The organism is Streptococcus mitis (assembly GCF_946190065.1).
Classification (GTDB): Bacteria; Bacillota; Bacilli; order Lactobacillales; family Streptococcaceae; genus Streptococcus; species Streptococcus mitis_DE.
Window position 1 is genome coordinate 1 of sequence record NZ_CAMHZD010000005.1, and the last position, 57,671, is coordinate 57,671.

General features: G+C 40.7%; 49 protein-coding genes, 1 pseudogene and 1 other annotated feature (1 of these 51 running past the window's edge). Of the genes and pseudogenes, 5 read left to right on the forward strand and 45 right to left on the reverse strand.

Annotation, left to right across the window (positions count from 1 at the left end):
• Positions 1 to 137: 137 nt before the first annotated feature.
• The 5 genes and pseudogenes from OCF96_RS03280 to OCF96_RS03300 form a co-directional block, all read right to left on the reverse strand.
• Positions 138 to 2,846: an ABC transporter permease gene (locus OCF96_RS03280; protein WP_261446369.1), complete on the reverse strand. Its 2,709-nt coding sequence runs from the start codon at positions 2,844 to 2,846 to the stop codon at positions 138 to 140.
• A gap of 1 nt (position 2,847) precedes the next feature.
• Entirely contained in the window at positions 2,848 to 3,549 is a 702-nt protein-coding gene (locus OCF96_RS03285) for an ABC transporter ATP-binding protein (RefSeq protein WP_261446370.1), read from the reverse strand.
• A gap of 282 nt (positions 3,550 to 3,831) precedes the next feature.
• The gene (locus OCF96_RS03290) at positions 3,832 to 6,243 is read right to left on the reverse strand and encodes a glycoside hydrolase family 95 protein (RefSeq protein WP_261446371.1); all 2,412 of its coding nucleotides are present in this window, start codon (positions 6,241 to 6,243) and stop codon (positions 3,832 to 3,834) included.
• Positions 6,244 to 6,295: 52 nt separating this feature from the next.
• A complete protein-coding gene (locus OCF96_RS03295; RefSeq protein WP_000240129.1) occupies positions 6,296 to 6,988 on the reverse strand; it encodes a phosphoglycerate mutase in 693 nt (230 codons plus the stop codon).
• A gap of 130 nt (positions 6,989 to 7,118) precedes the next feature.
• A pseudogene (locus tag OCF96_RS03300) lies at positions 7,119 to 7,516 on the reverse strand (hypothetical protein).
• Between the two features lie 202 nt (positions 7,517 to 7,718).
• Between OCF96_RS03300 and OCF96_RS03305 the strand changes: the two are divergent.
• On the forward strand, positions 7,719 to 8,510 hold the full coding sequence (locus OCF96_RS03305) for a nucleotidyltransferase domain-containing protein (protein ID WP_261446372.1): 792 nt from the start codon (positions 7,719 to 7,721) through the stop codon (positions 8,508 to 8,510).
• A 232-nt stretch (positions 8,511 to 8,742) separates the two neighbouring features.
• Here the strand turns inward: OCF96_RS03305 and ileS are convergent, their stop codons facing one another.
• From ileS to pbp2b, 13 genes are all read right to left on the reverse strand, one after another.
• Positions 8,743 to 11,535, reverse strand: a complete 2,793-nt coding sequence (gene ileS, locus OCF96_RS03310) for an isoleucine--tRNA ligase (RefSeq protein ID WP_261446376.1) — start codon at positions 11,533 to 11,535, stop codon at positions 8,743 to 8,745.
• A gap of 45 nt (positions 11,536 to 11,580) precedes the next feature.
• Positions 11,581 to 11,793, reverse strand: a binding site (T-box leader).
• The gene (locus OCF96_RS03315; RefSeq protein WP_315898967.1) at positions 11,788 to 12,663 is read right to left on the reverse strand and encodes a DivIVA domain-containing protein; all 876 of its coding nucleotides are present in this window, start codon (positions 12,661 to 12,663) and stop codon (positions 11,788 to 11,790) included. (Overlaps the previous feature by 6 nt.)
• 8 nt (positions 12,664 to 12,671) lie before the next feature.
• On the reverse strand, positions 12,672 to 13,457 hold the full coding sequence (locus tag OCF96_RS03320) for a YlmH family RNA-binding protein (protein ID WP_261446381.1): 786 nt from the start codon (positions 13,455 to 13,457) through the stop codon (positions 12,672 to 12,674).
• Positions 13,454 to 13,717, reverse strand: a complete 264-nt coding sequence (locus OCF96_RS03325) for a YggT family protein (RefSeq protein WP_261446383.1) — start codon at positions 13,715 to 13,717, stop codon at positions 13,454 to 13,456. Before OCF96_RS03325 ends, OCF96_RS03320 begins: the two co-directional genes overlap by 4 nt.
• A complete protein-coding gene (locus tag OCF96_RS03330) occupies positions 13,717 to 14,250 on the reverse strand; it encodes a cell division protein SepF (protein WP_261446391.1) in 534 nt (177 codons plus the stop codon). Before OCF96_RS03330 ends, OCF96_RS03325 begins: the two co-directional genes overlap by 1 nt.
• A gap of 9 nt (positions 14,251 to 14,259) precedes the next feature.
• Positions 14,260 to 14,931, reverse strand: a complete 672-nt coding sequence (locus OCF96_RS03335; protein WP_254753908.1) for a YggS family pyridoxal phosphate-dependent enzyme — start codon at positions 14,929 to 14,931, stop codon at positions 14,260 to 14,262.
• A gap of 4 nt (positions 14,932 to 14,935) precedes the next feature.
• Entirely contained in the window at positions 14,936 to 16,192 is a 1,257-nt protein-coding gene (gene ftsZ / locus OCF96_RS03340; protein ID WP_254753907.1) for a cell division protein FtsZ, read from the reverse strand.
• Positions 16,193 to 16,209: 17 nt separating this feature from the next.
• On the reverse strand, positions 16,210 to 17,589 hold the full coding sequence (ftsA, locus tag OCF96_RS03345) for a cell division protein FtsA (RefSeq protein WP_000090253.1): 1,380 nt from the start codon (positions 17,587 to 17,589) through the stop codon (positions 16,210 to 16,212).
• A gap of 212 nt (positions 17,590 to 17,801) precedes the next feature.
• Positions 17,802 to 18,506, reverse strand: a complete 705-nt coding sequence (locus tag OCF96_RS03350; protein ID WP_084927183.1) for a YwaF family protein — start codon at positions 18,504 to 18,506, stop codon at positions 17,802 to 17,804.
• A 94-nt stretch (positions 18,507 to 18,600) separates the two neighbouring features.
• Entirely contained in the window at positions 18,601 to 19,974 is a 1,374-nt protein-coding gene (locus tag OCF96_RS03355) for a UDP-N-acetylmuramoyl-tripeptide--D-alanyl-D-alanine ligase (RefSeq protein ID WP_261446400.1), read from the reverse strand.
• Between the two features lie 83 nt (positions 19,975 to 20,057).
• Positions 20,058 to 21,101 carry a D-alanine--D-alanine ligase gene (locus tag OCF96_RS03360; protein ID WP_261446402.1) on the reverse strand — a complete coding sequence of 348 codons (1,044 nt, stop codon included), beginning with the start codon at positions 21,099 to 21,101 and terminating at the stop codon, positions 20,058 to 20,060.
• A 174-nt stretch (positions 21,102 to 21,275) separates the two neighbouring features.
• Complete coding sequence (recR, locus tag OCF96_RS03365) at positions 21,276 to 21,872, reverse strand: recombination mediator RecR (RefSeq protein WP_000966748.1); 597 nt, start codon at positions 21,870 to 21,872, stop codon at positions 21,276 to 21,278.
• 10 nt (positions 21,873 to 21,882) lie between these two features.
• Complete coding sequence (pbp2b, locus tag OCF96_RS03370; RefSeq protein WP_261446405.1) at positions 21,883 to 23,940, reverse strand: penicillin-binding protein PBP2B; 2,058 nt, start codon at positions 23,938 to 23,940, stop codon at positions 21,883 to 21,885.
• 296 nt (positions 23,941 to 24,236) lie between these two features.
• Between pbp2b and OCF96_RS03375 the strand changes: the two genes are divergently transcribed.
• A complete protein-coding gene (locus OCF96_RS03375) occupies positions 24,237 to 25,088 on the forward strand; it encodes a MurR/RpiR family transcriptional regulator (protein WP_261446406.1) in 852 nt (283 codons plus the stop codon).
• Between the two features lie 297 nt (positions 25,089 to 25,385).
• Here OCF96_RS03375 and OCF96_RS03380 read toward each other — a convergent pair whose 3' ends face one another.
• The 27 genes from OCF96_RS03380 to nrdR form a co-directional block, all read right to left on the reverse strand.
• Positions 25,386 to 26,150 carry a class I SAM-dependent methyltransferase gene (locus tag OCF96_RS03380; protein ID WP_261446407.1) on the reverse strand — a complete coding sequence of 255 codons (765 nt, stop codon included), beginning with the start codon at positions 26,148 to 26,150 and terminating at the stop codon, positions 25,386 to 25,388.
• Between the two features lie 280 nt (positions 26,151 to 26,430).
• The gene (locus OCF96_RS03385; protein ID WP_261446408.1) at positions 26,431 to 27,315 is read right to left on the reverse strand and encodes an ROK family protein; all 885 of its coding nucleotides are present in this window, start codon (positions 27,313 to 27,315) and stop codon (positions 26,431 to 26,433) included.
• Between the two features lie 17 nt (positions 27,316 to 27,332).
• A complete protein-coding gene (locus OCF96_RS03390; protein ID WP_261446409.1) occupies positions 27,333 to 28,250 on the reverse strand; it encodes a dihydrodipicolinate synthase family protein in 918 nt (305 codons plus the stop codon).
• Positions 28,251 to 28,422: 172 nt separating this feature from the next.
• Positions 28,423 to 29,067, reverse strand: a complete 645-nt coding sequence (locus tag OCF96_RS03395) for a YesL family protein (RefSeq protein WP_143952408.1) — start codon at positions 29,065 to 29,067, stop codon at positions 28,423 to 28,425.
• 19 nt (positions 29,068 to 29,086) lie between these two features.
• Complete coding sequence (locus OCF96_RS03400) at positions 29,087 to 29,539, reverse strand: NanQ anomerase/TabA/YiaL family protein (protein ID WP_261446410.1); 453 nt, start codon at positions 29,537 to 29,539, stop codon at positions 29,087 to 29,089.
• Positions 29,540 to 29,810: 271 nt separating this feature from the next.
• On the reverse strand, positions 29,811 to 30,650 hold the full coding sequence (locus tag OCF96_RS03405) for a carbohydrate ABC transporter permease (RefSeq protein WP_261072139.1): 840 nt from the start codon (positions 30,648 to 30,650) through the stop codon (positions 29,811 to 29,813).
• A gap of 15 nt (positions 30,651 to 30,665) precedes the next feature.
• Entirely contained in the window at positions 30,666 to 31,532 is an 867-nt protein-coding gene (locus OCF96_RS03410; protein ID WP_153193231.1) for a carbohydrate ABC transporter permease, read from the reverse strand.
• A gap of 221 nt (positions 31,533 to 31,753) precedes the next feature.
• Complete coding sequence (locus OCF96_RS03415) at positions 31,754 to 33,082, reverse strand: ABC transporter substrate-binding protein (protein WP_000672120.1); 1,329 nt, start codon at positions 33,080 to 33,082, stop codon at positions 31,754 to 31,756.
• Between the two features lie 229 nt (positions 33,083 to 33,311).
• Positions 33,312 to 34,829: a PTS transporter subunit EIIC gene (locus OCF96_RS03420; RefSeq protein ID WP_000477437.1), complete on the reverse strand. Its 1,518-nt coding sequence runs from the start codon at positions 34,827 to 34,829 to the stop codon at positions 33,312 to 33,314.
• An 18-nt stretch (positions 34,830 to 34,847) separates the two neighbouring features.
• Entirely contained in the window at positions 34,848 to 35,546 is a 699-nt protein-coding gene (locus tag OCF96_RS03425) for an N-acetylmannosamine-6-phosphate 2-epimerase (protein WP_001135679.1), read from the reverse strand.
• Positions 35,547 to 35,835: 289 nt separating this feature from the next.
• Positions 35,836 to 39,114 carry an SIALI-17 repeat-containing surface protein gene (locus OCF96_RS03430; protein WP_261446411.1) on the reverse strand — a complete coding sequence of 1,093 codons (3,279 nt, stop codon included), beginning with the start codon at positions 39,112 to 39,114 and terminating at the stop codon, positions 35,836 to 35,838.
• Positions 39,115 to 39,679: 565 nt separating this feature from the next.
• Positions 39,680 to 40,660 (reverse strand): acetylxylan esterase, encoded by a 981-nt coding sequence (locus OCF96_RS03435; RefSeq protein WP_261446412.1) that lies wholly within the window; start codon positions 40,658 to 40,660, stop codon positions 39,680 to 39,682.
• Positions 40,661 to 40,810: 150 nt separating this feature from the next.
• A complete protein-coding gene (locus OCF96_RS03440) occupies positions 40,811 to 41,293 on the reverse strand; it encodes a hotdog domain-containing protein (RefSeq protein WP_261446413.1) in 483 nt (160 codons plus the stop codon).
• Between the two features lie 312 nt (positions 41,294 to 41,605).
• Positions 41,606 to 43,621, reverse strand: a complete 2,016-nt coding sequence (gene recG / locus OCF96_RS03445; RefSeq protein ID WP_261446414.1) for an ATP-dependent DNA helicase RecG — start codon at positions 43,619 to 43,621, stop codon at positions 41,606 to 41,608.
• 18 nt (positions 43,622 to 43,639) lie between these two features.
• Positions 43,640 to 44,743, reverse strand: a complete 1,104-nt coding sequence (alr, locus tag OCF96_RS03450; protein ID WP_261446415.1) for an alanine racemase — start codon at positions 44,741 to 44,743, stop codon at positions 43,640 to 43,642.
• A complete protein-coding gene (gene acpS / locus OCF96_RS03455; RefSeq protein WP_261446474.1) occupies positions 44,733 to 45,095 on the reverse strand; it encodes a holo-ACP synthase in 363 nt (120 codons plus the stop codon). Before acpS ends, alr begins: the two co-directional genes overlap by 11 nt.
• Positions 45,096 to 45,139: 44 nt before the next feature.
• Positions 45,140 to 46,171 carry a 3-deoxy-7-phosphoheptulonate synthase gene (locus OCF96_RS03460; protein ID WP_033679822.1) on the reverse strand — a complete coding sequence of 344 codons (1,032 nt, stop codon included), beginning with the start codon at positions 46,169 to 46,171 and terminating at the stop codon, positions 45,140 to 45,142.
• Position 46,172: 1 nt separating this feature from the next.
• The gene (locus OCF96_RS03465) at positions 46,173 to 47,204 is read right to left on the reverse strand and encodes a 3-deoxy-7-phosphoheptulonate synthase (protein WP_261446416.1); all 1,032 of its coding nucleotides are present in this window, start codon (positions 47,202 to 47,204) and stop codon (positions 46,173 to 46,175) included.
• Between the two features lie 186 nt (positions 47,205 to 47,390).
• Positions 47,391 to 49,904, reverse strand: a complete 2,514-nt coding sequence (gene secA, locus OCF96_RS03470) for a preprotein translocase subunit SecA (RefSeq protein ID WP_033676535.1) — start codon at positions 49,902 to 49,904, stop codon at positions 47,391 to 47,393.
• 145 nt (positions 49,905 to 50,049) lie between these two features.
• On the reverse strand, positions 50,050 to 50,337 hold the full coding sequence (locus OCF96_RS03475) for a hypothetical protein (protein WP_050079664.1): 288 nt from the start codon (positions 50,335 to 50,337) through the stop codon (positions 50,050 to 50,052).
• 33 nt (positions 50,338 to 50,370) lie between these two features.
• Complete coding sequence (locus OCF96_RS03480; RefSeq protein ID WP_261446417.1) at positions 50,371 to 50,718, reverse strand: hypothetical protein; 348 nt, start codon at positions 50,716 to 50,718, stop codon at positions 50,371 to 50,373.
• A 65-nt stretch (positions 50,719 to 50,783) separates the two neighbouring features.
• A complete protein-coding gene (locus OCF96_RS03485) occupies positions 50,784 to 51,119 on the reverse strand; it encodes a hypothetical protein (RefSeq protein WP_261446476.1) in 336 nt (111 codons plus the stop codon).
• 83 nt (positions 51,120 to 51,202) lie between these two features.
• Positions 51,203 to 52,513, reverse strand: a complete 1,311-nt coding sequence (gene der, locus OCF96_RS03490) for a ribosome biogenesis GTPase Der (RefSeq protein WP_001207696.1) — start codon at positions 52,511 to 52,513, stop codon at positions 51,203 to 51,205.
• Between the two features lie 13 nt (positions 52,514 to 52,526).
• The gene (locus OCF96_RS03495; protein ID WP_261446418.1) at positions 52,527 to 53,240 is read right to left on the reverse strand and encodes an NADPH-dependent oxidoreductase; all 714 of its coding nucleotides are present in this window, start codon (positions 53,238 to 53,240) and stop codon (positions 52,527 to 52,529) included.
• Entirely contained in the window at positions 53,237 to 54,133 is an 897-nt protein-coding gene (dnaI, locus tag OCF96_RS03500) for a primosomal protein DnaI (protein WP_261446419.1), read from the reverse strand. The genes OCF96_RS03495 and dnaI overlap by 4 nt, the downstream gene beginning before the upstream one ends.
• A complete protein-coding gene (locus OCF96_RS03505; protein WP_261446420.1) occupies positions 54,134 to 55,303 on the reverse strand; it encodes a replication initiation and membrane attachment family protein in 1,170 nt (389 codons plus the stop codon). It lies immediately after the preceding gene.
• A complete protein-coding gene (gene nrdR / locus OCF96_RS03510; protein WP_001203672.1) occupies positions 55,304 to 55,777 on the reverse strand; it encodes a transcriptional regulator NrdR in 474 nt (157 codons plus the stop codon).
• A gap of 139 nt (positions 55,778 to 55,916) precedes the next feature.
• Here nrdR and OCF96_RS03515 point away from each other — a divergent pair, with 139 nt between their 5' ends.
• The 3 genes in view from OCF96_RS03515 to OCF96_RS03525 are tightly spaced (at most 15 nt apart) and all read left to right on the forward strand, a layout consistent with a single transcriptional unit that may run on beyond the window.
• Positions 55,917 to 56,282 (forward strand): GntR family transcriptional regulator, encoded by a 366-nt coding sequence (locus tag OCF96_RS03515; protein ID WP_000119149.1) that lies wholly within the window; start codon positions 55,917 to 55,919, stop codon positions 56,280 to 56,282.
• 4 nt (positions 56,283 to 56,286) lie between these two features.
• Positions 56,287 to 56,982 carry an ABC transporter ATP-binding protein gene (locus tag OCF96_RS03520; RefSeq protein WP_000054197.1) on the forward strand — a complete coding sequence of 232 codons (696 nt, stop codon included), beginning with the start codon at positions 56,287 to 56,289 and terminating at the stop codon, positions 56,980 to 56,982.
• 15 nt (positions 56,983 to 56,997) lie between these two features.
• A protein-coding gene (locus OCF96_RS03525; RefSeq protein ID WP_261446422.1) for a hypothetical protein crosses the window boundary here: on the forward strand, positions 56,998 to 57,671 show its 5' portion. It continues 94 nt past the right edge of the window; only the first 674 of its 768 coding nucleotides appear in the window; the start codon lies at positions 56,998 to 57,000; its stop codon lies off the right edge, out of view.

A 57,671-nucleotide genomic window follows, 5' to 3' on the forward strand; every position in this document is an offset into this window, starting at 1 on the left:
AAAAGGACTCAGTCCTGTGCAATACAGAACTAAATCCTTCGCATAAATTAATTGTCTAACTTTTTGGGGTCAGTACATTTGACGGGTGGTCATGATTTACGAGTAAATTCAAGTTCGATCTGATAAAAACAACTAAATTACTCTACAGATTTCAAGGCTTCAAGCATATCAACCTTTCTCAGATGATAATTGACAAAGAAACCAAGCAGGGTCAAAATGATGCTTACTGCTGCCACTGGGATTACATAGACTTCCCAGCCTACCTGCGGATAAAAGAGAATAGTCGCAGGAGAAATCATTTGAATCAAAAATTGGTGTAAATAGAAACCTGAGACCAGACCAAGTACGATTCCCACAAGAGACAAGACAATCGTCTCACGATAAATATAGAGTGTGACTTCTTTATTATGAAAGCCGAGAACCTTGATAGTGGAGAGTTCACGGATTCTCTCAGCTACGTTGATGTTAGTCAGATTGTAGAGGATAACGATAGCCAATAGAACCGACACGATGACTAAGATGGTCATGGTCTGATTGAGTGAGCTAGCGACGGAGTCAAAGAGTCGAATGGCTGAAGCATTCTGGACGACGCTAGACACCGCAGCTTGATTCATAAGTAAGCCGGCCTGTCTTTCGATACTAGTAGCACTGGTATCTCTTAACGAGACCAAATAAGTGTTGGCTTGGGGTAGATGACCATAAAGTTGTTCATAGCTAGCTTGACTCATATAAATAAAGTGACCAACGTAGTTCTCAGTAATGGCAGCAACCTTTAGCTCCTTACCTTCAATTTCTAGAGTCTGCCCAACTTTGACACCTGCCAGCTGGGCAAGTTTAGCTGTAATAACGACGCCATCTTTTAATGTCAGCTCCTGCTGATGACTTTGAAGATGGATAAAGGGAGTCAAATCTTCCTTCTCTGTCATCATAAGGGTGATGGTCTGAAGACCAGACTTGCCTTTGAAATCTTTGTCTAACGTTTTAGAATAGATTTTCTGGTAGTCTTGAATATCCTGCCCTTTCAACACTTCTTCCAACTCTGCCTTGTCTTGATTGGTCGCACTAGGATTTTCAGAGACAATCATCTGATACTGTTGGATTTGTTGAAACTGTCTAGACGGAACTCCTGCTACAGAGGATTGGATTCCCAAACCTGCAAAGAGCAAGGCTACAGAACCAGCCACACCAAAGATCGTCATCAACATTCGTTGCTTATAACGAAAGATATTGCGAGCTGTTACCTTATGGGTAAAACTGAGACGGCGCCAGATAAAACTGATACGCTCCAGTAAGATTTTAGCTCCTTTAACAGGAGGTTTAGGCAATAAAAGCTGGGCTGCTTCGTCATGAAGTTCCCTACGAGCCACCAGATAGGCTGGTAACACACTCGCCAACCAACTCAGACCAAGTGCCAGTAAACTATAGCTCCAATAGAACTGAATCTGGGTTTCTCCCACCACCATACCTTTTGTAATGACACTTGAAATTACACTGGCTAGCAAATAATGACCAAGTATGCTACCTAGAGCTGTTCCGACAGTCCCAGCTACTAGACCGTAGAGGAGAAATTTAGCGATAATATCCTTACTGCGATAGCCCAAGGCCTTAAAAATACCTGCATGTGTTCGCTCTTCATCCACAAAGCGAGTCATGGTTGTAAAGGTCACCATAGCTGCTACGGCATAAAGCACTACAGGAAAGATATTGCCCACTGCCCGAATACTGGCTGAAGCATTGCTGTACATGAGATATCCCTGACCACCTGGCATGGTCTGACGATTATAGACCTGATACTTGGGCTCGGCCAAATCGTCCAAGACTTGCTGATGTTTGTCTAATTTTTCCTTTTCTTGGGCTAAATTTTGTTCAGCTTGCTTTAGTTTATCTTCTTCCTTGCTCAATTCCTGCTTGGCTTGGGTAAGTTGAGCACTGGCCTGCTCTCTCTGAGCTTGAGGAAGCAATGCTAGTTGACTTTCCTGAGCTTGTAAACGAGCTTGAGCAGTTGCTAAACGACGCTTGCCTTCCTGCAAATTTACCTGCGCCTGGTCAAGGGTCTCTTGCCCTTTATCGAGAGACTCTTGACCTTCTTTTTTCAAGAGTTGCAGACGTGCCTTACCATTATCTGATAAAGCTTGTTCAAGCTCTTCCTGATGTTGCTTGGATTTTTCTTCATAAGCTACTGAAAAAGCATTTAAACCTGACAAATCTTGATATTTCAAACGAACTATATTATAGACTTTTTGATCAAACTGGCTAGGTAAAATCACCCCGTAGGCTGTCAGAGTCCCGCTTCCGCTTCCTGCATAGCCCATATCTCGCTGGGAGAGAATTTCAGCCGAATCCACAAAACCAGTAATGGTAAAAGTATGGTCTTTTAAAGAGGAATGACCACCTTCTTTTTCTTTAAAACTAATCTCCTGTCCTACACTGTATTGACCCTGCAAATGACTGGCCAAAGCGATTTCCTGGTCTGACTGAGGAAGTCGGCCCTCTCTTAGCTGAAAGGTTGAAATTCGCTCTGGTTTGGAATACAGCCGAATGGCATCCTGCCCATTATCCATAGCCACATCTGTCAAATAGCCAAACTCGACCTCTGCGCCCTCTATCTGTTCTAATTCTTTTTGATCTGCTTGATCCAAGCCATAGTTAGACATGACTGCCAAATCCAAGGTTTTAGTAGTTGTTAAATAAGCATTAGCTGTCGCCTCCATATTGGGACTAGTCACTTTGAGACCTACTAAGGCTAAAGATCCCAACATCATCAAGGTCAAGATGGATAAAAAACGCCCCTTGGAGCCTGTGAAGGACTGAATTAAGTCCTTCCAATAAGTTTTTCGCTTGATCATGCTAGTACTCCAAACTGTCAATATCCTGAGGATGCTGGTTAATCACCACATCCTTGACACTGGCATCATGCATATGAATCACGCGATCCGCAATAGGAGCTAGCGCGCTATTATGGGTCACGATAATCACCGTCGCTCCCTTTTGACGAGACATGTCTTGGAGAATTTTCAAAACCTGCTTGCCCGTCTGATAATCCAAGGCACCTGTTGGTTCATCACAAAGAAGGATTTTAGGATTTTTGGCTACCGCGCGTGCAATGGAGACTCGCTGTTGCTCCCCTCCAGAAAGCTGAGCTGGAAAGTTATTAAGACGATGAGCCAGACCTACATCTGTTAAAACCTGCTCAGGATCCAAGGCATCCGTCACGATTTCAGAAGCTAGTTCCACATTTTCCTTAGCTGTCAGATTGGACACTAGATTGTAAAACTGAAAAACAAAACCGACATCATTTCTACGGTAATTGGTTCGCTGGTGAGAACTATAGTCTGCAATATTGGCACCATCAATCCAGATTTTCCCCTCATCATTGGTATCCATTCCCCCAAGAAGGTTAAGAACCGTTGACTTGCCTGCACCAGATGCACCTAGAATAATCACCAGTTCTCCTTTTTCAATTTCAAAATTCACATCACGATTGGCCACAATCTCCGTGTCCCCAACCTGATAACGCTTGTAACAGTGTTTCATCTCAATATAAGCCATCAGACCCACCCTCTCTCAAACAAATTACTTCCTACTACCATTATAACGCTTTTTCAACCAGTTGGAAACTGCTCATACTCAATGAAAATCAAAGAGCAAACTAGGAAGCTAGCCGCAGGTTGCTCAAAGCACCGCTTTGAGGTTGTAGATAAGACTGACAAAGTCAGTCACATATATACGGCAAGGCGAAGCTGACGTGGTTTGAATTTGATTTTCGAAGAGTATTACATTCTCAAATCCTTCAAAAAAGTCAGTCTCAAATCACTGCCTTCTATTATCTTCTTAAAAATAAAACTGAACCAGATCACCTTTTGCTGTCGCCACTGAAATACAATCTTTCTCTATGCATTTCGCTTTTGCTTTTTCTTGATTGACTTCAATCACACTTTTTTCAATATCTGGATAAGAGACTCGCAAATCTCCTCCACTCCTTGATAAAATGCTCATCTGTAAGAGTTTTTTATCCTCCCACCTCATGCTAACTTCAAAATGTCCACGTGCCATTAAGCCTGAAACAGAACCTGATGACCATGCATCGGGTAGGGCAGCTAGGGGCACCAGATAAGCTGTATGAGACTGGAGCAACATTTCTGCCATGCCACTGCTAGCACCAAAATTACCATCTATCTGAAAAGGTGGATGGCTACACCAAAGATTTGACAAGGTAGATGTCTTTAACTGCTCTGCTAATAATTTATGGGCTCGATTACCATCTCCCAAACGCGCCCAGAGATTGATTTTATTGGCCTTGGACCAACCTGTACCCCCATCTCCACGATCATTGAGGATAGCACGCGCCGCTTCAAGATAGTCTTGTCCCTTATGACTAAAGAGATTTCCAGGATAGAGTCCCACCAGATGGGAAGCGTGCCGATGTTGGGCCTCCACTTTCTCATTTTGAAAATGCTGCTCTTCCTCCTCATACCACTCTCTGATTCGACCAGATTGAGTGATTTGCAGAGGATTTAGTAAATCATACTTTTCTTTGACTTCAGTCAACAAGTCCGCATCCAATTTCAATTCTTGAGCAGCCTGGATAAAATCATGGAATAACTGCCAAATCAGAGATTGGTCATAAGTATTGCCAATCGAAATCGGCCCATGTTCTGGCGAATAAGACGGAGAAGAGACCCAACGCTGTGCCTGCTGATCCTTATGTAAAAAGGCATTCCAAAAATGAACCGTTTCCCTCAACATGGGATAAATTTTCTCCCTGAGATAATCTTGGTCCCTATAAAATGTATAGGCCTCATAAACCGTTTGCATCATCCACGCATTGGCAGCTGGTGACCAACCCCAATAGTAATCCCAACCAGGTGACGTCCAGCCAAAAGGAGTCGCTTGCGTATGGACCAACCAACCGTTCTCCTCACCTTTCTGAGAGACGATTCCTGCATACCTTGCAGCCGCTAGACGACCATAGACACGCAAATCATCGATATAGTTGATGACCGGAAAGGCCGTCTCTAGAAGATTGGTAACATAGGCTGGCCAATAATTCATCTGCAGGTTGATATTCAAGTGATAGTCCGAATTCCAAGGAGGATTGTCGACCGCATTCCATACTCCCTGTAGGTTAGCTGGTAGAGCATCTGGACAATCTCTGGATGAACTAATCAATAAATACCGTCCATACTGGAAGAACAGCTCCTCCAAAGCCTGTCCCTCTTGTGGCTTATAATTTTTTAGCAAATCATCTGTAGTGGATGTGTCTACATCAGCTCTCAAATCCAATTGAACACGTTGGAATAAGGCTTGGTAGTCCTCAATATGCCTTGATTTCAATTGGGCATAGCCCTTTTCTTTAGCTATATCCACTAAGTCCTTTACCTGTTGCTCTAAATCTATTTTCTTGCGATAATTACTAGCAGGATTTTGGGCAAAATCTGTCTTAGCTGCCAAGAAGAGATTGGCATAACTGGCTCCTGATATCTGAACCTTATCCGACCAGACTCTAATGTCTCCATCTGTTTGCCAAGCGAGATAACTAGCAAACTGCAGGTTATTATCCTTAACCCGTCCCTTCATCAAGATATGAGAATCAGTGATATCCAGCTGGCACTCCTTGTAATCAGATTTTTCCTGCTCATACTTTCTATCAGAAGACAAATCACGGGTCAAGGACAGTTCTATAGTAAAATCTAGAGTTTTCGCCCCTTCCTTAGTAAAACTCTGAACCAAGAGATCATCTGGAAAACTGGCAAAGGCTTCTCGTTCAAATCTCGTTCCCTTATAGTCATAAGAAGTCGTCGCAAGCGCCTTACTGATATTCAACTGTCTCTGGTAATCCGTCACCTGAGACAAAGTCTTACCTTGCTGACTGAACTCAATGAAAATATCTCCAAAGGACAGATAGGTCCCATATTGACTCGTTTTTGGCCCGACTAGGTGCTGCTCAGCCAATTCCTTAGCCCGATTGTAATCTCTCTTTTCTAAAGCCTTCCGAATTTCAGCTAAAAAACCATACTGGTCCTGAAGATTTCCACCCTGATAATCTGAACTATCAGGAAGTGGACCTCCAGACCAGAGACTTTTTTCATTAAATTGAATCCGCTCAGCCCCTATAAGACCAAAGACTTTAGCACCTAAAGAACCATTGCCTATCGGTAAAGCTTCTTCTTCCCAACCCTTGTAAGTGGTTGAAGCTGGTTGCTTGTAGTCCAAAACATAGTCTTGTTTTTTATTCCTTATCATACTACCATACTAACATAAAAAGCCTAGAAATCAATTCTAGACTTACAATTTTTTATTTTCCAAGGTAGTATTCAGAAACTACGTTCAATTTTTCGTCAAATTCGAATACCAATGGTGGGAAGTTAGGGATTTCCACGTCCATGATTTCGTCATCTGACAAACCTTTGATGTGTTTTACAAGGGCACGGATTGAGTTACCGTGAGCTCCTACGAATACGTTTTTACCATCTTTAAGAGCTGGAGCGATTTTATCTTCCCAGAAAGGAAGGGCACGTTCCAAAGTCACTTTCAAGTTTTCAGCATCTGGGATAACTGAATCGTCAAGTGAAGCGTAACGACGGTCTGTGTGAGCTGAGTGCTCATCATCACGGTCCATATTTGGAGGCAATACATCGTATGAACGACGCCAGATGTGAACTTGCTCATCACCAAATTGCTCAGCAGCTTCAGCTTTGTTTTTACCAGTCAAACCACCGTAGTGACGTTCGTTCAAGCGCCATGATTTTTCAACTGGAACCCACAATTGGTCAGAAGCTTCAAGAGCCAAGTTAGTTGTTTTGATAGCTCGTTTCAATACTGAAGTGTAAGCTTGGTCAAATTCGATACCAGCTTCTTTGATCAATTTACCAGCGTCAATCGCTTGTTGTGTACCTTTTTCAGACAAATCAACATCAGCCCAACCAGTGAAAAGGTTAGCTTTGTTCCATTCAGACTCACCGTGGCGAGCAAAAACCAATTTTACCATTAGATGGATTCTCCTTTAAATTTTCCGAGGTTTCCCCTCGTTTATCTATTCTATTTTACACAATTTTTCACAAAAAAGCTAGTCAAAACCAAAAAGGAAAGGACTGTTTGACAATCCTTTTCCTTATTTTTTATCCTTCAACTTTGAATTTTTTGAGACTTCCTAAAAATAGTGAACCACCGATAATTGCTAGGATTCCTCCTACCCAACCAAGGGCTGGAATCAAGCCAACTGCTCCACCTACGATTAATAGGACAGAAGGAGCAGAACCAACACGACTTTCTCCCTTATAGTATACAATCGCAACAATTCCTAAAACTAAAATAGCAATTTTTAAAACGGTTGGAATAAAACTCCTGCAATTCCTGCAACTGTTGTAGATGCAGTTAATTCAGGACTCTGTGTAGCTGTTGCTGTAGCAGCTGTACTCACAACTGCTGCTAGTAAAAGAAACGGGGCAATAAGCAAGTAGAGTCCACCTACTAAACCAACAATACCACTATAAAGTGCTAAAGCTTTTGACTTCATAATAAATCTCCTTTTTATTTTTTTCAAATAAAATTGTATCATATTTGCTAAAAAAAAAAACATTTTCTGAAATTATAAAATAAAAACTTGCATAATATGAAATAAAATTAAGCAAATATGTGAAAAGAAATTTCCATTTCACCCTTGCTAGTCTCCTTACTTTTTGTTAGAATGATGTCAAAAAATAAAGAAGGTTAACATTATGCCACAACATCTCTTTAAAGAATTGGCTCAACTGGAGCAAGTAGAGGCTCTAGCTCTAGGAGGTTCACGAGCCGGACAAGATTTTGACAAAGACTCTGATTATGATGTATATGTCTACCTAAGTGCCCCTCTCTCGCCAGACATCAGAAAAGAAATTCTCAGTAAATACTGCTCCTATATGGAAATCGGTAATCAATTTTGGGAATTGGAGGATGATTCTGTTCTCAATAATGGTATCGAAATCGAGCTGATTTACCGCTCTCTGGACGAATTTGACAAAGATTTACAAGCCGTAGTTGTAGAGCACCAAGCCCAGAATTCTTACACTACTTGTATGTGGTATAATCTGCTCAACAGTAAGATTCTCTACGATCGATATGGTCGATATGCTGCTCTCCAGAAAAAGTACAATCTTCCTTATCCAGCTGAACTGAAAAAGAATATCATAAACAAGCAGTTCCTGCTCCTCGACCAAGCTATGCCAGCTTTTTCAAGACAAATTAAAAAAGCCCTCAAACGTCAAGATTTACTCAGCATCAATCACCGCACTAGCGAGTTTTTCGCCTCTTATTTCGATTTGCTCTTCGCCTTCAATGAGCAGCTCCATCCAGGAGAAAAACGCATGCTCCAGTTCGCAAAAAACAATTGCTCTCATCTACCTCAAAATTTTGAAAACGATATCCAAGACTACTTTCAAAATCTCTACCAACTAGCTCACCAGCAGAAAACAGTCCTAACTTTGGAGCATCTCCTATCAAATCTTAAACACTTGATTGATGAATCCCTTTAGAATACCAACAAATAAAAGCTCATGAAATCTACTTTTCAGATGATTCATGAGCTTTTTGAAACTCAACAATATATAGCTATGTAAAGTCAACTGAAACAAGAGGAGAATAAAAAGGTCCTAACATTAAAACGCATCATATCAGGTGTTCAAAAACTTGATACAATGCGTTTTATAGTCTATAAGATTAGTTGTCTTTTCTTCTCAAATTGAGTTTTCTTTGGGCTTTTCAACCTTACTTAGCTTCAAATCCTTCTGCGACTGCTTCCACAAAGTTTTCTTCTACGATGCTTGCACAGTGGTCACAGATGACTGCATGGTAGCTGCGTTCTGCTGTTGTTGGGTCGATACGACGGCAACGGTCACATACTTCACCTGCAGCGCGTTCAACAGTGAAGGCCACATCTTCGAAGCTAACAGCAGTTTCTGGAGCTGGTCCTTCTGCGATGGTTAATTCTGACACGATCAAAAGTTGAGCTACATTGCTGTTTACTGCTTCGAGTAGAGTTTTCACAACTTCGTTTGGATAAACTGTCAAGTGTGCTTCAAGTGATTTACCGATTACTTTGGCATTACGAGCTTCTTCCAAGGCTTTTTGAGCTTGTCCACGGAAGTCCATGAATGCTGCCCAGGTATCCAAGATTTCTTCTTGGTTAGCAAAAGTTTCTGCTTCTGGCAATTCTGACAATTGAACGAAGTCTTCTGCTTCAAACTCAAGATATGACCAGATTTCTTCCGCAGTGTGAGGAAGGATTGGTGTCAAGAGTTTCGTAATTTTCACAAGAATGTCATAGAAGACAGTCTGCATTTGACGGCGTTCCAATGATTTGGCACCTTCGATGTAAACAACGTCTTTGGCAAAATCAAGGTAAAAGGCTGACAAGTCAACGTTGATAAAGTTTACCAAGGCCTTGTAGATTGTCAAGAATTCAAAGTTAGCATAAGCATCACGAATGGTCTTAACAAGCTGGTTAAAGCGAATCGTCATGTACTTATCAACTGAACGAAGTTCATCGTAAGCTACTGCGTCTTGAGCTGGGTTAAAGTCAGATGTATTGGCAATCAAGAAACGAAGAGTGTTACGAATCTTACGGTAAGTTTCAGAGACTTGGCTCAAAATATCCATAGAGATACGTACGTCGTTGCTTGAATCAACACTTGTTACCCAGAGACGTAAGATTTCAGCACCAAATTGTTTTTCAACATCGCTAGGAGCAATCGTATTTCCAAGAGATTTAGACATCTTCTCACCTTTACCATCAAGGGCAAAACCTTGTGACAAGATTTGTTTGTAAGGCGCTACGCCATGGTTGGCAACAGATGTGATGAGTGAAGAGTTGAACCATCCACGGTATTGGTCAGAACCTTCAAGATAAAGATCTGCTGGGTAAGTCAACTCAGGACGGTTTACTACAACTCCATTCCATGAAGAACCTGAGTCAAACCAAACGTCCATGATATCTGTTTCTTTCTTGAACTCGCCATTTGGTGAACCTGGATGAGCAAATCCTTCTGGCAAGAGGTCTTTGGCATCACGTTCCCACCAGATGATAGAACCGTGTTCCTCAAAGAGTTGAGCCACGTGTTCAATGGTTTCAGCTGTCATGATCGCTGTACCATCTTCAGCGTAGAAGATTGGAAGCGGAACACCCCAAGCACGTTGACGAGAGATAACCCAGTCACCACGGTCACGAATCATATTGTACAGACGAACTTTACCCCATTCTGAGTGGAATTTCACTTTTTCAATTTCATCCAAGATTTCTTGGCGGAATTTAGAAACTGAGGCAAACCATTGTGGAACTGCACGCCAGATAATTGGTTTTTTCGTACGCCAGTCAAATGGGTATGAGTGAGAGATTTCTTCTTGGGCAAGAAGGAGGCTACCAAGTTTTTCGATAACAGTTGGAACCACCTTGTCGTAGAATTGACCTTCAAACTCAGCACCAGCATTAGCCATCATGATACCACGCTCGTCAACAGTGACTGCGACTTCAAGACCATTAGCAATACCGACATTGTAGTCGTCCTCACCAAAACCAGGGGCTGTATGGACAATACCTGTACCAGAGTCAGTCGTAACGTGGTCACCAAGGATAACAAGCTCATCTACAGCCGTATCCCATGGGTGTTCTGTTACGATGTGGTTCAATTCTTGACCACGGTAAGTTGCCAAGACTTGAACATCAGCCCAACCAAATTTCTCAGATAAGCTATTCAATAATTCTGCAGCAACCACAAACTTACGGGCTTCACCAGCAGGTTGAACCAAGACGTAATCAATATCCGCTCCGACAGTCAAACCACGAGAAGCTGTGATAGTAAATGGAGTCGTTGTCCAGACAACGATATAAGTATCTGTATCTAGAATTCCTTTGCCATCTTTTACCTTGTTGGCATAGTAAAGGGAAGTTGAAACTAAGTCATGGTATTCGATCTCCGCTTCAGCAAGAGCAGACTCTGATGACCAAGACCAGTAAACTGGCTTAGCACCACGGTAGATATAACCCTTATTAGCCATCTCACCAAAGACACGGATTTGAGCAGCTTCATAGTCAGGAGTCAAAGTCACATATGGATTTTCCCAGTCACCAGAAACCCCCAAACGTTTGAAGTCTTCACGTTGTTTATCTACTTGAGAAAGAGCGTATTCACGACAAAGTTTCAAGTACTCAACCAAGTCCATTTCTTTACGTTTGACACCTTGTTTTGCCAAAACTTGCTCGATTGGCAGACCGTGTGTATCCCAACCTGGGATATATGGTGCATAAAATCCTGACATAGATTTTGAACGAACAATGATATCTTTTGAAATCTTGTTCATAGCGTGTCCAACGTGGATATTTCCGTTCGCGTATGGAGGGCCATCATGCAAGGTGAAATGAGGTCTTCCTTGGTTCAATTCTTGACGACGTTGATAAAGTTTTGCATCTTCCCATTCCTTTTGCCAAACTGGCTCTTTAGTAGGAAGGCCTGCACGCATTGGGAAAGCTGTTTTCCCAAGGTTAAGGGTATCTTTGAGTTTCATGGTATCTCCTTTATAAATAATAACAAATTAAAAACCACGACTTCCAAAAAGGACGAAAATCGTGGTACCACCTTTATTCGGAAAAAGATTTAGTCTTTCTCCCTCTTATCCCGTAACGTGGGAAACGTCAAATCTTACTCCATTCAGACTTGAGCTTTTGAGAGGATAATCTTATCAATAGGGATTACAGGACTCACACCATCTCCTGCTCGCTGGAAATATAAGGATAAGATATTGTTCTCAGATCATTTCTTATAAAATTGTAACAGATTCTTGCGGTGCCGCAAAACCTGGTTCTGAGTTTACAGCTTCAGTAGCTGGTGTTGGTCCTGAGTAATGGCTTGGAGCTACTTCTGGCTCTTCATACATTGGACCAACTGGATGAGCTGGACTTTCTTCAACAACCGGAGTTAGTGAAACCACCTGTTCCTGCTCAGCTCTTGCTTCGGCTTCTGCAAGCTCCTTATTAGCGGCTTCGATACGCGCTTGCAACTCTGCCATTTCCTCGGGAGAAAACTGACGAGTAATATCAATTGGTTCTTCCTCTGGATGTTGTTGCAAAACAGAGTCACCTAAGACTTCGCTTACTACTTCTTTGAAGGCTTCATCACTTGTTTGAAGATAAGTAGCCGTTGGACGAAGAATGTCTTCCCAATCTGAAGATTCAACAATTGCTAACTGGCTCTCAATTGTAGATTTGAGACGTTGATGGAAGACACGGCTCTTGTTCTTCAATTCTTCTGTTTCAACAGCAACTTTCTTAGCATTATCAGTTGCTTGACGAAGAATTTCATTTGCCTTATATTTAGCTTCTTCCAACAAGCGTTGCGCATCTTGCTCTGCTTGGTGGATAATATTGTTTGAACGTTCAGTTGCGGCTTGTTTTACTCGTTCAGCTGTATCTTGTGCAATCAATACAGACTGACTCAATGAATCTTTCATCTCATCAAAGTAAGACAAACGCTCTTCCAAACTCTTAATATGTAATTCTTTATCATGATTAGAGCGAACCAAATCTTCATAATCACGGACTACAATATCTAAAAATTCATCTACTTCTTCTTGATCAAACCCTCTGAAACGTGTGTTAAAGGTTTTATCTTTGATTTCTAACGATGTAATTGGCATAATTTTCCTCACTTACTTAATAACAATTGGACCGTTAATTTCTTTTTATCTTTTTTTGTTTGCCCATTATCTCTAACGAGTTTCAATCGACCAAATTTCCTTACACTAATCAAATCATCAACTTGAACAGTATAATCTGATTTTTCAACTAAATGGTAATTGACTTGGACTGCCTGCTTTTCAATTAACTGATTTGCCTGATTTCTGGACAGCTTGAAAACCCCTGCCAGAAAAACATCTAATCTAGAACTAGCGATACAAATATCCAATTCTTGATAATTTTCCACTGTATCAATCTTCTCATTAAAATCCCGTTCTTCTAGACGAACCGGTAAACGAGCAATTTTCGTAATCCCGTCTTGGAAAAGGAGAGTAAACTGTCGATTAATGATAATCTGTGCTCTCTCTTCGCTGACTAAGATATCACCAAATAGTTTCCTATCAATTCCCAGCTGATTTAAAACAGTCCCTAATATTTTTGCATGCGTTAAGCGTTCAAACTTATTAGGATAGACTATTTCTTGCAAGGATAGTTCAAAATCAGAAAATTCGGGTTCAAAATAATCAGGATATAGGAGTATCCGCACATATTCAGTCTCAAGAAATTGCCGGCTGCTCATATAGGAGATACCGTTCGTTAATGCTAGAACTTTTAAAATCTTTTCCTGATGGGGATTTACAAAAGGTGTTAAAAAAGGAGAATAAGAATCTTCTACCTTTTTTATCCATTCTACTCCCTTATCAATAAAAGACGAATCATTCTTAGAAAAGTGTTGATAAATCATCTTGTTCATAGAAAGATCACTAAAAGTCGAATCAATTGTTCCCCTAAGAAGTGAACTAGTAATACCGCAATCCAGACAGACAAATCAAGGCCTGCAATCTGAAGTGGTAAACGTTGCAAGGGAGCAATTATCGGTTTCACTAAACTAATAATCAGGCGTCCCAGACGTGATTCATAAGCATTTGGGAACCAAGACATCAGAGCAAAAATAATTAAAATCAGCGAATAGATATCCACTGCATTTTGAATAAAACGAATGAAAAAGAGCATTATTTCACTCTCGTACGTTTCATGTCAAAACCAAATTCACTATTTTGTGATTCATCTGGTATTTTGATATCTTCAATATTGACGACAACATCAACTGGTGTCAACAAGTACATAGTAGATGCTACCTTTTTCATGTTACCAGCTAAAACATGACGTGCCCCATCCAAATAATCCAAACAACGACGTGCTTGAACTTCCGTCATGTATTGAAAATCAATTAAAATACTTTCGTTACCAGCTAATAAATCAACAATTTCTGTAGCATCTTCATATTTGCGTGGGTAACGAACATCAATTGTCACCTTATCAGTAGAACGTTGACTTTGCATAGCCAACTCTTGTTGACGGGCATGAAGACGAGTGATGTTTTTATCTTTAGATGGTGAGCTAGCAGCTTGTTGAGGCAACTCTTGAACAGAAGGAACTGGAGTTACAATCGGCTCTTCTGCTTTAAGCTGATAGGTAGTACCCACATCTTCTCCATCTTCTGTAAAATAATCTATAAATTTATCAAATCTATCTTTTAAAGACATATTTCTTTCCTATTTAAAAAATGCTGTACCAATTCTGACAAAGGTTGAGCCAAATTCAATCGCTTCCTTGTAGTCACGACTCATACCCATACTCAAGTCCGTCATTGGCATATTGGGAATTTGTTTTTCTCTAATTTCTAGTTGCACATCCTGCGTAGCTTTAAAAATCTCTTTCAACTCATCACTACTAGCTTCAAAAGGAGCCATGGTCATCAAGCCGACATATTCGATTTTATCTAAGGTGGCCAACTCTGGCAAAAGCTCCAATAGTTCTTCCTTTGAAAAACCATGTTTGCTCTCTTCCCTTGAGATATTTACTTGTAAGAAACACTTAACAACTCGGTCACTTCTTTTTTGAATTTCCTCTGCTAGCTTTAATGAATCCAAAGCGTGGAAATAATCAATGTACTGAATGACATCTTTAACCTTGCGTCTTTGCAATGTTCCAATCAAATGCCAGGTAATATTTCTATCTTTTAAAGCTTCATATTTCTCAAGAAATTTATCCACACGATTTTCACCAATATGATGAACACCTAGCGGAAGCAAAGCCTCCGCTGTCGGTACGTCTACATATTTTGTAACAGCAAGAACCGAAACAGAATTGGCTTCTCTTCCTGCCTGCTGGCTTGCATCTTTTATTTGTTGAAAAACACGTTCTGTATTTTCTTTCAAATTCATTTACTTAACGATTTTTGAAAAATGGAGGAGTGTCTAATTCATCCTCATCGTGTAAAGATGGCGCTTCGAAACGTTCAACTGGTGATACCACTGAATCAGTTGGTCGAACAATTGTCTCACGACGCAGGTCCCAATCACCAAATGCTGAAGATTGAGAAGTTTCTGTACGACGAGGTGCTGGACTTGGAATTTCTGCAGTTTCAGCCATATCAAAGTGACGATTATGATTGTGTGCATGACTAGGACTTGCTTGCTCATGACGAACAGCTTGTCTTTGTGCATGACCGACAACTTTTTCAACACGATCTTGACGAACACCAGTTGCAACGACTGTAACACGGATTTCATCTTTCATGTTTTCATCGATTGATGTTCCGAGCCAGATGTTCACTCCTTGACCAGCAGCTTGGTTGACAATTTCTGAAGCTTCTTCTGCTTCAATCAAAGTCAAGTCAAGACCACCAGTAACGTTGACGATGACATCCTCAGCTCCGTCAATAGTTGTTTCAAGAAGTGGTGAGTAGATTGCCTTACGAGCTGCTTCTACTACACGTTCTTCACCACTACCGATACCGATACCCATTAGGGCGTTCCCTTTATTTGCCATAACTGTTTTCACATCGGCAAAGTCAAGGTTAATCAAACCAGGATTTGTGATCAAATCCGTAATTCCTTGAACACCTTGGCGAAGTACGTTATCTGCTTCGCTAAGAGCTTCAAGAAGTGGAGTTTTCTTATCAACAATTTCAAGCAAGTTGTTGTTTGAAATAATCAATAGAGTATCCACATGTTCGCGAAGTTGATTGATTCCTTCCACAGCGTATTGGCCACGTTTGCTTCCTTCAAAACCGAAAGGACGTGTCACAACACCAACTGTAAGAGCACCTAAATCTTTAGCAATGCGGGCAATAACAGGAGCTGCACCAGTACCTGAGCCACCTCCCATACCTGCAGTGATGAAGACCATATCTGCTCCAGTAATAGCTTGAGTCAAGGCTTCTTCGCTTTCTTCGGCAGCCTTTTGACCGATTTCAGGTCGACCGCCAGCACCCAAACCACGAGTCAATTTAGGGCCCAACTGAATTACAGTCTCAGCTTTTGTACTACTCAAAGCTTGTACATCTGTGTTTGCTGCGATAAATTCTACGCCTGCAACACCTTCGTCAACCATGCGGTTAATGGCGTTACCACCACCTCCACCAACACCGATTACTTTAATCACTGCACCTTGGGCAGCCGCTGTATCAAATGAAAATGTCATAGTTTATTTTTCCTCTTTTATTCATCAAACATACTTCCAATTAAACCACGGAAGCGATCTGCGATTTTTGGTTTATTTTGAGAAGATACTTTATCTTCTTTCGGAGCAACTACGTTCGTAGAAGCTGATTGCTCTACCTCAGTATTTTGAACTGGTTGAATAGGGGTAGGTTGTGCTACCTGCGTAACACGTTGAATCATCCCACCAAAATTGATTGGTTGGTGACGCAAAGTATCCTCACCCTTGACTGCTCGTTGTGCTAACAAATGCACTTCAGTCAATTGAGCAGCAAATTCAGATAAGCTAATCACATGAGCGAAGGCAGGGTTACGGATTCCAACTTGATTTGGAACGTAAAGTTTAACACCAACGCCAAATACTTCCTGCGCAAGTTCTACAATACCTGGTAAAATAGCATTTCCACCAATCAGAACAATCCCACCTGGAAGATCCAACAAATGTCTTCTTTCCAACTCTTGTTTGATTTGTTCAAAAATGTGTTTAATGCGAGCTGAAATAATCTCTGCCAAGTAGCTTTCTGTAACTTCTACAGGCTCTACTTCACCAATCACTTCAACTTGGAAAGTTTCATTGCTGGCAAGTGATGGGTAGGCTTCCCCATAGTTCAATTTCAATCCTTCAGCTAATTTCTGTGAAGTCTTCAAGACTTTAGAGATATCTTTTGTGACATAATCTCCACCTTCTTGAAGAATATTTGTAAACTGGAGTTCTTGGTTACGGATTGTAGCAACAGTTGTTTGACCTGCTCCCATATCAATCACAGTAGCTCCAAATTCACGCTCTCCTTCATTCAAGACTGAACGAACCAAAGCCAATGGTGAAATAATAATATTTTCAACTTGAACACCTGAGCGCTCAACTGTTTTGCGTAAATTGTGAAGAATAGTACGTGGACCAGTGTAAAGTAAGCCACGCATTTCAAGACGAACCCCCATCATGCCACGTGGGTCACGAATACCTTGGAAACCATCTACGATAAATTCTTCAGGAATAAAAGTAATGACTTCACGATCTGGTGTCATACTCTTTGTCAAGGCTGATTTGACAACATTTTCAACATCTTGATCTGTAATTTCTTTTGTATCAGATGTAACTGGAATCATTCCTTGAGTTGGTTCTACTTGCAAAAGATTTCCAGGCAAACCAACATTCACAGATTTAATTGAAATGCCAGCTTTCTCTTCTGCTTGGGAAATAGCTGACTTGATAGCAGTTGCTGCTGCTTCAATATCAACGATAATCCCATCCTTTACACCTTTACTCTTGGCATTACTTACACCAATTACATTAAGTTCACCATCTCTAAGCTCGGCAACCAATACCTTAATCGAATTAGTTCCGATATCTAAGCCTGTAAAAAAACCATCTCTAGCCATTACATCGCATCCTCTCTCTTCCAAGTTTCAAACTTCTATTCAATATAGCTAAAACAGGGCATAGCTATTCACAGAATATTATAACACAAAAAATCCAATTGTGCTTAGTTTTTCCTAAATTTGCTTACCATTTTTCACATTCGCTCATCAACTTTTTTTATTTTCCAAACAAGTTATAAAAAATCAGATTTATGAAAAAAGAAAGCTCATTTCTAAGCTTTCTTTGCAATCATTTTTTCTGCTTCTTGTTCTAAAAATAGTTCCAAGATTTTCTTTGTCAACGCAATCGCTGCTGACAAGGCTAGGGAAACGATTAAATAATTAGCTACTAAGCCATGGTCCCCAACCAATGGTGGTTTTGTGAGGAATCCGTAATCTCCACCCGTTACTAAATTAACCACAAAAATTAAGGCATTTAGGGCAAAGGTCATGAGAAAAATTCCCTTCACATCCAACAATCGTGCATCGTACTGTCTCAAGAGATAAACCAAAGAGTTCCCCAAGAGAGCTAAGTGCCCAAAGATAAAGGATAAAATCGCAATATGTGGGAAAGGATAAGCATCTGGCACTGGATAAACAAAGGCTGCTAATGTCCCAAATGTCCCCAATAATGCAAAATACTGCCTATATTTAGACTGACCAGGAAGCAAAAGCACCACAAACATAGCCATACGGCAATGGTAAAAAGGTAAACTTTCTGACAGCGGCATATGATTGACCCAATACCAACCATAAAGTAGAATCAACTGAACTGCCTGTAAGATTTGGAAAAATCGTTGGTAAGCCTTCTTTTCACGATAGCGATAGGCTGTATAAAAGGTCAAACCCAAGAGTGCAAATATACTGATATACCAAAAAAGGTCAAATTTAGGTGGCTCTGTTGTTTGGGTAGTAAAGAAAATATCCCATAAATTCATCTAGTCTTCCTCATTATTCAAAATTTTCCTGCATATTATTATACCATGCTACGTAAGAAAAATGGATTTAGAAATACGTAAATGTTTGACAAAATCACTTGGCTTCATTTTCTAAACTTTCTACCAACTTGGCTAGATTCATAGAGTTAGAACCTTTGAGTAGGATTTGGTCATGGGCTCCAAGGCTTTCTTTGACTTGCTTGACTAGATCTTCAAATTGGTCTTGGTCTTCTGTTTTCTTGAAGTAGTAAACGTGGCCGATTGGGAACATCTGACTAGCCAATTGGGCTAATGCGGCAATGTCTTCTCCATAGAAAATAACGGTATCAAGCACATCTGGAGAAAGGCTCAAAATCATCTGATTATGGAGTTGAACAGACTGGGCACCAAGTTCCTTCATATCCGCCAAAACTGCAATTTTCTTGCCACCTTCATTGGCTGGAATGGCAGAGAAAGTCTCTAAAATCAGCTTCATAGCAGTTGGATTAGCATTGTAAACATCTGATAAGATATCTGCTCCATTGACTGCTTTCTTCCACTCGGTACGGTTACGCGTTAATTCAAGATGTTGGAAGGCTTGACGAATTTGCTCCTCTGAAACTCCTTCTTGTAGGGCAACATAAGATGCAATCATAGCATTGGTGGCATTGTACTTACCAGTCACTGGCAAATCAAGAGCTTGTTCCAAGAAATTAGTCTTAAAAGTCAGACTTTCCTTGCGCTCAACTAAGTCTGTAATTTCCAACTCTGCTCCTGAGCCAAAACGAACTATTTTTTTATCAGTTGGCAAGTAGTCCTCTACAATCGGATCTGCTGGTGCCAAAAGCAAGGAACCAGACGACATGCCATCAACAATTTGCATTTTTCCTTTAGCAATCTCAGAACGGTCTTTGAAAAAGGCCAAATGGGCTTCGCCAACCAAGGTCACGATGGCTGTTTTTGGACGAGCCAATTCTGACAAGAGATGAATATCGCCCAAGTGATCCTGCCCCATCTCCAAGACCAACTTTTCTGTTCCTTCAGGCATGTGGAGAACTGTGTAGGGAAGGCCAATCTCGTTATTGTAGTTGCCTTGTGTTTTGTATGTTTTATAGGTTGTTGATAGCAAGTGCGCTAACATATCTTTGGTCGTTGTCTTGCCATTTGAACCTGTAACAGCAAAGACATCAACAGCCGTTTTTTCAAGATAGTAGGCTGCTAGGGTTTGAAAGGCAGTCAATACGTCATCTACTAAAATGTAGGGATGGTTTGCAATTTCTTTCTCAGACAGGGTTACAGCAGCGCCATTTTCAAAGGCTGTTTCGATAAAGTCATGACCATCACGCTCCCCTTTGAGGGGCACAAATAAATCCCCTGCCGCAATTAAGCGACTATCAAACTCGGCATTTTCTAACTTGGTATCCTCAAAAATGCTGATGTCATTTTTAGCTCCGACAACTTGAGCCACTTCATGGATTGTTAATTTCATTTCTACTCCTTTAAAAAGGGTTGAAGTCCGAGAACTCTAGTCACCTTGCAGTGATAGTTCTGGCTCCTACCCTCTCTTTCATTTTATAGCAAATGCGCTTCGCGCTTGTCGAAACTTTCTTTAGCAAGGTCAACCAAACGCTCGATTAGTTCTGGGTAGCTGATTCCCATATTGTCCCAAAGTAGTGGATACATTGACCACTGGGTAAAACCTGGCATGGTATTGAGCTCATTTAGGAAAATCTCTCCCTTATCTGTATAGAAGAAATCGCAACGAGATAGACCTAAACCACCAATAGCACGGAAGGCCGTTTCTGCATTTTGACGCATAGCAGCTACCACATCATCACTGATTTTGGCTGGAATGTCCATAGTAATCTTGTTATCAATATACTTGGCATCGTAGTCGTAGAAGGCAACATCCTTAACTACTTCTCCTGGAAGCGTGCTTTTGACATCGTAGTTACCCAAGAGACCAACCTCGATTTCACGAGCATTTACCCCTTGCTCTACCAAGACACGGCTGTCATATTGGAAGGCAAGCTTCAAAGCTTGACGGAGTTCGTCTTGATTTTCAGATTTGGAAATACCGACACTTGAACCCATGTTTGATGGTTTTGTGAAGACTGGATAAGTCAATTTTTCTTCTACTTCAGCAATTTTAGAAGATACATCATCACCTTCGACAATGGCCACATAAGGAACTTGGGCAATCCCGACAGATTCTAACACACGCTTGGTCGTGATCTTGTCCATGGCAAGGCTAGATGACAAGATGTTACAACCAACATAAGGCATTTTCAAAACTTCCAAAAATCCTTGAACTGAGCCATCTTCTCCCATCGGACCGTGAAGGACTGGAAAGACCACTGCTCCCTCTTCATAGATAGCACTTGGTGCCACTTTCTTATCCCAATCAATGGTTTCATTGGTCATAAGACGATCCTCTTGACCGGGAGTCTGGCTAAATTCTTGCGTTTTAATAAAGTCACCTGACTGACTAATAAAGAAAGTCTTGACTGTGAAACGATCGTAGTTGACCGCACGCATGACACTCTCAGCTGAAAGAACAGAGACTTCACGCTCTGCACTACGTCCACCGTATAAAAGAATAATCGTTTGTTTCATATTATTTGTTCCAATTCTAATAGAATACTCGTTCTTTAGTATATCATATTTGCTTCTTTTTTGAAACTTGAACCTGATACTGGTCTTCAATAAATCTAAAAAAAGACCGATAAAACAACTGTCGGTCTCCGTGATTTTTGTATAAATAAATTGAGTGTGTTAATTTGTCTAGACTTACAACTCTGTCCGATTTTCAATCGCTCGTAAGAGTGTAACTTCATCTGCATACTCGATATCCGCTCCCACAGCAAGACCTCGTGCTAGACGCGTAACCTTGATACCAGCCGGCTTGAGCAAACGAGAAAGATACATGGATGTCGCTTCACCATCTGCTGTAGCATTTGTTGCTACGATTACCTCTGAAACTTCACTATCCATAAGACGAGTCATGAGGCTCTTGAGATTGATATCGTCCGGACTGATACCATTCATGGGAGAAATGAGTCCGTGTAAAACATGATAGAGTCCGTGGTATTCTTGGATGTTCTCCATGGCTGCCACATCGCGACTATCCTCGAGAACTAAAATCGTCGTCTGGTCCCGACTTGGATCGGTACAGATAGAGCAAGGATCGTCATCAGTTAAACGACCACAGATGGAACAATAGGTCAGCTCTCTCTTAGCAGAAAGGAGATTTTTGGCAAATTCATTGACATCATCATCAGACATTCCAATCGTATAAAAGGCCAGACGGGTAGCCGTCTTAATCCCGATACCTGGTAACTTGGAATAACTATCAATTAGCTTGGCTATAGGTGTTGGATAAAGCATATGTTCCTTTCTAATTCATTGGATGATGTTGGTTATAGAGGTTGATAATGTCGCGCGCAATGGAAGGTCCGACACCATTTGTAAGATTGGTGTTATGCGGAAAGACAACGGCTACAGCGATTTGAGGATTATCTGATGGTGCATAGGCCACAGCATTAGTATTGTTAGCTTCTTGACCACCCTCAACATAACTTTCGGCAGTACCTGTTTTTCCACTAATGGATACCGCTGAGCCATTTGAAAAGGCACGACCGGTTGTCAAAGCACTACCACCATGTGACACTTGATAAAATCCTTGTTGGAGGATGGAAACATCAGACTCAGAAATATTAATTTTATTCATTTCCTTGGTTTCAACAGATTGGATTAAGTTCCCTAAGCCACCTTGTTCGTTGTTTCCATAAATCCCCTCGACAATGTGAGGTGCAATCCGAACACCGTTGTTGGCAATGGTTCCAACGTACTGGGCCAATTGCATAGGGGTATAGTTATCAAACTGACCAAATGCATTAGTAATATAATTAGCAAAATTATACTCTTTTGGAATAAAACCAGTTGACTCATCTGGAAGGTCAATGCCTGTTGAGGCTCCAAGACCATATTCAGCAAATGTCGCACGCAATTTCCCCATGGCGGATTCTAAATTGTTAGTTAAAACAAACATATTTGGTTGATAGGTCTGACCCATGATGCCCAAAGCCGTTTGGACCATGTAGGTATTAGAAGAATACTCCAAGGCTTCCACAGCTGTAATCGGGAATGAACCGTAAGCCTGAGTATACCAAGAATTAATTGGAGATGAGCCTTGGAAGATAATCGGTTGATCTGTCAAGGTCTGGTTCCCTGATAAGACTCCATTCTCCCACCCAGAACTGATAGTTGCCGCTTTGACAACTGAACCTGGGACAAAGACATTGGTTACCGTTCCCAAGGAATCAGGTGTTAAATCTCCCGTTTTCAAGTCATGTTTGAGTCCTGACATAGACAAAACCGCACCTGTTTTTGGGTTCAAAGCAACTGCATACACACCTTCAGAATACTTGGCTCCTCCATTTCCCAGTTCGGAATTGAAATAGCTCTTAAGCAGATTGTCCACGCTATCTTGGAAGGCCAAATCAATAGTCAGTTTAATATTATTCCCTTTGGTACCATCTTCGATATTTTCGACACTTTCCATATTGCCATACTTGTCTAGATGGACTTCTTTCACCGAGCGTTTTCCTTGCAAGGTTTCTTCATATTGTTTTTCTAGATAAGAGGTTCCAACACGGTCGTTTAGAGAATAACCCTTCTTGATATAGGCATCTGCTTCTTCAGCTGGTAGACCAGCTTTTTCACTAGATACACTTCCTACTATAGACGAAAGAGAAGTCTCTAGAACTTTTCGATCCCACGAAGTTGAAATACTGATACCAGGTAAATTCTTAGAGGCCGAAGCAATCAAGGCAATCTGAGTATCTGTTAAGGAGTCTGTCGCAATGGTCCCTGTCGCAAAATTTCCAACTGCATTGAGTTGGCTAAAAAGATAAATTTCTTTCTTTTCGTCATCCGAGTAGGCCAATTGGCTTGGATCGATACTTTCAACAGTATTATTGTAAAGTTCGGACTCAGATAATTGATTGCCATCAGAATCAAGTCGCTTCTCACGTGGTAAACTTTCCACTGCTTTCTTATAGACATCTTGATCTGCTAGATAATAGTCTACCAACTGTCGGTCAGTCAATGTTGGAGAAGAAACTCCCACATAAGCCAGCAACTTCTTGGCTGTTTCTTTTAAATCTGCAGCCGTCATTTTGTTGTTTCGAGTAAAGGAAACAACTTGTTTCACAGTATTTTCAACCAAAGGCTTGCCGCTGGCATCATAAATTTCGCCCCGAGCCGAACTAGTGGTCACCTTTGTTTTACTAGCAGATGCTAATTTTGTCTCATAAAAATCCTTGTTCAAAACCTGCATATAAAGCAGGCGACCAATAATGGCCATAAAGAGCAAAATGACAATTGAAAACAATAAATTAAGCCGAATCGGAATCGAATGGCTGTCAAATTTTCTCATACAAATCAGTCTCATTTCTAATACTCAATGAAAATCAAAGAGCAAACTAGGAAGCTAGCCGCAGGCTGTACTTGAGTACGGCAAGGCGACGCTGACGAAGTTTGAATTGGATTTTCGAAGAGTATAATTAAAATCTTACTCTTAATTGTACCACAATTTAAGAAGAAAATTATGGAAAATAAGAGAGCTTTTTCCTTTTTACAGCAAAATACGATTTTATTTATCCATCCCTATATTATATGATATAATAAATGTAAAAGTTCGATGACCTAGTCTTTTTCCAATATGACTCATTTAAAGGAGCCTTCCCTATGGACAAACCAGATATAGCAACCATCATTGATTCCCACTTCGAAGAAATGACAGACCTAGAGCAAGAAATTGCGCATTATTTTTTACAAACAGAAACCATTGTAGATAATTTATCATCCCAGCAAGTCACTCAAAAATTACATATCTCTCAGGCTGCTCTGACCCGCTTTGCTAAAAAGTGTGGTTTTACAGGCTATCGAGAATTTATTTTCCAATACCAGCACCAAGCAGAGAAACAAGACACCCATTCTCACAAGCACAGTCCGCTGACAAAACGAGTCCTCAGAAGTTATAGCAGTATGCGGGAACAAACACAGGACTTGATTGACGAAGTCCAACTAGAAAGAATTGCCCAGTTAATCGAAGATGCTGAGCGTGTCTACTTCTTCGGAACAGGGAGTTCTGGCCTCGTAGCTCGTGAAATGAAATTGCGCTTCATGCGTCTAGGTGTGGTCTGCGAGGCCTTGACTGACCAAGATGGTTTTGCTTGGACAACCAGTATTATGGATGAAAATTGTCTAGTACTCGGTTTCTCTCTTTCTGGCACAACACCTTCTATTTTAGATAGTCTATTAGACGCTAAGGAGATGGGGGCAAAGACTGTACTTTTTACAAGTGTTCCCAATAAAGATAGTCAGGCCTATACGGAGACTGTTCTTGTAGCCACCCACAGCCAGTCTTCTTACATCCAACGTATATCCGCTCAACTTCCTATGCTCTTCTTTATCGATTTGATTTATGCTTACTTTTTGGAAATCAATCGCGAAAGCAAGGAGAAAATCTTTAATAGCTATTGGGAAAATAAAAAACTCAATGGCTATCGTAGACAAAAACGTGTAAGAAAATCCTAGTTTGGCTGAGTCAAACTAGGATTGTTTTGTCTTGATACCCAATGAAAATAAATATACAACACACCTACGATATTTTGGTGATAGGCAAATTCTAATCGTGTTTTTCAGTTCTTCCATAAATCTTCCTTTTCGTTTTTGAATGTTTGACAACAAAAAGGAAGTATCGCTATTTGCTACTTTTACTTTCTCTCTATAAATTTATTTGATTATTGTACTTCGACAAACTGAGATTTAGATTTTAACCCTCACCTCACAGAACATAAAACGGGCTATTCTCTTGAAGTATGTTTCATGAGTTCATAGTTTAATGCTAAGTGTAGCTATATAGTCAGTTCCATAACTCGATAATCGATGTCTTTTGTCACACGATTCATAAAAATCAATCATAGCAAGACCATTTTTAAGTTGTCCTCTAATCTGAGTCTCCAAGGTATGGCTAAATTCATATCCATATTCTGGATTTATGGTTATCTTTCCTTCCTCTTCAAGCTCTCTTGAATTAAAAGGCAATGAAAACTTCAAGAGTAGTTCCTCATCGGGTTTGTCCCATACAGTGTCAGCATCATACATGTATATCCAAGGGTTCATAAATCCGACCATTAACAATCCACCCTTTTTCAATACTCGAGAAGCTTCTTTATACATGTTTTCTAAGTCTTCTATATATACATTTGAAACTGGATTAAAAATAATATCAAAAGTTTCATTTTCAAATGGAAATGGTCTTGTCATATCTCCTTGAACTGTGTTGATTTTTAAGCCTTCGCTTTTAGCAACCATCTCATCTCTTTGTAATTGTGATTTCGAAAAATCCATTATGGTTACATCATAACCTTTTATAGCAAAGACTGGTCCCTGCTGTCCACCACCACAAGCTAAACCTAATATCTTTTTTCCATTTGCTTTTTCAAACCACTCTTTTGGAACTTTTTTCCCAACAGTTAATGCAACAGAAATTGGATGTTTTCTAACTTCTTCTAATTCTTCATGTGTCAATGGCTCAGTGTAGTTATTATTTATATTATTCCATCTATCTTCATTTAATTTTATATAATTGTTCATCTTATAATCTTCTCGTAATTTTATATTATTTCGATTTAAGGTGAATAGGTTGCCACATTTCTCTCACCTCTAGAAATTCTAATTTGTCAAATTTTCGTCCATCTCATTATATCATTTTGCCACATTTTCTTTTTTACTCAAGCTAAATATCAACTAAATTGATGATAAAATTTCCCACGATTACTTCCTTTCGCTAAAATTCTTCAATAAAAAAGAATTAAGCAAAACATTTTTCACTCAAGTAGTGATTAAGTGTTTTTCTTAATTCCATAATTCCAAACTAGAATTGTTTTGTCTTGAAATGATAATAGGCGCCCAGCATACCTGCTGTATTTTGATGATGAGCAAATTCTAATCTCGTCTTATCAGCCAGACTTGGTACCAAAGCATCTTTCAAAGTCTTTCGAATTTTAGGCTTGAGGATAGCCTCTTGTCCCATGATACCGCCACCGAGAATGACTACTTCTGGATTGACCACATAGCAAATATTTGCCAGACCTTTTCCTAGATAGTCTACCATACGGTCAATACCAGCCATACAAATCTTGTTGCCTTCAGTGGCTTCCTTGAAAATGCGTCGGCCATTCCACTGGTCAACTGGATTTCCATGAGCTGCTGCTACATACTCCACCAAAGCTGTCGTAGAGGCCAAGTCTTGGAAATCTCCATCCTGCATATGCATATAACCGACTTCGCAGGCTGAATTGCTAAATCCATGGAAGACTTTCCCATCCATAATCAAGCAACCACCGATACCGGTTCCAATGGTCAAGCAAAGGGTGACACTCGCTCCCTTGCCTGAACCAGATACCGCTTCAGCAAGACCTGCACAGTTGACATCATTTTCAATCTCACAAGGAATATTAAAGCTAGTCTCGATTTCCTTTTTGAACTGGGTTCCTGCATAGTTAGGGATTTGAGGCCCAGCATAGAAAATCTCACCCTTATCTGGATCCACCATTCCTGCAGAAGAAATAGCAACTCCTGCTACTGGGCCTTTTTCTAAATAGCTGGCTACGATATCTTTGGTCTTTTGTAAGATATGAGGTCCACCTTTATGCGCCTCTGTTGGCATTTCATGCGATTCAACAAGTTGGCCTTCTTGGTCGATCAAACCATATTTGATATTTGTTCCACCGATATCAATTGCAACGTAGTGTGTCATAAATACCTCCTTATGGATTAGAGGAAGCGCTCCTTGGTTTCACGAATCAAGGCTGCAGCTGCTTCTACAACTGGACGATCTTCTTCAGTCACTGGTGTCAATGGTGAACGAACAGAGCCAATGTTCAGTCCTTCATTGATCTTCAAGACCTCTTTGATGACACCGTACATATTTCCATGTGCAGAAGTGAGTTTACCAATGATAGCGTTGATAGCGTATTGTAATTTACGTGCTGTTTCCAAGTCTTTATCAGCAATTAATTTGTTGAGTTTCAAGAAGAGTTCTGGCATCGCACCATATGTACCACCGATACCAGCTTTAGCTCCCATGAGACGACCACCTAAGAACTGTTCATCTGGACCGTTGAAGACGATATGGTCTTCGCCACCAAGGCTCACAAAGGTTTGGATATCTTGAACTGGCATAGAAGAGTTCTTAACACCAATAACACGTGGATTCTTCAACATTTCAGTGTAGAGACTTGGCGTCAAAGCAACACCAGCTAATTGAGGAATGTTATAAATCACGTAGTCTGTATTTGGTGCTGCAGCACTAATGTCATTCCAGTATTTAGCAACTGAGTATTCTGGCAAGCGGAAATAAATCGGCGGAATCGTTGCAATAGCATCTACTCCTAAGCTTTCTGCGTGGCGAGCAAGTTCCATACTATCTTTAGTATTATTGCAAGCTACGTGAGCAATAATAGTCAACTTACCTTTGGCAACTGCCATGACTTCTTCTAAGATTAATTTACGGTCTTCAACGCTTTGGTAGATACATTCACCAGAAGAACCATTAACATAAAGACCTTGAACACCTTTATCAATGAAGTATTCCACCAAGGCACGCGTACGCTCTGGACTTACTTCTCCTTGATCATCATAACATGCGTAGAAAGCTGGAATGACACCTTCGTATTTTTTTAAATCTGACATAGATTTTCTCCTAAGATTTCTTTTTTTCTGCTAAAAGCAGGATTTATTCTTTACGTTTTTAGTATACACTTTATGAAAAACGCTTTCAATATCTTGTGTACACTTAGATTTTAGTTTCGATATGAATTTTGAAATGTTTATGGCTTGAAAGTAGTTTCATAGACAAGCCATCCTATTGGTATTTTGCGAAAATTTTCTCCATCAATCCAGTCTGGAGAAAGACCAAGAGCCCAAACCCAAAAAGCAGGAAGGCTGAGCCACCTAAAAGTAAACTGAAGGCGGACAGATAAAGAACCATCACAATAAGAAAGAGAATAGCTAACATGAGGAAGAACCAAGGAAAGTTAAAACTTGCCAAGATAAGTCCTTTTTGCAGCACTTCTTTCCAAGTCAAATCATAGCGTGCAGCGATGGGATAGCTAGCCAACATCACGATAGTGAGGAAGATAAGAACGCCTAGACAAATAGCTTTCACCATTTGGAAAGGCATAGCTGTCTGACCCCAGAAGAGATAGAGATCTAGAAGGCTTAATGAAACAATGCCTAACTCCAGCAAACCTAACTGAAGACCTAGCTTCAGATTTTGCTTGAAAGCTCTTAGATAGATTTTAAAGACAGGCACACGTCTGCTCTTCTTAATCTCAAACATAGTCTCGTAGAGGCTAATTTTAGCCACTCCAATCGTCACGATGGGCAAACAAGAGACGACAAAAAGAAGATTAGCTGTGACGATATCCAAGACCTTCTCACTAAAACGCATGAGAAAGTTATCTGTATCAAATGCTGCCTTGATAAGGCTTACTCCTTTTTGTGCCATATTTGCTCCTCCTGATTTTTTAATCAATCAAAATTTTAAAGAGATATTTACGAACCTTGTCTTCCATGCCTGCATAGCCATTTGGCTGATGTGGTTCTCCTGGGAAGAAAATCGCAAAATTGTGATAACCCAACAAGAGTGGGTATTTTTCATGACAATGAACAAAGCCAATGTCACTCGCTTCGTCGAATGCTACTGCTTCATCTTTGATACGTGAACCGTAGCTAGAATATTCATGGCCTTCTACCAGCAAATGCAAATCTGCATAGTTCTGATGATGCTCAAATTGATCATTTTCAGCTTGGTTGAGAACATTTTCCTGAACAACTAGAAAGACTTTATCTCCGTCAATCTCATACTTACCTAGTTCGAAAGAATCCTTACGGTGCTGATAGAGATAGTCGATAGCCTTATCTAGATTGGGATGAATTCCTTTGTAAAAGCCAATGTTTTTCAAATCGTCAAAAATCATACTGTTTCCTTCGTTTCTGATAGTTAACTAAAATCATTCTTAAGTTTATAAGTGTCTAACAAAATCTTTATGGTAAACAAATACCCAACATTTTGTAGACACTTATAACCTCTATATTCTCTAAATCTATAAAATATATTTCTGTATCTTGATAGATTTATTTTCCTATACTCAATGAAAATTGAAGAACAAACTAGGAAGCTAACCGCAGGCAATACTTAAGTATGGCAAGGTGACGCTGACGTAGTTTGAATTCAATTTTCGCAGAGTATTAACCTTTGACCGCTCCCATAGTAATACCCTGAGTGAAGGATTTTTGGAAGACTAGGAAGACTGTTACGATTGGAACTGCTGCAAGAGCGGCACCTGCCATGATCAAACCATAGTTGGTTGCCATTTCAGCCTGCATAGTCGCAACACCGAGTGAAATGGTCAAATTATTACGTGAAGTCAACATTACCAACTGCATGAAGTAGTCGTTCCATGTATTGATGAAGGTAAAGATTGCAAGTGCTGCAAATCCTGGTTTCACAATTGGGAAGGCTACGCTCCAGAAGGTACGAATCTCACCACAACCGTCGATTTTAGCTGATTCAAGCAATTCTGTTGGGATGTTTTCACTGAACTGTTTCATGAGGAAGACCCCGAATGGCCATCCAATCAAAGGCAAGATAACTGCCCAGAGAGTATCGTGAATTCCCATGAAGTTGACGATACGTACCAATGGTACAAGGACAACTTGTTTTGGAAGTGCCATGGCAGCTATGAAGATAGCAAAGAGAATACGTTGACCATAGAAACGTTTTTTAGCCAATACATAACCTGCTAGAGATGAGGTCGCACAGACTAAGAACATGGTTACCAATGAGATAAACACAGAGTTCCACATCCACTGCATAGCAGGGTTTTGCACCATGAGTTGTTGGAAGTTTTCCATGGTTGGCATTTTAGGGAACCATTGTGGCGGAATCATAATGGTATCAGGCTGTGATTTGAAGGCACCTGTCAAAATCCAGTAGAATGGAAAGATGAACAGCACAGTCAACAAGAGCAAAATGATTGTTGAAATAACAGTAAAGGCTGTTATAGGTTTCTTTTGTGTAGATTGCATAGCTGTCTCCTTTCTTTAATATTCTACGTCGTTTCCGAGTGCTTTAAATTGAACAAAGCTTACGATAGCAATCATAACTGCCAAGAAGACGCCAATTGTGTTGGCATAACCATATTCTGTCAATTGGAAGGCTTTTTCGTAAAGGTAATACATAAGTGTACTTGTTGAGTAGTTTGGACCACCTGAAGTCAAAAGCTGAATCAAGGCGAAAACTTGAAATGAGTTAATTGTTGTGATGATTGCGATGTAGAGAGTTGTTGGAAGAAGGCTTGGCCATTTAATCTTCCAGAAAACTTGAAATTCAGTTGCACCGTCTACACGAGCCGCTTCAACCAGTGAATTGTCAATATTCCCCATAGCAGCTATGTAGAGGATGATTGGTTGACCAACTGAAGTTGTCAAGAGGATAATCATAATTGCCAGTAATGCCCAGTGTTTATCTCCCAACCAAGAAATATTCTGGCTGATGATATGGCTTGACTTAAGGACAAAGTTTAGAATCCCTGATAATGGGTCATAAATCCATTTCCAAACAACTGTTACGGCAACACTACCTGTTACAACAGGAAGGAAGAAGACGAAACGGTAGAAAGATCTGGCAATAGCATTTTGATGGTAGGTTTGCGACGCCACAAAGAGCGAAAAGAGAACAACAATCGGTACAGATCCAACAACCAAAATAACTGTGTTAATCAAAGACTTCATAAAGACAGGGTCTTTAAACATACGAATGTAGTTGTCCAATCCCACAAACTCAAATTTAGTCATTGAATAGTTAAAGAAACTTGTAATGAATCCCATAATCATAGGAACCAATACAAAGATGACAAAGAAGAATAATACTGGTGCTAAGAAAGCGTAGGAAATCACTGTTTCCCGCATACGAATTTTATTGACTTTCACAGTCGGCACCTCTCTTTCACAAATAGAATATTTTGGATTTTCTTGAACAGTTTTAAAATCAAAATGAAATTTTTTAAGATTCGCTTATGTAAGAACTTCATTTTAATTTCGTGACAGTTTCTGATATTTCAAATAAAATCCTCCCTTTTCTTACATAGATTATGCACAGGGAAAAGGGAGGAGTCAATCTGATTCAGTGCTTATTGTTTTGTAGCTTTTTTAATTGTTTCGTTAGCTTTTTCAGTGAAGGCTTTTAAAGCATCCGCTGGTTTTTGATCGCCATTTGAAACTGATTGCAACATTGGGAACCATAGAGTTCTCATTTCTGCAAAACCATCAATTGTATTGTAGTATGGTGAGTAGTATTTAGTCCAACCACTGATTGTTTCCATACGTTTATCTTCATAAAGTTTTCCAAATGAAGTACGAACTGGGAAGGCACCTGTACGAACAACGTCTTTTGGACCCCATTCTTTGTCATCCGCGATGAATTGAACGAATTTCTTAGATGCTGCAACTTTCTTGTCGTCTTTGTTGTTGAATACTGCAAATCCGTTTACAAGGTATTCAAGAGCTGGTTTACCTGAATCTGATGGGAATGGTACTTCTACCACTTCTACTTTACTTGCTTCCAAGAGTTTAGCTTGGATACCGTTTTGAGCTGGCGCCCAAAGGATTGTGTAAGATGTTTGACCGTTGGCAAAGTTTTGGATATCTGCTCCACCGTCAAATTGTGAACCGTTGTTCAACAAACCGTCTTTGATCCAGCTAGCTGCTTTTTCAAGACCTTTGACGAATTTAGGATCATCAGTTGTATATTTTGTTACATCTTTATCTGTTACAGAACCGCCGTAAAGGTTTGAGATGAAGGCACGTGTTCCTTGGTCTCCCCCTTGACCAGAACTGAACAATGAACCTGGTGTGTAGCCTTTGTCTTTAAGCGCTTTCAAAACTTTCTCAAAGTCGTCTGTTGTCCAACCTTCTTTTACAAGGTTCGCAACTCCAGCATCTTCCAACATTTTCTTGTTCATAGCCATGTAGAATGGTGCTGAACTGATTGGATACATGTAGGCTTTGTCTCCAGCCTTACTTGCTTTTACAATGTTTTCATTGTTGACATCTTTAACAAAGTCATCTGTGAAGAGGTCATTCAAGTCAGCCAATTTACCATTTTTACCATATTGGATGATACGTCCTGGTGCGTCAAAAAGTACGTCTGGAGCTGTTCCTGCTTCGATGGCTGTTGTGATTTTTTCAGGACCTGACTTGAAGTCGATGGTTTCCAATTTCACTTTTATATCTGGGTTTGCTTTTTCAAACGCTTCGATGATTGATTTTTCATAAGTTCCAACACCGTCACCAGTTTTTTCTTGGGTAAATACTGGGAATGCCCACCAAGTGATTTCTGTTTTGGCACCGTCACCACCTGATTTGGCAGCATCTTTACTTCCGCCAGAATTGCCACAAGCAGCAAGACCAAGAACCGCAGCACCCGCAAGTACTGTACAAGCTAATTTTCTAAATTTCATCTGTATTCTCCTATGTAATAAGCGTATCCATATTGGATAATGAGTAAGATTGTATTTGTATGCGTTTTCATTTCATCCGATGCATCCACCACTCTCCTCTGCTTTTTATTAAGTCAGTAAGTACTTATACTCTTCGAAAATCTCTTCAAACCATGCCAGCTTCGCCTTGGCGTACTCAAGTATAGCCTGCGCCTAGCTTCCCAGTTTGCTCTTTGATTTTCATTGAGTATTAATCATCTACACCTAAAATTTCATTAATACTATTTTTATATAAGATTGCTTTTGCTCCATATATTGCTTGAATACCACCCTTCACTTCTAAGACATCAACTGCACCAATTTGTTTTAAAAGTGCTTTATCAACTTGATGAACTTCTTTTACAGCTACACGTAAACGTGTCACACAAGCATCTACATCTTCTATATTATTTGATCCACCCAACGCTCTGATAATTTGTAGGCTATCCTGTTTTAAATGATCTGCAGTATTTGAAGTTGAATCTGTGGATTCAGAAATTTCTTTAGAATCTACTTCTTCTCCTCGTCCTGGCGTTAGAACGTTGAATTGAGTAATGAACCATCTAAAAACAATATAATACAGAACACTCCAAATAAGTCCAAATGGAATCTGAAGAACCCAATTCGTTTTAGCGTTCCCCTGCAAAATTCCAAATAAAGTAAAATCGATTACACCTCCTGAGAATGTGTTTCCTATTGAAATATTTAAGACGTCTGCAATAAAGAAGCTGACACCATCAAGGAATGCGTGTACAACATATAGAACCGGACTGACAAATAGAAACATAAATTCAATTGGTTCTGTAATACCGGTAATAAAAGATGTTAAAGCAACTCCAAAAAACAGACCCGCGTATTTTTTACGACGATTTTTAGGAACACTATGGTACATCGCTAAACAGGCAGCCGGTAAACCGAACATCATTGTTGAGAAACGACCTGCAAAAAACCTTGTTCCTTCTGTAAATAATCCAGAATGAGTCGGGTCGGCTAATTGAGCAAAAAATATTTTTTGAGCTCCAACCACTGTTTGTCCTGCAACAGTTTCAACACCACCAAGTTCAGTATACCAAAACATAGGGTAAATCATATGATGTAAGCCTACTGCTCCAGAAAGTCTCATTAAAAATCCATATAGAAAAGTTCCAATTGGACCCGCCTGAGAAATATATCCACCTGTAGAAACAAGAAGTTGTTGAAAAGGTGGCCAAATAACAAAGAAGACAAAGCCAATTAAGATAGAAGAGAACGATGTAACAATAGGAACGAAGCGTGAACCCCCAAAGAATCCTAAAGCGGAAGGTAATTGAATATTGTTATATCGATTGTGCAAATATACGGCAACTATTCCGACAACTAATGCTCCAATAACTCCAGTATCAATTGCAGATCCTTCTGCCATAAAAAGTTTTACCAGAGCTTTAATCGTTGCAGTCATAACTAAGTAACCAGTTACTCCTGCTAGCGCAGCGGTTCCTTTATCTCGTTTCGCTAAGCCAATACATAATCCCACACAGAGAAGTAGTGATAAATTACTGAATACAACCTCTCCTGCAGAGCTCATTACTTGGAATATTGATTGAAAAAAACTATTGTCTAGTATTGGATAAGTTGCTATCGTGGTTGGGTTTGAAAGTGCACCACCAATCCCCAAAAGTAGACCTGCTGCAGGAAGTATAGCTATAGGTAACATAAAAGCTTTTCCAACTTTTTGTAAAACTTTAAACATAAAATTCCCCCTTACATCTTATTTGAGACCAGCAACAAAGCGTTCTGTAATCTCTTTTGGTCTAGTAATAGCGCCACCAACAACAATACCTCGCACTCCATATCCTAGGATTTGTTTGGCTTGTTCTGGTGTATGAATTTTTCCTTCTGCAATGACATCTACACCAGCATCACAGAGTTTTTTGATCAATTCAAAATCGGGACCATCCACTTTAGGACTGTAAGATGTGTATCCTGATAAGGTTGTTCCGACAAAGTCAATTCCTGCTTCAACGGCTGCCAATCCTTCCTCGAAAGTACTTGTATCAGCCATCAAGAGCTGGTTAGGATATTTTTCCTTAACCTGACGAATGAACTCTTGAATCTCCAAACCATCATAGCGTTCACGCTTGGTACAATCCAGAGCAATGACCTCGATGTCCAGTTCTGCCAGTTCATCAACTTCTTTCATAGTAGCAGTGATGAAGGGTTCTTGCGGTGGATAATCTCGTTTTATTATCCCAATGATTGGAAGGTTTGTAACCTCCTTGATTTCCTTGATATCGCGAACACTATTTGCTCGGATACCGACTGCTCCACCTTGCTCAGCCGCTTTGACCAGCAATGGAATGACTCCTCCCGCTTCTGTATAGAGCGGTTCGTGAGGAAGGGCCTGACAAGAAACGATGATTCCATCTTTGATTTGTGCAATCAAAGCTTCTTTAGTAATCTGTGGCATCCTCTTTCCTCCTTTTCTTTGTTCTTATGAGTTCATTATATACCATTTGTTAAGCGCTTTCAATACTTTGTCATAGAATAGATTTCAGTTTCAAAAGTATTTTATAGAACAGCTGTTTCTGAAAGTAGTTTCAGATAACATAAATATCCGTACCTATTACTCAAAATTACGAATCTTATTATAAACTTCTATATCAATAAAACCAGTCTAGAATTCCCATCTTTTTACAGGACTCCAGACTGGTTTATTTTAGATTAACATAAAAGTTCAAAGAACAACTGAAGACAAATTAACTGTCTTTTCGCTTATAAGAAATCATTGCTCCAAGGAACATTCCTACAAAACCAAGCAAAACTGTTGTTATTGATTTATTCTCACCTGTATCTGGTAACTTAGCCTGTTCATTGTTACCTACTTTATTCTCTGATTGACTAAATCCTGAGTTCTCATTTGTAGATAACAATTTAGATGACAGTGAAAGTTCTTCAACCTTGTTATCTTCTGTAGGATTTTTAAATGGTAGATTGTCAATGGAGCGTCGGAAAGTCATCGCATAAATACTAGAATTGTTAATTTCAAAAATAATCTTTCCAACTTTTTGTTCGAATTCAATAGTATGTAGTTTTCCTTCTGGATCTACAGCATAAACATTCTCAACGGACTGATCTGTAGCAAAAGTAACAAGGACTTTTCCTTCAAGTTTAACATATCTTCCATTTACGTCCTTCAATTTGATATCAAATGCTTTGTAGTTTAATGAACTTAAATCACTAACTTGAACTTCTTGCATTTGAATACCTATCACATTTTTCAATACTTCTTCTGAAGCTTGAATTTGAATACTTCCTGTTTCATTTTTTAAAATACGTTGTGAACTAGCAATTCCTGTGATAACGTTCTTAGTTTCTGCTTCATCCTTACTGTCTTTATTATTTACTTGTTTATCAGTAGATTTCACTACTGAACTTCCTTCTCCTGAGGTTGATAATGGACCCATATATTCTGGGATTTCTAGTATCGGAGATTCAGTGAAAGGAACTCCGCCTGTGAAGTCATGCTGTTCAACTGTTGGAGCTGGAAAGTCTCCTAATGTGGATAGAACACCGCTATACTCTGGAACTTCTGTAACAAGTGAGTCGCCTCCGTTAACTCCGCCTGTGAAGTCATGCTGTTCAACTGTTGGAGCCGAGTCTTCTCCTGAGCTTGATAATGTATCACCCATATACTCTGGCTTAGCTACTGTAGGAGCTGGAGAATCTCCTAATGTGGATATAATACCGCTATACTCTGGAACTTCTGTAACAAGTGAGTCGCCTCCATTCACGCCACCTGTAAACTCTGGCTTAGAGACTGTAGGAGTCGCAAAGTCACCAGATGTACCTAAAATACCAGAATCTTCTTTTCCACTATCTTTTTTTGGATCTAATTTCCCAGCTAAATCCTTATCCGAATCCTTCTTAGAAGGTTCCACTTCTTTATCTTCCACATAGACAGGATCTTTTGGTTGACCCTCAATATAAGAACGAACCCAATCCAGCTGCTCTTTTGATAAAACCAAACCACCACTACGGCTTCCTACAACACCATTTTGGTGAACTCCAATTAAAGCACCTTTATCATTATAAAGACCACCACCAGACGCTCCAGGTTTCGTACCTCCATAGCTAATTCCCTCTATTCCAGAACCGAAGTCTGTAGTTCCTACTACTTTGCTATCTAAAACTGGACTTAGCTTGTTATCTGGAAAACCATAGACCGAAACTGAATCCCCCTCTGCAACTTTCGAAGATCGTTTTACAACCTCTACAGGAGTTACTCCTTTTACCTCTTCTTTTAATCGAACCAAAGCTAAGTCATTTTTAAATCCAAATACTGAATCTTTCTTATTCCAATAAACAATATCATCATCTGAAAAATTCACAGACAACCCATTCGGTAAAGTTGCTTTATACACTGTATTGGTACGACCAGATTTAGTAACTACCTCAGAACCTTTAACTGTTAAGAAATTATGAGCGACTGTTAACACCAAATTTGGTGCAATTAAAGTACCTGACCCCGACCCATCTGGCGTTTGAATATGCGTTGTAGCATAGAAATTTTCTGAGCCATTCGGAGCTTGTAATACCTCTTTACTAGGCACAGGTAAGTTCGATTTACCACTCAAATCAACCTTTCCAACTTCAGTTCTTGCAAAATCCGAAGAAGAGGTAGATGGAGGAGTTATCGAATCTACTACCGCTCTTATAATTGTATTACCTAAAGCTAACTTACTGACATAGTCATCAGACCAAGTAGTATCACTTGCTAGTTTGTTAATTGACACTCCGTTATAGGATACCACTTTAGCTGTTGGGGAAGTTGCTATTAACTGTTTGAAGTCTGGATTTTGTCTTAAATGAAAATTCAAGCCACTTCCAACGGGACCTTCCTGAACAACCTTATCTGAAATCAAGCGAGTTCCTTTAGTATCTTCCACTCGAAGTAGAACACGACCTTTTTCTTCACCTTTTACTAAAGTAGCTCGACCTTTTTCATCAAAACTATACAAAGCACCATCAATCTCAGATTCTACATCTTTTAAAGCTATATGATTTTCATCATAGTAGTAACGGTTTGCACCATCTATATACCAACCCTTTATACCATATTTATCAATCATAGAACGAATCCAAGCTCTGTGCTTGTCCGTAAAAATCGTACCACCCCCAATACGCTCACTCTCAGGGGCGCTTGAAGTATTGGTTCCGTGCTGGTGGATACCGACTACTTCTCCCTTATCATTAAACAAAGGAGCACCTGAAAAACCTCCTAAAGCTGAGGAGTGATAAGTGACTGCACCACTCTCTTTATTGACACTGCTCACAGTTGTTGAGACTGAATAAGCCTTACCATCTTTCAATCGAGCTTTATTTTCTTTACTTAAATTTGGAGTAGAAAAATCATTGGGATATCCGACCATAGTGATGCTATCACCCGTAGAAACCTCTTTATCACTCAACTCTCTTGGAGAGTCCTCACCTCCCGTCATAGCTTCTACAGGCTTTTTAGTAACTACTACCGCTAAGTCATTACCATATTCTTTACCAAAATTCTTCTCATCATACAAATGAATAGAGTCTTTTTCAAGAGACTCGGATACCCCTGATGTGGGTACTTTGTTACTCTTCTCTGTTTCTGAGTTCATCACAACATAACTACGAGCAGACTCCCCACCACGCAAGACCGCAGACTTATCCTCTTGGTTTTTATCATAGTAGTTATGAGCTACTGTTACCATCACATTCGGCGCTACAAAGACACCGCTACCTGATGCGGTTTGTTTTCCACTTGTTCCGCTATCATAAGTGGTATAAGTCATAGCAACACCTTCTGCAGATTTACTATGAACGTCCACATCGTGAATATCACTACCGCCTTGAATAACATCAGCAGAAACAACCCCGCCACCAATAATTGGTAACTCTGGTGCAGCTAAGCCAATCACTGCGGATAGTGTCAAACAACCAACCAAACCATAAGCTTTGGATTTACGAAATTTTCCCAAACCTTTTAAACATACAAACATGCATTACCTCACTTTAACTTTCAAAGTTAATTTATCCAAGTATATTCTAAAAAATAAAATATTACAGTTTCCATTAGCATAACACTCTCTACTTTGATTCTTACAATAAAAATAGCTATAGATTATTTTGTTGCTTTACAAATGCTATTTAAGTACTGTATCTCTAGGAATATAGTTTTTTATAAGATATTATCCTAATCAGAAAAACTAAGTTATACATAAACTTATATATAAATGTTCATTTGTAGCCAAACTGTATATTTTCTTATAAATTATAACATATTTCACAGACGCTTTCCAATGTATTGAAATAGCTTATACCCAACTAGATAGAAAATGAATTGTTTGACACCACAGCCCAGAAAAAAACTCATACTCAATAAAAATCAAAGAGCAAACTAGGAAGCTAGCCGCAGGCTACTCAAGACACTGTTTTGAGATTACAGATAAAGCTGACGTAGTTTGAAGAGATTTTCGAAGAGTATGAATTTCAAAGTATATATGAACTAGAATATTTGCTAACTAGATTCTGTACAAAAAGAGAGCTACTGGGCTCTCTCATTTATCATTTTACATACTTAAAAGGAATCTCACTACCACACAGCCAGTTGTAGACTTGATCATTAACAAATACATTCATGGCTTCGTGGGCATACTCAGGCATGATGCGATAGGCTTTATCGCAGGTCAGACGGTTGTAAATCGCAAATTGGGTAATAGGATAGCAAACATCGTCGTCCAAGCCCGTAATCATCTTAACCTCACCCTTGATACGATGGGCAAGATTTTTCACATCTATATAGTCCAGGGTCGACATGATTTCCTCCTCAGTTTCATGGAAGGGGTCGTGAAACTTGAAATAACGGAAAAGTTCGTCGTAAGCTTCACTGGTATTGCCAATCTCAAGCACTCGTCTGAAGTCTGACAAGAAAGGATAGATGGCAACAGTTTTCTGAATCCGAGGATTGAGCGCTGCCGCAACCAAGGCTAGAGCCCCTCCTTGTGAAGCACCATAGCTAGAAAGACGCTCCTCATCAACCTGAGGCAGACTAGCAACAATCTCGATCAACTGGTAAATATCCAGATAGACATCCTTATAAAAGAGATGCTCCCGACCTTCCACCGCACCACGGATAATATGTCCCTTAACCGTATTTCCTAAAGGAGAACGCAAACCGTCCTCTGAATAACCTGACTGACCCCGCACATCCATGGAAACAACACCGTAACCAGCCACGGTGAAGGCCAGCATGTCAGCCCAGTCCCAGCCACGTCCCATATAACCATGGAAATGGAAGATTATCGGAACCTTCTCCTCACTCTTTGGAAGAACAACACGTGCATAGATCTTACCTTTCTTGCTTCCTTCAAATGTTAACTCATAGCACTTGACTTGAGGAATGTGGAAATCTCTTTCCTCTAACTGATATGCTGGAAGTGTGGAAACTTTTTTTACTTCCCCATCCCAGAAAGCATCAAAGTCTTCTGGAACCTCATCCCTTCCTTTATAAGTCTTGATTTCTTCTAACAAAGCTGGATTTTTCATAACATGCTCCTTTAATTTTGTAATCGCTACCATCACTGTAGCATATCTAAGAAAGCAATGCAAGAAAGAAGGGTAAATAGAAAGTGAATTTAGATTTTCTTCCTTCAAGCCTATCGTCTGAAGGTAATCTTAAACTTCTAGTACTCAGTTTTACATATTATCCTTCACAGCTACTGCTACCATTTTGGCTTTGGCACGGACTTTAGTAGCTACTGTCATCTCCATAGAAATAATTTCTTTTCTTTCCCCTAATTCCTCCAGAGTAGAAATGACGACAATTTCATCGTCAATTGGACTAGGACTAAGGTAGTCAATCTCCAAGCGTGCAGTAATAAAACGTCCTATTAGAGTAGTTTCCGTCAGTTCTAACCCTTTTTGATGATGGGCAAACCAAGCTGCTGACGCCGTACCATGGCAATCAAAAATAGTCGCTATCATTCCTCCAAAGACATTTGATGGAACTCCGCCAGTATAAGCATTTTCAAGCTTTATCCGACTAATGCAACACTCCCCATCTAGACTTGGATAGGTTTTTAAATGTAAACCCAAATCATTCTTTGGGCCGCAACCCCAACAATGCTGGAATCGTTCTCCATACCTATCCTGGATTGCAATCGTTCTAGTTTCTAACATTCTTTTCACTCCTCCTTATTCAGATGGGGGCATTATATCAAGTTTCCGTCAAAGAGTAAATAGAATTGAAGACTAATATCTTTTTATCACTTGACTAAGTTTGATTTATAGCCGATTATTTCATAAAAATAAAAAAGAGCATTTCGCTCTTTCTGCTTCTATTCAATCTTAGTTTTTTGCTTCTTTCTTTTGGAAAGTGGTTTGGTAATTTACTTTAATCGTTACTGTCATGTGAGAGTCCTCGTTTCTTTTTGATGACTCTAGTATAAGGTCCAAACCTGAAATCTAGCTTAAGATTTCCTTAGAGAAAGCTTAATCTAGATGTTCTTTCTTTTCCAAATGAAGGGCAATCATGCGCCACTCTGGATCCTCTTGCCAACCTTCTATGGAACTAATGTAGCTAGCAACTTTTCTGGCTTCTTCTAAAATCGGAAAGTCTTCGATAATATCAGCCACTTGGAACTCTGGGAGACCTGACTGTCTGGTTCCAAAAATCTCACCCGATCCGCGCATTTTCAAATCTTCCTCCGCAAGGACAAATCCATTGGTGGTTTCTGTCATGATGCGCATGCGGTCTTTCCCAGAATCGGTCTTGGGATTAGCAACGAGAACTGCATAGGACTGCTTATCTCCCCGACCGACACGACCTCTGAGCTGGTGAAGCTGGCTGAGTCCAAAGCGATCGGCATCCATGATAATCATGACAGTCGCATTGGGAACGTTAACCCCGACCTCAATAACCGTTGTCGAAACCAGAATATCCGTTTTTCTCTCTTTGAAATCCTGCATGATCTGGTCTTTTTCGTCACTCTTCATCTTACCATGTAGAAGAGCCACTTCTGCCTTACCTGCAAAATGAGCTGTCAACTCTTCTGATAAAGCAATGGCATTTTTCAGATCCAGAGCTTCTGATTCTTCAATCAAGGGAGAGATGACGTAGGCTTGGGAACCTTTTTGAATTTCTCCCTCTAACCAAGACAAAACCTGAGATAGTTGCTCATGTTTGATCCAACGCGTCACAATAGGCTTCCGTCCTGCTGGCATCTGGTCGATAATGGAAACATCCATATCTCCAAAAGCTGTGATGGCCAGCGTCCGTGGAATGGGAGTCGCCGTCATCATAAGGACGTCAGGATTGTCGCCTTTTTCCCGTAAAATACGCCTTTGCCCCACGCCAAAACGGTGCTGCTCATCGATAATAATCAAGCCAAGGCGAGCATAATCCACCCCATCCTGAATTAGAGCGTGAGTTCCGATAATCAAATCAGCCTCACCCTTGGCAATAGTCTCTAAGACTTCTCTCTTTTCTGCAGCTTTCAAAGAACCTGTCAAGAGAGCCAGTTTCAAATCTGGAAAGAGACTCTGTAAACTCTCAAAGTGTTGCTCTGCAAGGATTTCTGTCGGCACCATGAGGGCAGACTGATAACCAGCTGTCACCGCCGCAAACATGGCCAAGCCAGCGACCACCGTTTTTCCACTCCCCACATCTCCTTGCAAGAGACGATTCATGTGATGGTCAGACTTCATATCAGTTAAAATTTCCTGTAAACTCTTTTCCTGAGCTGGAGTTAGGGCAAAAGGAAGTCTTGATTTAACGGCTGTCACTTTTTCCTGAGACCAGTTCAGAATCAGGCCGCTTCCCTGAACTCTATTTTCAGACTTGAGCGTCTGTAACTGCATTTGGAAATAAAAGAGTTCCTCAAATTTGATACGGCGAAGAGCCTGCTTGTATTCTGCCAAATCCTTAGGAAAATGCATAGCACGAACAGCCTGACAACGGGACATGAGTTTGTATTTATCCAGCAAGGACTGGGGCAGATTTTCCTCAATCAAGAGGTCCAGTCCCTGATCAAAGGCTGTCTTGATAACCTTGACCAGACTGGCCTGACTGATTCCCTGAGCCAGACGATAAACAGGTTGGAGGTCATCTTCCACCTGAACCAGGACCTTCATCCCAGTCAGACTAGCCTTGGCGCGGTCCCATTTTCCAAAGACAGCAAGGGTTGCTCCCAACTCTATCTTATCAGATAGGTAGGGTTGGTTAAAGAAGTTCACCGCAAAAACGACTTCTCCCTGCTTGAGGCTAAAGCGCAGACGATTGCGCTTGAAACCATAATACTGGACACTGGCAGGAGTCACGACTTGACCAGACAGGACTGCCTTTTCACCGTCTTCCAGTTCTAGGACTTGCTTGGTCTTAAAATCTTCGTAACGGAAAGGAAAGTAGAGCAAGAGGTCTTGCAAGTTTTCAATTCCTAGTTTGGCGTATTTTTCTGCTGACTTTGGTCCCACACCAGGTAAGACATGCAAGGGTTGATGTAGATTCATGCTCCACTCCTTTCTTTTCTAATAATATTCTCTCGGAATGCGGTCGCTGAGGAGACAAACCACCTCGTAGTTAATGGTTCCACGGTAGGTCGCTACCTGAGTAGCTGTGATTTCCTTGTCCCCGCTGGAACCAATCAAGGTCACCTTTGTTCCTAGCGGATAAAGCTTAGGCAGACGAATAGTGATTTGGTCCATAGAAACCCGACCGACGATTGGGCAAGCTTGCCCATCTACCAAGACAGCGAAATTTTGCATGTCTCGTGTCCATCCATCCGCATAGCCGATTGGCACGGTCGCGATGACTTGCTCGCTATCCGCTTGATAAGTTGCTCCATATCCCATGCAAGCTCCAGCTGAAACTGTCTTGACATGAACCAGAGCAGACTCCAAGGTCAAGGCTGGTTTCAAGTCATAGGGTAAGTCCAAAACCTCTCCGCTAGGATTCAGGCCATATATGGCATCTCCCATACGAACTGCATTGAAAATAGTCTCTGCATGCCAAAGAGTCGTTGCAGAATTGCTAGCATGAACCAGCTCTGGAAGACCTTTCATACCGGCCAAAATAGTTTTAAACCGTTCTAACTGGGCATTAAAGTAGTCATCTGATTTTTCGTCTGCAGTAGCAAAGTGGGTAAAAATCCCTTCAACACGAGCACCATGTTGTTGGAGCAAGTCTTGAGCCTGATCAGCTTCACTAGCCTCTCTAAAACCAATCCGTCCCATTCCTGAATCAATCTTGAGGTGAACTGTCAATCCAGTTAGGTCCGCTTCCTTATCTAAGAGTGCTTGGATCCACTCCAACCCAGCCACTGTCAAGGTGATGTCGTATTCTTTAGCAAGAGAAACAGCTTCGATTTCAGAAACTCCTAAAATGAGGATTGGCTTACTGAGCCCAGCCTGTCTAAGTTCAATGGCTTCATCAATATTGGAAACACAAAAACCATCAACATCATCTTGAATCGCCTTGGCAACAGCGACTGCTCCATGTCCATAAGCATTAGCCTTGACTACTGCAAATTTGAGCGTTCCTTGAGGGATATGAGCCCCCATTTGCTGAATATTTTGTCGAATAGCTCCCAGATGAATCAGAGCTTTGGTTGGTCTATGTGGACTAGCTTTCATGATTTTCCTCCAAAATGACACTGGCTGTCACAAACTGATCTGTGTGGCTGATAGACAGCCAAATCTTTCCTGAAAATGGTGACTGACTAAAATAAGGCGCCCCGCGTTCATTGTTCAAGACTTCTAAATCCTGAAAACCGAGCTTTCCAATACCAGATCCCATAGCCTTGGAAAAGGCCTCTTTAGCCGACCAGCGACCAGCTAAATATTCGATTTGTCTGCGCCCTTTAAGACTGTTAAACCGTTCCATTTCCTTAGCTGTCAGCACGCGCTTAGCAAATTCTTCATGTCGTGTAACTGCGCGTTCTATCGAAGCCAATTCTTCGATGTCAATTCCGTGTCCAACTATCATTCTCATCAAAAGGAGTTGAGATTCCCCAACTCCATCCTTTTCACTTATTTTGTCAAGGTAGCATAAATCTCTTCTACCAAGGTCTCTGTATTTTCCCAACCTAGGCAAGGATCAGTAATAGAACAACCAAAGACCTCTGGTTGGTTTTGACGACCATCTGCTAGGTAAGATTCAATCATAAAGCCTCGAACCGTCTTTTTAATCTTCTCATTCCAATCACGATTTTGCAAAGTCTGGCGAACAATTCGAATCTGTTCCATATATTGCTTGCCTGAGTTATCATGGTTGGTGTCGATGAGGATAAAAGGATTTTCAAGTCCCATTGCCTCATAACGTTCAATGGCATTTAGCAAGGTTTCATAGTAAAAGTTAGGCTCATTTTTCCCATATTCATTAACTGCACCACGAAGGATGACATGGGCCAGGGGATTACCTGAAGTCTCAACTTCTTGGCCATGGAAGAGGAAGGTTTGTTTGTTTTGAGCGGCATAGATGCCGTTAAACATAACCCCAAGATTTCCAGAGGTTGGATTTTTCATCCCTACTGGTGCATCAATTCCTGAAGCCACAAAACGGTGCTCTTGGTCTTCCACAGAACGAGCCCCAACAGCATGGTAGCTGACCAAATCATCTACCAAGACAAGATTTGACGGATAAAGCATCTCATCTGCCGTTGTCAAACCAGTCTCTGTAATCACGCGGTAATGTAACTGGCGTACAGCCTGCAAGCCGTTAATCAGGCTTGGAGCCTTAGAGGTATCTGGTTGGTGAACCAAACCTTTATAGCCGTCTCCGTTAGTACGAGGTTTAGCAGTATAAACACGCATAACCATGAAAATCTTGTCCGCCACCTTCTTCTGCAAGGCGGATAAACGGCGGGCATATTCCAAGACAGCCTCTTCATTATCAGAAGAGCAAGGACCAATCACCAAAAGGATACGGTCATCTTCTCCTGAAATAATGTCTGCCAATTCTCTATCACGGCGCTCCTTTAGTCGCAAGGCTTCCGCAGACAATTGGGTTTCCGCCTTGATTGCTTCAATATCGATTTCTTGACCTTTTTCAATAAATGCCATCTTATTCTCCTAGCGTTTGGTAGATTTCTCTGACAAGGGCTTCCGTATTCTCCCAGCCAAGGCAAGGGTCTGTGATAGACTTGCCAAATACTTCCGGTTCGTTTTGACGGCCGTCTTCTAGATAAGACTCAATCATAAAGCCACGAACGTACTGCTTGATTTTTTCATTCCAATCACGATTAATCAAGGTCTGGCGGACGATTCGAATCTGGTCCATATATTGCTTACCAGAGTTGTCATGATTGGTATCGACGATGATAAAAGGATTTTCCAAGCCCATTTTCTCATACTGGGCAATGGTATCCATCAAATTATCATAGTAGTAGTTAGGAATATTCTTACCATACTCATTAATTGCTCCACGAAGAATGGCGTGCGAAAGAGGATTACCAGTTGTTTCCACTTCTTTTCCTAGGAAAAGGAAGCTTTGTTTATTTTGAGCGGCATAAATTCCATTAAACATAACATTGAGATTTCCAGAGGTTGGATTTTTAAACCCAGTCGCAAAATCTGCCCCACTTGCCACAAATCGATGTTGCTGGTCTTCAACCGAACGGGCACCAACCGCCATGTAAGAAATCAAATCATCCACAAGCGGTAGATTTTCAGGATAAAGCATTTCATCAGCTGTTGTCATACCTGTTTCTGTGATAACACGATAATGAAGATGGCGAACGGCTTTGATTCCATTGATAAGACTAGGCGCTTCTGTCGCATTAGGCTGGTGAATCAAGCCCTTATAGCCATCTCCGTTAGTACGAGGTTTGGCAGTGTAAACACGCATAACCATAAAGATACGGTCTGCCACTTCTTCTTGCAAAGCTGCCAAACGTTTAGCGTACTCAAGGACAGCTTCTTCATTATCAGATGAGCATGGCCCGATTACCAAAAGAATCCGCTGGTCTTCTCCACGTATAATGGCTTCTAGCTCTTGATCGCGCTGTGATTTTATCTCCAAAGCTTGGCCTTCTAATTTTGATAAGGCACGAACTTCTTCAATATTAATTTTAGGACTTTTTGCTGTAAATACCATAACTCATCTCCTTATATAGCAAACGGATACCAAGTAAAAATTTATACTCTTCGAAAATCAAATTCAAACCACGTCAGCTTCGCCTTGCCGTACTCAAGTACAGCCTTCGGGTCGCTTCCTAGTTTGCTCTTTGATTTTCATTGAGTATTACATTTCACAAGGTATCCGCCTCTAAACTATCTCATTTTATTGTCTTTTACCGTGACAGTTTTTAAACTTCTTACCAGAACCACATGGGCAAAGTTCATTCCGTCCAATCTGACTCAAATCCAGATTTTCAGGCATATTTGCTTGGTGTGCAGCGATATTACGAGTCGCTGTTGTACTGATATGGTGTTCTGCTTGTGGTCTTTCTTGTTCATGAATTTGGGCTTTCATCATCAAGCGTGTCACATCAAACTCAATCGAACCAATCATGTCATTAAACATACGGAAACCTTCTGCCTGATACTCAACAACAGGGTTGTTCTGAGCATAGCCACGAAGTCCAACCGCGTTACGCAATTGATCAAGGGCATCGATATGATCTGTCCACTTGTTATCCACCACTCGTAGAATCAAGACTTTTTGGAATTCTTTAACTGCTTCTTCATCGCGTAGTTTTGAAACCTGACTATCGTAAACCTTCAAGGCACGTTGGAAGAGCTCTTCCTTGATGGCCTTATCAGACAAGCCTGACAAGTCTTCCATCGTGATAGAATCTTCTGGAAGCAAGTTGTACTTAGCAAAGTTCAAAATTGCCTCTAGTTTTTCATCTTGTTTGGCACGCGCATGACCATCAACGACACGACCAATCGTACGTTTGATCATAGCCTGAATTTCAGGTGCCAAGTCACGATCTGCAGTGATGACATCGTAACGTTGAGCATAGATAATCTCACGTTGTTCACGCATGACGTCATCGTATTGAAGGACTTGTTTACGGGTATCGTAGTTATTTCCTTCGACACGTTTTTGCGCTGCTTCAACCTGACGTGTCAACATACGAGACTCAATGGCCTCTTCAGACATGTTGAGACGTTCAAAGATTCCCTTCAAGCGTTCAGAACCAAAACGTTTCATCAAGTCATCTTCAAGAGATAGGTAGAATTGTGACTCACCTGGGTCTCCTTGACGACCTGAACGTCCACGAAGCTGATTATCGATACGACGGCTTTCATGGCGTTCTGTACCAATCACACAAAGTCCACCCAATTCGCGAACTCCTTCACCAAGCTTGATGTCGGTACCACGACCGGCCATGTTAGTTGCGATAGTAACAGCACCACGTTGACCAGCATTCATGATGATTTGGGCTTCTTTATAGTGGTTTTTAGCATTTAAGACTTCGTGAGGAACGCCAGCTGCGACCAATTTCTTAGAAATGTAATCACTGGTTTCAACCGCTACTGTACCAACCAAGACAGGCTGACCTTTTTGGTAACGAGCCTTAACGTCTTCGACAACCGCCTTAAACTTAGCCTCGATACTTGCATAAAGAAGGTCTGAGTGGTCAATACGTTGAACAGGACGGTTTGTTGGGATTGGAATAACACGAATGTTGTAGATTTCACGGAATTCTTCTTCCTCAGTCTTACCTGTACCTGTCATACCAGACAATTTCTTGTACATACGGAAAAGGTTTTGGTAAGTGATTGAGGCAGATGTCTTGGTTTCATCTTGGATTGGAACACCTTCTTTGGCTTCAATGGCTTGGTGCAATCCATCAGAATAACGACGACCTTCCATGGTACGACCTGTAAATTGGTCGACGATCAAGATTTCTTGCTCTTCGCTCACCACATAGTCAATATCGAGAAGCATGATGTAGTTGGCACGAAGGGCGTTATCGATAAAGTGAGTCAAAGCTACGTTTTCGATGTCATAAAGGTTTTCAAGCTTGAAGTAGCTTTCAGCCTTGTCAATCCCTGAATCAGACAAACCAATAGTCTTAGACTGCACATCAATGATGTAGTCGTCTTTGTCCAACGATTTTACATAGTGGTCTGCCATGTGGTAGAGCTGACTAGTTTCAACCGCATTAGCACCTGATACAATCAAAGGTGTACGGGCCTCGTCAATCAAGATTGAGTCAACCTCATCGACCAAGGCATAGTTAAGCGGACGTTGTACCATGTTTTCAGCGCGAACGACCATGTTATCACGAAGGTAGTCAAATCCGATTTCTGAGTTGGTTGAGTAGGTAATATCACACTCATAGGCTTCTTTTTTCTCCATTGGAGATTTGGCAGCCAAGTTAATCCCTACTGACAAACCTAGCCATGAGTACAATTCACCCATCTCAGTCGCGTCACGTTCTGATAGATATTCATTAACCGTAACTACGTGAACCCCTTTACCTGAAAGAGCATTGAGGTATACCGGCATAGTCGCAGTCAAAGTTTTCCCTTCCCCTGTACGCATTTCTGGCACGTCACCATGGTGAAGAACGATTCCCCCCATAACCTGAACCTTATATGGGAAGAGACCTAGGACACGTTTGGCACCTTCACGGACAACCGCAAATGCTTCATAAAGCAATGAATCTAGTGATTCTCCATTTTGATAACGTTCTTTAAATTCAACTGTTTTTGCTTTTAGTTGGTCGTCAGTCAAAGCAGCCATTTGGTCTTCGTATTTGAAAACCTTGTCGGCCATCTTTTCCAGACGACGGATTTCTCCTTTATCATTTTCGATAATTGTTTTTAAAATATTAGCCATGTTTTTCCTTACTTTAAATTCCGAATATTTTAGAATGTTCTTTTAATTTTAGCACAATTACTGATTATTTTCAAGGAAGAATCCCCATTTTGAAAAGGAAAAAGAGGCTAGTTCCCAAGCTAACCTCTCTGATTTTTATGAGACTTTAATTGCCAAAAATCGGCAAAATGGCAAATAGGATAAATAAGTTAATCCAAAGAGAAAGACAGCAGATCAATCCAAAAACAAAGAGACTGACTTTCTTGGACAGCAAAGCCATCAAAATGGACAGAATGCCAAAAACTAGCAAGACTTTCTGTATGCTGAAGAGGTCAATCTTCCCCCCCAGAATCGGACTGCCCCAAGGAAGAAAGAAGAAAGCAATCCAGATCAACAGAACTAAACCAATATAGACCTTAGAATAGCGTGTAATAAATGATTTTAGATGTGCCATAAGCTACCTCCTACAAATAGAAACCAATATGAATCAATACTTTCCACCCTTAGACTTTCCTAACTCCTTTCTTAGTCTAAGCATGTTTTTGAAAAAGATATAGGTTAACCAGTCACTGCCTAGAGATATGACTATCAAAAGCAACCCAACACCCCAAGTACTAGCATCTGAATCATGGCTCAGAACAAAAGGGAAAAATAAGAATGAAAAAATTGTCATATCCAAGCTAAACAGAGCTAAAAGGGAAATATAAATCCAGTAAAAATAGTAGAAGATGGGGAAAATTTTACTGTTTCTGTCAGCATTGTCTATCCAATAGAAAAAATAAAAACAAGGAAATAAGAGTATCAAATGAAACCAATTAAAGGACAGTTTCATCATCGACACCTCCTCTTTGAAATTGTTTTCTTTAGTTTCGTTCTATTAAGTGTTATTACCAATATAAATCAATGCCTTCCACCTTTAGACTTCCCTAGTTCCCGTCTCAAGCGAAACATTTTTCTGAAACAGGAATAAGTTAACCAATTCATAACAATAGCTAGCAGAAGAAAAAGAAACCAAATGCCCCAAAACTTGATATCTGTCACATTTCTCAAGACGATATTGAAAAACAGAACTGAAACAACTGTCCAAGCAAGGCTAAAAAGAGAATAGAGGGGGATGTAAACCCAGTAAAAATAGTACAAAATTGGGAAAAATTTACTATTTCTGTTGGCCTTTTCAATCCAGTTATCAAAATAAAAGTAAGGTGCTAAAAATAAGAATTTAAACAAATGTTCCATCATCGACACCTCTTTTTGATAACGTTTTCTTCAACTTCATTCTATCAAAAAAATCTGGAAATGTCATTCCAGATTCTACTTTTTTATTTACGTTTTCTTGCGATGAGATGAATCGGTGTTCCCTCAAAAACAAAGGCTTTGCGGATTTGATTTTCCAAGAAACGCAGGTAAGAAAAGTGCATGAGTTCTTCTTCATTGACAAAGATAACAAAGGTTGGTGGTTTGGTTGCCACTTGGGTCGCATAGAAGATTTTGAGACGTTTTCCTTTGTCTGTCGGTGTTGGATTGATGGCAATGGCATCCATGATGACATCGTTCAAGACAGCTGATGGAATACGTGTATTTTGACTTTCGCTGATTTGCTTAATCATCTCAGGAAGTTTGTGGAGACGTTGCTTGGTCAAAGCTGATACAAAGATAATCGGTGCGTAAGGCAGGTATTGGAACTGCTCACGGATATCTTCTTCCCAGTTTTTCATAGTGTGGTTGTCTTTTTCAAGAGTATCCCACTTGTTGACCACGATAATCATTCCTTTACCAGCTTCATGGGCAAATCCTGCAATACGCTTGTCGTATTCACGAATGCCTTCTTCCGCATTGATAACCATCAAGACCACATCTGAGCGGTCAATAGCACGCATGGCACGCATAACAGAGTATTTCTCAGTATTTTCATAAACCTTACCAGATTTACGCATACCAGCCGTATCAATCATGGTAAACTCTTGACCATCTGTATCTGTAAAGTGGGTATCAATGGCGTCACGCGTTGTTCCAGCAACGGGACTGGCAATGACACGGTCTTCTCCCAAGATAGCATTAATCAAGCTTGATTTTCCAACGTTTGGACGACCAATCAGACTAAACTTAATGACATCTGGGTTTTCTTCCTCATATTCATTTGGAAGATTTTCTACAATAGCGTCTAGCACATCCCCTGTACCGATACCATGGACAGATGAGATTGGCAGTGGTTCACCCAAACCGAGGGCATAGAAATCATAGATATCATTTCGCATCTCAGGGTTGTCCACCTTGTTGACTGCGAGGATAACTGGTTTGTGGGTCTTATAAAGCTTACGGGCTACGTATTCGTCTGCATCGGTAATTCCTTCCTTACCAGACACGACAAAGACGATAACATCGGCTTCTTCCATGGCAATTTCTGCCTGGTGCTTGATTTGTTCCATGAAAGGAGCATCGACATCATCGATTCCTCCTGTATCAATCATACTAAACGAACGATTGAGCCACTCACCCGTTGCATAGATACGGTCACGTGTCACTCCTTCGACATCTTCTACAATGGAGATTCGCTCACCAGCGATCCGATTAAATAGGGTTGATTTCCCAACATTGGGACGTCCTACAATGGCAATAGTTGGTAGGGCCATAATTTCTCACTTTCTACAATAACTTCTTCTGTTCAAGATTTTTTCTAGTTGAGTTTGGTTCTGCTTGACCAAACTGTTCTGCTAGGCGCTGACTCCAGCTTGTGGTCGCACGCGCTCCAGCATAGTCCGCCTGTACACGGTCGTAAGCCTCAATCACATCAACTGTTTGTTCCTGATACTCTTCCTCAAATACCACTTGATGCAATGGCAAGCGAGGTTTGACTTCATGTTCTTCATTTGGTAATTCTAGTGCCATCCCAAAGACAGGATAGGTGTAGTCAGGCAAATTAAAGAGTTCTGCTACTTCTTCTGACTTGTACCGCACCAAGCCAATAATGACACCACCATAGCCCAAGCTTTCAGCTGCCACCAAGGCATTTTGACCTGCAAGGGCCGCATCGACCGAACTAATCAAGAGACCTTCTACACCTTGAGGTTGGAAGGTATCCGTATGGAGTCGTGCTCCCTTTTCTGCTCGGTTCAAGTCTCCGACAAAGAGAAGGAAAACAGCTGACTGGCGAATGGCTTCTTGAGGTACCAATTCATATAAGGCATCTTTCTTTTCTTGACTTCGTACCACAATCACAGAGTAGGATTGGAAATTCTTCCAAGACGAGGCCATTTGGGCCGCTGTCAGGATTTCAGTCAAGTCTTCCTGAGGAAGGGCTTGCTCTTTAAACCTGCGCACTGAAGTGTGAGCCTTCATTAATTTGATTGTTTCTGTCATCGGCGGTTCACTCCTTCTAAACGAGTCTCCTCGGCCAAGTAACGGATGCGTTCCATGACCCGTCTAGCTTCCCAGGTTTCGTCATTTCCATGTTTCCCTTTAGCGAAATGATGCTCCAATTCTTCAAAGTCGAAGTTGGAGGTGAAAAAAGTCGGTAAATTTTCCTGCATCCGATATTGGAGAATGACCTGCAGGATTTCGTCACGCACCCAAGGTGTTGATTGCTCGGCACCAATATCATCTAAAATCAGGACTTCAGAAAGCTTAAGCTCATCCACCAAGGTCTTAACATTGCCATCACCGATAGCATTTTTGACATCAATGACAAAGCTAGGATAGTGGAGGAGAGTGGATGAAACACCACGTTTTTCTGATAAATCATGGGCTAAGGCAGCCACCATGAAACTTTTGCCCACACCAAAATCTCCATATAGGTAAAGACCTTTTCGAATAGCTGGATATTGCTCCACGAAGGCTAATAGCTTTTCAAAAACTGGTAAGCGCCCCAAATCATCCAAATCTACTTGAGCTAAACTAGCTTTCTTAAGACTGGCTGGCAGATTGATTAACTTGAGACGATTCTTAATAGCCGCTTCTTTTTCCGCTGCGATTAGTTCAGGAGTTTCTTCATAAGAAACGTCCGCATAACCATGATTCATAACCAAAATCGGCTTGTAGCCTTTGGCAATATAATCCGTATCTCCACGTAGAAACTTGTCACGCTCGGTAATGTACTGGTTAAATTTGGAGATACTGCGATTCAATTCCTCTGGGCTGAGGGATTCTTGCTGGATAAAGGCCGCAACATCAGGGTCCTTCATGATTTTCTGGACCAAATCTTGATAATGAAAACGGCTAGGTTGACGCTTGAGTACGTCTCCGACACTTTCCATCTAATCTCCTCCTTTTTCTAATCGAGCTAATAGTTCTTGTTTCTTACGTTCTAGTTCCAGACGAGTTTCCTCGCTGGTTTCATTCTTATAATCTGGATTGCTCCACTTGGGTACATTGGACTTGGTAGGACTCTGTTTACTGCTTTTTTGAGCCTGACTCTTCTGCCCTCGCTCACGAATGCGCAAGACTGCCTCTTCTGCCGAATGAATCTTTTGATAGGCATAGTCATTGGCTACCTTCATGGCATATTTCTCATTGATGTTTGCCGAATCTACCTTATTAAAGGTCAACAAGAGAATGATATTAATGACTTCGTCCAGTAAGCCCAAGCCAGCCATCTGTTGCAAGAGTTCTCTTTCTGTTTGAGTAATGGTCCCCTTACGTGTTTGTTTGATTTCTGCTAAGAACTGCAGGGCAGTTTTACTTTTGGCTTCTTTAATAATGGTTGCTTCCTTAGGACTAAAGTCAGAGGAAACAGGTTTTTGAGCAATTTTTTCCCGTATGCGTTTGGTTGAAATAACCTGGGAAACAGCTGTTGACTTAGCCAATTGATAAGTCTCAAACCAAGTCCATTTCTTCTCCTCGGCAATGGCAAAGAGGTTCAAGACATCGGACTGCTCATCCGCAAAGCGAAGCCCATCTCGAGCCATAAGCTGACGAAAATGGTCTAAGTCAAAATCGTTGGACACTTTCTTCTTGAGACCAAGGTCTCCTTGATTTCCTAGTTCTGCCAAGTCTGGAAAGACTTGATTGAGGGAGACAGATATTTCTTCTCCCTCAGAACTCTCAACTTTCAAATCCTCCACAGCTGCATCGCCAATCTTTTTCTCCAAAAGTCTGCGATAAACAGGATGCTCCAAGAAATCTTGACTCGAAAGAGGAGCATGGAGGGCTAGCTGATAAACATCCCCCTTTTGATAGAGAGTTAAGAGATTGAAAGCAGATAGGATTTTCAAGGATTTTATCAATCTATCCATTCCAAAGTTAAGATGGTTGAGAATACTTGAAAAGAGGTATTCCTTTCTACCATTATCCCAAAAACTGATTGTATAAAGATAAAGGCTCAGTGCCTCCTGACCGATAATCGGGAGGTAGCACTGTACCAGAGATGAGGTATCTTGCGACACCCGATTATTCTTTAGATAAGAAAAACGGTCAATTGGCTTCATTTATCTTTCCTTTTTCTTTTTAGAGGACTGGGTGATTTGTTGGAGCAAGCTCTCTAACTCACTAACATCCTTAAAACTACGATAGACACTGGCAAAACGCACATAGGTAATCTCATCCAACTCAGCCAACTCCTCCATGACGAGTGAACCAATGTCCTCACTTTGAATTTCATTTTCATTTCGACCACGGAGTTTCTGTTCGATACGATTGACTACCATGTTGATTTCATCACTTGACACAGGACGTTTCTGGGCTGAGCGGATAATTCCATTAAAGATTTTATCTCTGGAGAATTGTTCCCGTGTGCCATCTTTTTTAACAACCACTAAGGTTCTTTCTTCTACCCGTTCGTAGGTTGTAAAACGGTGCTGGCATTCATCGCACTCACGTCTTCTACGAATGGTGTTCCCTTCTTCTGCTTGGCGACTATCGATAACACTTGACTTGGTAGCCCCACATTTTGGACAACGCATCCTTTCCCTCCTTATCGTTTTCTTTTCATTATACCATTTTTTAAGAGATTCCCAAAACAATTCTTATTTTTGCTTGACAAGTTTTTTGTTTTGTTGTATCATTTAATTAAGACAAAAGGATAAAAGAAAGGAGACCAAGATGTCCTGGACATTTGACAACAAAAAACCCATCTATTTACAGATTATGGAGAAAATCAAGCTTCAGATTGTTTCCCATACACTGGAACCCAATCAACAACTTCCAACCGTGAGAGAGCTAGCTAGCGAGGCCGGTGTCAATCCAAACACCATCCAAAGAGCCTTGTCAGACCTTGAACGAGAAGGATTTGTCTACAGTAAGCGAACAACTGGACGATTTGTGACTGAGGATAAGGAGCTAATCGCCCAATCGCGCAAACAATTATCAGAAGAAGAATTGGAACACTTCGTTTCCTCCATGACCCATTTTGGCTATGAAAAAGAAGAACTACCAGGCGTAGTCGGCGATTATATTAAAGGAGTTTAAGCCTATGTCATTACTAGCATTTGAAAATGTATCCAAATCTTATGGAGCAACCCCAGCCCTTGAAAATGTTTCTCTTGACATCCCAGCTGGAAAAATTGTTGGTCTCCTTGGACCAAACGGCTCAGGGAAAACAACCCTGATTAAACTAATCAATGGCCTCTTGCAACCTGATCAAGGACGCGTCCTTATCAACGACATGGACCCAAGCCCAGCAACCAAGGCTATCGTAGCTTATTTGCCGGATACGACCTATCTCAATGAACAAATGAAGGTCAAGGAAGCCCTAACCTACTTCAAGACCTTCTATAAAGATTTCAATCTGGAACGCGCCCACCATCTACTTGCAGACCTTGGCATTGATGAAAATAGTCGTCTCAAGAAATTATCAAAAGGAAACAAGGAAAAGGTACAACTGATTTTGGTTATGAGCCGTGATGCTCGTCTCTATGTTCTGGACGAACCCATTGGTGGAGTGGACCCAGCAGCCCGTGAGTACATCCTCAATACCATTATCAACAACTACTCCCCAACTTCTACCGTTTTGATTTCTACCCACTTGATTTCTGATATCGAGCCAATCTTGGATGAAATTGTCTTCCTTAAAGATGGAAAAGTCGTCCGTCAAGGTAATGTAGATGATATTCGCTATGAGTCAGGTGAATCCATTGACCAACTCTTCCGTCAGGAATTTAAGGCCTAAGCAAAGGAGATTATTATGTTTTGGAATTTAGTTCGTTATGAATTTAAAAATGTTAACAAGTGGTATTTAGCCCTCTACGCTGCCGTGCTAGTTCTTTCCGTTCTCATAGGAATGCAAGTACACTACTATAATTATGTATCTTTCAAAGATAGCCAACCTGTCTTACTTTTCTTTCTGGCTCTCGTCTTTGGTGGATTGATGATTACACTTGGGATTTCAACCATTTTCTTGATTATTAAACGATTCAAAGGTAGTGTCTATGACCGACAAGGCTATCTGACCTTGACCTTGCCAGTTTCTGAACACCATATCATCACAGCCAAATTAGTTGGAGCCTTCATTTGGTCTATCCTTAGCTCCACTGTACTAGCTCTAAGCGCTTTTATTATTGTTACCATAACGGTTCCAGAATGGATATCAAATTCTGAGTTGATTCCACTTGTAGGAACATTCCTTCCTCAACTCTCTCTTATGGGGGTATCCTTCCTACTAAATACCATCTCAGGAATCCTCTGCATCTACTTGGCTATTTCCATCGGACAACTGTTCAATGAATACCGTACCGCACTAGCCATTGTAGCTTATATCGGTATCCAAATCGTCATTGGATTTGTAGAAGTCTTCTTCAATACCAGTGCGAACTTCTATGTCAATTCACTTGCAGGATTTAATGATAATTTCTATATGGG

Excerpts from the sequence above, each read along its gene's own strand:
- ftsA (WP_000090253.1), bottom strand. The coding sequence starts at position 17,589 with ATGGCTAGAGATGGTTTTTTTACAGGCTTAGATATCGGAACTAATTCG.
- OCF96_RS03375 (WP_261446406.1), top strand. The coding sequence starts at position 24,237 with ATGGACAAACCAGATATAGCAACCATCATTGATTCCCACTTCGAAGAA.
- secA (WP_033676535.1), bottom strand. The coding sequence starts at position 49,904 with ATGGCTAATATTTTAAAAACAATTATCGAAAATGATAAAGGAGAAATC.
- OCF96_RS03395 (WP_143952408.1), bottom strand. The coding sequence starts at position 29,067 with ATGGCACAAAAAGGAGTAAGCCTTATCAAGGCAGCATTTGATACAGAT.
- OCF96_RS03330 (WP_261446391.1), bottom strand. The coding sequence starts at position 14,250 with ATGTCTTTAAAAGATAGATTTGATAAATTTATAGATTATTTTACAGAA.
- OCF96_RS03355 (WP_261446400.1), bottom strand. The coding sequence starts at position 19,974 with ATGAAATTAACAATCCATGAAGTGGCTCAAGTTGTCGGAGCTAAAAAT.
- OCF96_RS03475 (WP_050079664.1), bottom strand. The coding sequence starts at position 50,337 with ATGGCACATCTAAAATCATTTATTACACGCTATTCTAAGGTCTATATT.
- OCF96_RS03465 (WP_261446416.1), bottom strand. The coding sequence starts at position 47,204 with ATGGTATTTACAGCAAAAAGTCCTAAAATTAATATTGAAGAAGTTCGT.
- ftsZ (WP_254753907.1), bottom strand. The coding sequence starts at position 16,192 with ATGACATTTTCATTTGATACAGCGGCTGCCCAAGGTGCAGTGATTAAA.
- OCF96_RS03325 (WP_261446383.1), bottom strand. The coding sequence starts at position 13,717 with ATGCTCTTTTTCATTCGTTTTATTCAAAATGCAGTGGATATCTATTCG.
- OCF96_RS03405 (WP_261072139.1), bottom strand. The coding sequence starts at position 30,650 with ATGCAATCTACACAAAAGAAACCTATAACAGCCTTTACTGTTATTTCA.
- recR (WP_000966748.1), bottom strand. The coding sequence starts at position 21,872 with ATGCTTTATCCAACACCTATAGCCAAGCTAATTGATAGTTATTCCAAG.
- OCF96_RS03280 (WP_261446369.1), bottom strand. The coding sequence starts at position 2,846 with ATGATCAAGCGAAAAACTTATTGGAAGGACTTAATTCAGTCCTTCACA.
- OCF96_RS03515 (WP_000119149.1), top strand. The coding sequence starts at position 55,917 with ATGTCCTGGACATTTGACAACAAAAAACCCATCTATTTACAGATTATG.
- pbp2b (WP_261446405.1), bottom strand. The coding sequence starts at position 23,940 with ATGAGACTGATTTGTATGAGAAAATTTGACAGCCATTCGATTCCGATT.
- alr (WP_261446415.1), bottom strand. The coding sequence starts at position 44,743 with ATGAAAGCTAGTCCACATAGACCAACCAAAGCTCTGATTCATCTGGGA.
- recG (WP_261446414.1), bottom strand. The coding sequence starts at position 43,621 with ATGAATCTACATCAACCCTTGCATGTCTTACCTGGTGTGGGACCAAAG.
- OCF96_RS03290 (WP_261446371.1), bottom strand. The coding sequence starts at position 6,243 with ATGATAAGGAATAAAAAACAAGACTATGTTTTGGACTACAAGCAACCA.
- OCF96_RS03440 (WP_261446413.1), bottom strand. The coding sequence starts at position 41,293 with ATGTTAGAAACTAGAACGATTGCAATCCAGGATAGGTATGGAGAACGA.
- OCF96_RS03460 (WP_033679822.1), bottom strand. The coding sequence starts at position 46,171 with ATGGCATTTATTGAAAAAGGTCAAGAAATCGATATTGAAGCAATCAAG.
- OCF96_RS03505 (WP_261446420.1), bottom strand. The coding sequence starts at position 55,303 with ATGAAGCCAATTGACCGTTTTTCTTATCTAAAGAATAATCGGGTGTCG.
- acpS (WP_261446474.1), bottom strand. The coding sequence starts at position 45,095 with ATGATAGTTGGACACGGAATTGACATCGAAGAATTGGCTTCGATAGAA.
- OCF96_RS03295 (WP_000240129.1), bottom strand. The coding sequence starts at position 6,988 with ATGGTAAAATTGGTTTTTGCTCGCCACGGTGAGTCTGAATGGAACAAA.
- OCF96_RS03305 (WP_261446372.1), top strand. The coding sequence starts at position 7,719 with ATGCCACAACATCTCTTTAAAGAATTGGCTCAACTGGAGCAAGTAGAG.
- OCF96_RS03410 (WP_153193231.1), bottom strand. The coding sequence starts at position 31,532 with ATGCGGGAAACAGTGATTTCCTACGCTTTCTTAGCACCAGTATTATTC.
- OCF96_RS03285 (WP_261446370.1), bottom strand. The coding sequence starts at position 3,549 with ATGGCTTATATTGAGATGAAACACTGTTACAAGCGTTATCAGGTTGGG.
- OCF96_RS03485 (WP_261446476.1), bottom strand. The coding sequence starts at position 51,119 with ATGGAACATTTGTTTAAATTCTTATTTTTAGCACCTTACTTTTATTTT.
- OCF96_RS03480 (WP_261446417.1), bottom strand. The coding sequence starts at position 50,718 with ATGATGAAACTGTCCTTTAATTGGTTTCATTTGATACTCTTATTTCCT.
- OCF96_RS03400 (WP_261446410.1), bottom strand. The coding sequence starts at position 29,539 with ATGATTTTTGACGATTTGAAAAACATTGGCTTTTACAAAGGAATTCAT.
- OCF96_RS03315 (WP_315898967.1), bottom strand. The coding sequence starts at position 12,663 with ATGCCAATTACATCGTTAGAAATCAAAGATAAAACCTTTAACACACGT.
- OCF96_RS03385 (WP_261446408.1), bottom strand. The coding sequence starts at position 27,315 with ATGACACACTACGTTGCAATTGATATCGGTGGAACAAATATCAAATAT.
- OCF96_RS03335 (WP_254753908.1), bottom strand. The coding sequence starts at position 14,931 with ATGAATTTGAAAGAAAATACAGAACGTGTTTTTCAACAAATAAAAGAT.
- ileS (WP_261446376.1), bottom strand. The coding sequence starts at position 11,535 with ATGAAACTCAAAGATACCCTTAACCTTGGGAAAACAGCTTTCCCAATG.
- OCF96_RS03380 (WP_261446407.1), bottom strand. The coding sequence starts at position 26,150 with ATGAACAATTATATAAAATTAAATGAAGATAGATGGAATAATATAAAT.
- OCF96_RS03425 (WP_001135679.1), bottom strand. The coding sequence starts at position 35,546 with ATGCCACAGATTACTAAAGAAGCTTTGATTGCACAAATCAAAGATGGA.
- OCF96_RS03350 (WP_084927183.1), bottom strand. The coding sequence starts at position 18,506 with ATGAATTTATGGGATATTTTCTTTACTACCCAAACAACAGAGCCACCT.
- dnaI (WP_261446419.1), bottom strand. The coding sequence starts at position 54,133 with ATGGAAAGTGTCGGAGACGTACTCAAGCGTCAACCTAGCCGTTTTCAT.
- OCF96_RS03435 (WP_261446412.1), bottom strand. The coding sequence starts at position 40,660 with ATGAAAAATCCAGCTTTGTTAGAAGAAATCAAGACTTATAAAGGAAGG.
- OCF96_RS03495 (WP_261446418.1), bottom strand. The coding sequence starts at position 53,240 with ATGACAGAAACAATCAAATTAATGAAGGCTCACACTTCAGTGCGCAGG.
- OCF96_RS03390 (WP_261446409.1), bottom strand. The coding sequence starts at position 28,250 with ATGTCAGATTTAAAAAAATACGAAGGTGTCATTCCAGCTTTCTACGCA.
- der (WP_001207696.1), bottom strand. The coding sequence starts at position 52,513 with ATGGCCCTACCAACTATTGCCATTGTAGGACGTCCCAATGTTGGGAAA.
- OCF96_RS03320 (WP_261446381.1), bottom strand. The coding sequence starts at position 13,457 with ATGAACAAGATGATTTATCAACACTTTTCTAAGAATGATTCGTCTTTT.
- nrdR (WP_001203672.1), bottom strand. The coding sequence starts at position 55,777 with ATGCGTTGTCCAAAATGTGGGGCTACCAAGTCAAGTGTTATCGATAGT.
- OCF96_RS03520 (WP_000054197.1), top strand. The coding sequence starts at position 56,287 with ATGTCATTACTAGCATTTGAAAATGTATCCAAATCTTATGGAGCAACC.
- OCF96_RS03420 (WP_000477437.1), bottom strand. The coding sequence starts at position 34,829 with ATGTTTAAAGTTTTACAAAAAGTTGGAAAAGCTTTTATGTTACCTATA.
- OCF96_RS03430 (WP_261446411.1), bottom strand. The coding sequence starts at position 39,114 with ATGTTTGTATGTTTAAAAGGTTTGGGAAAATTTCGTAAATCCAAAGCT.
- OCF96_RS03415 (WP_000672120.1), bottom strand. The coding sequence starts at position 33,082 with ATGAAATTTAGAAAATTAGCTTGTACAGTACTTGCGGGTGCTGCGGTT.
- OCF96_RS03360 (WP_261446402.1), bottom strand. The coding sequence starts at position 21,101 with ATGAAACAAACGATTATTCTTTTATACGGTGGACGTAGTGCAGAGCGT.